The sequence below is a fragment of the Burkholderia sp. AU45251 genome (genome assembly GCF_030482905.1).
GTDB lineage: Bacteria > Pseudomonadota > Gammaproteobacteria > Burkholderiales > Burkholderiaceae > Burkholderia > Burkholderia aenigmatica.
Genome location: NZ_JAUJQH010000029.1, coordinates 1 through 56255, shown reverse-complemented (window position 1 = coordinate 56255; position 56255 = coordinate 1). Strand labels below are relative to the sequence as shown.

Here is a 56255-nt window from a genome sequence, read left to right as displayed (position 1 = left end):
GATTTCGACGACATCGCGACGCTTAACGGATGGCTGACCGGCGATGCGCGATAAGCGGCGAGTATCGGAACTCGCCTGGCACGATCGATGGTTGTTGCGACTGTCGGCAAGCGGGCTCGAACGGCTTGCTATCGCTTCTTGGGCCTTCCGAAGCGTTGCCGACGCGCGCGCCCGCTGGGCGGGGCGATTGCGATACGAGTATGGCCGTGAGGGCTTCGGGCTCGCGCGCGAGCACGCATGGCGCACGATGGCCGCGGGCCGGCTCGAGCACCTGCTGGATCGGCGCCTGCTTGCCGAGCGTCGTGCGGGGCGCGACGGCGGTTGGCCGGGGCTCGATGCGGCCGCGCGGGCGCTGGCGTGCACGGTCGAGCAGATGCGTGCCGCCGCGGGCGATCGGCCGGTGATCGTGTCGCCGTTTCATTACGTGTCCCAGTTTGCGAACGCTCGCGTGATTGATGGAATGCGTGACGCGCTGGGGTTGACCGAGATCGCGATGGTGTCAGGCGTTGCGCATGACACGTACGGAGGCGGTGAAGCAGCGCTGGCGCCGAACCTGCGCATCCTGCACACGTACGACTCAGGCAATCGCCATGCGCTCGGCTTGCGGTTATTGCATGCGTTGCGGCGCAACGGGATCGCGGTGGTGTTTGCCGATGTGCCGCCGTACCTGTTGCACCATTACCCGATGGAGACGGTCGACGTCGTCATGTTTGGCCGACCCGCGCGTATCCATCGCGGTGTGTTCAGCATCGGTACGCGAATCGGTGCGAGGCTCTTGCCGTTCCACCTGACGTTCGGCCACGGGCAGTTTGGCCACCGGATATTCGAGCCGATCGATCTTGTGCAAGCCGATGCGCCGCAGCGTCTGGCAGCGTGTATCGAGCGTGCCTGCATCGATGCCTATCCCGACTGGATTCTGGCCGGGCATCCGTCGCAATACGGCTTCGCGCCCCTGCGGTAACGGCGTTTGTCGTTCAATGCGACCCCTTCGTCGCCGCCGGCACGTCGAATACGCGATCGAACGCCCACTGGAACACGAACGCGTAGCAGAAGAAGAACGCGAACAGTCCGATATCGACGACGAAAGCATCGAACCACGAGATACGGAGCCAGCACGACACGACGGGCACGAGGATGAAGATCAGCCCGCCTTCGAATCCGGTGGCATGCAGGATCCGCCGCCCGAGCGTGCGCGCCGGCTGCCGCCGCGACGCTTCCCAGCGCTCGAACAGCGCGTTGAAGATCATGTTCCACAGCATCGCGATCGCCGACATCATCGCCGACAGTGCCCCCGAATAGACGAGATCCTGCTTGAAGATCGCGGCGATCACGGGCGAGATGCAGGAAATGGCGATGGCTTCGTAGAGCACCGCCTGCGTGATCCTGCGCGGTAGGCCTTGCACGTTGTTTCTCCGGTTCGACGACACCCGCCGCGGCATCGTGCCGCGACGTCCCGCAAGGCTATCCGCGTTGCACGCCCGCTTCAATTCACCTAATCTCACCCCGATTGAATCGAATTCAACCCGGCCGCATCCGGCCCGCGAGGCCCCGTGTTCTCGAAAATCCCCCTGACCGCATTGCGTGTATTCGAGTCTTCGGCGCGGCTCGGCGCGTTCAAGGCCGCCGCGGACGAACTGTCCGTGACGCCGGCCGCCGTATCGCACCAGATCAAGTCGCTCGAAAGCCGGCTCGGCGTGCTGCTGTTCGAGCGCGGCGCGAGCGGCGTGCGGCTCACGGACGAAGGCGAACGCCTGTTTCGCGCGAGTCACGATGCGCTGCTCGCGTTGAGCCGCGGGCTCGATGCGGTGCGGCCCGAAGCGACCGGCGAGCGCACGCTCGTGCTGACCACCACGCCCGCCTTTGCCGCGATGTGGCTGATTCCGCGCCTCGGCCGGTTTCGTCACGTCGATCCGTACCTGCACATCAAGGTCGAAACCGGCAACACGCTCGCCGATCTTGAACGCGATGCGCGGATCGATCTGGCGATTCGCGCGACGTCGCGCACGTTTCCGACGCTGAACGAGATTGCGCTGATCGACGAGTATTTCGGCGCGTATGCGGCCGCCGGATTCGACGCGCATCGCACGGACGAGCCGCTCGACCTGATCGAGACCGTGTGGGATACGCCGCTGCCGGTGTCGGTCGACTGGGCGTCGTGGTGTCGCGCGGCCGGTCGCGAATCGTGGCTTGAACGCGCGGTGTTTCGCCACTACGACGACGAGCATTACGCGTTGCAGGCGGTGCTGCACGGGCAGGGTATCGCGCTGCTCAGCTCCGTGCTGGCGGCCGAGCATGTCGCGCTCGGGGCATTGATGCCGATCGAGCCGTCGGTGCGGCTCGACGGCGCGCGCTTCGTCGCGCTGTGCCGGCCGGGGCGGGAACGGGAGCCGCAGGTCAGGTCGTTTCTCGACTGGCTCGAAGCGGAAATTGCGCAGACGCGGCAAGCGGTGGCGCGGATGGCGAGAGGGGGCTGAGCGGGAACGCATGGCCGCACCGCTCGTCATGCGCGGGCGGGTGTGCCGCTCCGGTCATTTCCCGGGGCGTATCGGCTTTGCGAGCTTCGCGTCGCAACGCCAGCTTCGGTCGCGTATCGCTGCGATCTGCGCGACGGCCGGACTGCGCCATGCGTCGGGCAGCTTGCAGGTGCGACGGACGGCGCGTTTCGCGGGCGTTTCGTCGCCAGGGATCGGCGCGTCGCTGTCGTGCACGTCTCCCGTCAATGCATTGACGCTCGTATGGGATTCGCTGCTGCCGCTGCCGTCCCAGCGGAAGTCCCAACGATCCTCATCCCATCCCGCGACGATCCATTGGCCGTTGCGCGTCGTCACGCGCCAGGTTTCGCCCCAGCGCATCGAACTGCCGCCGTCATTCCGCACCAGCAGCGAACCATGGCTGATGTCGAGCGGCTGGTACGGATCGCCCATCACGCCGCCGTCGTCTGGTCCCATCGCGATCGCGTCGTTCGCGAGTACGCGCTTGCCGTCGACGAAGATGCGCAGGCGTCGCGGGCCGTCGGGCTGCCCGCGCAGCACGTCGATGCAGGCGGTGACCGGCTGGGTCGAGCCGAACGCGCCGCGGATGCTGTCGTCGAGTGTGTAGCCGGTGTCGACTTTGCCGCATGGAGCGTCGGTCGTGTTGGTCAGCACAGCGCCATGGGCGGTGGAGGCGGCGAGGGCGGTGAGCGCAAGCAGCGCGCGCAGGCTGTGCGGCGCAGCGGCGAAACGCTCGGGAAACGACCGGAGAAATCGCATGGCGACGGGAGGATGAGAGGCCGGGCGTGCAGTGTAAGCGATTCGGCGGGCCGATCGGGCGGCGTGCGGAGGCGCGGTTTGCCGACGCGCGGGCCACCGCATTTTTGCATCGGCTTCGACGTTCCGGAGCGGGCCGGCAACCGGCCCGTCGCCCGTCGTTACCCGAACCTGACGCAATAAACCGGCGGCAAATGCGCAGACACCAGCCGCCAGTTTTCCCCACCGTCGTCGGACGTCCATAACCCGCCCGTCGTCGACGCCATCGCGAGGCGCGTGCCCGAATCGTCCACCGCGAGCCCGTGCCGATACACGAGGTCGTACGCCGGTGCGGGCGGCAACCCGTTCGTGAACTGCTCGAAACTGCGCCCGCCGTCGCGCGTGCGCGTGACGACGAACCGGCCGTTCACCGGAATCCGGCACGCGTCCTTCACGGCCGGCACGAACCACGCGGTATCCGGCTCGCTCGGGTGTACGGCCACCGCGAAGCCGAAGCTCGAAGGCTGCGCCTCGATGCGCCGCCAGTGTTCGGCACCATCGGTCGAGCGGAAAATTGCGCAGTGATGCTGCGTCCACAGCACGTCCGGGTTGGCCGCGCACTGCACGACGCGGTGCGGATCCTGCATGTTGGGTTCGCCGCGCCGCTCGGGCGGCATGTAGTCGGCTTCCATGCCGTCGGCGGTCACACGCCACGTCGCGCCGCCGTCGGCGGTCTGCCAGACGCCACCGCACGAGATGCCGATCGTCACGTGCCGGCTGTCGCGCGGATCGACCATTACCGAATGGATGCCCGGCGCATCGTAACCGCCGCCGCCCCATTCGGCGCGCTCCGGGCGATCCCACAAGGCCCGGTTGAGCACCCAGGAACTGCCGCCGTCGTCGGAGCGGAACAGCCCGCCGGGAATCGTGCCGGCCCACAGCACGCCCGGCTCGTCGGCGCCGCCGGCTTCGAGCGACCAGATCTGCTGAAGCGTCCACGGCGGCGGTGGCGGGCCGGGCGGCGCGTCGTCCGCGTCGCCGGTGCCGGCATTCACGCGGGCGCTGGCGGGTGGGGCGTCGGCGGGTTGCGGCGGATAGACGGGAACCGCGCATTCTTCCCAGTCGGCGGCGCCGGCCTGCCTGTGGTGCAGCTTGACGCCGAAATGGCCGAGGTTCAGCGCGGCATACAGCGTGCCGTCGCGCGGATCGGCGAGCGCCATGCTGACCGGCTCGCCGGCGAAGTGCGGCTCACCGAGCGTCCAGCCGCCGTGGCGGTCGGCCTGCAGGACGAACAGGCCCTTGCGGGTGGCGACGAGCAGTCGATCGTTCATGTGCGATGTCTCCTGATGGCCCGATCTGGCGGTCGGGTGCTGGATCGGGGCAGATGCATGCGTCCCCTTATCCGCCCGTCAGCGCCTGCACGACATAGACCCGGCTGGCATCGCCGAGTACATCGGACAGATGTTGCCGGTCGCGTATCGGCTGGCCGTCGATGAATACCGACAGGTGTTTGCGCAGCGCACCCTGGTCGTCGAGGATGTAACCGCGCAGTCGCGGCTGCTCGCCGAAAACGGTGTCGAATGCTTCGCCGAGCGTGTGCGCGTCGATTTCGCGCTCGGGCGTTTCGATGTGCCGCTGGATCGAAGCGGCGAAGAAGAGGTGCGCCATGGCGGTGGCTGGCAGGAGCCGCGCGGAGGGGACGGTCTGTAGTTTAGGCGATCCTTTGGAGGCGGAAAGGTGACGTCGCGTAGTCGCGGTACGCCGGTGCGTCGGATCCGTCCGGTCGACACGATCCGGCGATTCGGCAACAATCCTGCCCGGATCGTCATCGCAAGCCGGGTTCGGCTGCAATGCCGGTCGACGGTCGCACGCGTTCCATTTACCGATGAAGGAAACCCTTGCCATGCCGCGATTCGCGCTGTCGATCGTCAAACCCGCCGTCGACGATATCGTTGCGGGCCGCAAGCAGGTGGAAATCCGGTCGTGGGCGCCACCTGACCTACCGCTGCGCGATCTCGTGCTGGTGCAGAACACGATCTTTCTGCGACTGGACGGGCAGGAGGACCCCGACGGTATCGCGCTCGCGCTGGTCGACGTCGTGGGGATACACGACTGGATGCCGGATGAAGCCCGCGCGCAAGGCAAGCCATGGTGTGCCGGATACGTATGCTGGGAACTGACGAATGTGCGGGTGATTGATCCGCCGTTTCCGTGTGTCGCCAGGCGCGGCATCTATGCGTTGTCGGATGGATCCGGCAAGGTGTCCTGATGATTGCGCCTGCATTCGGGCTGCGCTGAGTTCCTTCTCGTCACAAGATAGGACGGTCGCGAAACGAACGGTCACCCGGCGCATGCCGGTTACGTGCGCTAAACCGGAATCGACCGCCCGCGAATCCGGATCCCGAGCCGCACGACGCCGATCACGGCATTCGACAGCCACGTGAGCAGGCGCGGCATCCCGCGCCGGCGGATATCGAGCAGCAGCACGATCCGCACGGCGTCGCTGTCGTTCCACACCTCGTGCATGAACGTGTCGTCCCACAGCAGGAAACGCCCCTCATCGAGCCGGTATTCGTGGCCGTCGACCTTCAGCACGGCGGCCGGCGTGCCGTCCGCGCGCTTCGGCATCGACAGCACGAGATAGCCGCGCAGGATGCCGCGAAACGGCCCGCGATGCGGGGGAATGTGCTTGCCGGGTGCGAGGAACGACAGCGATGCGGACAGCACGTCCGGCGACGCCGCGATGATCGACGCGACGGTCGGGCAGCGCGACAGGTTACGCGGGAACGGCTGCCCGTACGCCTGCATGATGAACATCCGCCAGTCGCGTGCGTCGTTGGCCGAGATGTCGTACTGCTCGCGCATGATCTCGTGAAAGCGCGGGATGCGCGGCATGTCGCGCGCCACGGCGAATGCCTCTGTCTGGATGACGGTCCACGCCCGGACGAAACGCTCGGCGTCGGGAAACACGGCCGTGTCGAGCACTGCACCGCCGTCGATATGGCGGTCGTACAGCGTGCGCAGCAGGCCGGCTGCATAGTCGTAAGCGACGGACATGGTCGATCGATGGGCGATCCGTAGGGGATGACGTCAGTCTGCCCGAAGCGCGGCGGGCGCTGCGTTACGTCAGGTTACGCCGGCTGACGAAAGAATGACAGTTTCATGAACGTCCGTCCCGAGCGCGCCCGGCGCCGGAGAAACCGCGTGGTTCGGGCCACGACGCGCGGGAATAAATGCACACCCTCCGTCGTCATACGGGTGTAGCACATCGTCTCGTTGACTTCTCAAGGAGTGGAGCATGAATACGCATTGGCTGGTGGCCGCCGCCGTGGCGGTGATTTCTCTCGCGGGTATCGCGCCGCAAGCGTCGGCACAGGCACTGACGCGCGCGCAGGTCAGGCAGCAACTGATCGACGCCGAAAACAACGGGCTGCGCTTCGTGACCGATACGTCGTATCCGGACGTGAGCCCGCTGTTCCGGCGGCAGGCCGAGCAGATGCCGCAGCATCAGGCCAGCACGGCGGTCGGCAGCAATCCGGCCGCCTCCTCCGAAGCAGGCAAGCCGGCGACGATGTCGCCGCGCCCAGGTTCTGCCGCGTGTGTCGGCCCCGCAAGCTTCTGCTCGATCTATTTCGGAAGCTGACGCAGCCGCCTGCGTGCGCAGGTCAGGCATTCAAGGCACTCAACAAGGTGGATCGAAACGGAACATTGAAGGAGTTCATGATGAAAACATATATCGCAGTCCTGATGATGGTAGGCGTGATCGTCGGTCAGTCGGCTTTCGCGCAATCGGCAGCGCCGCTGACGCGCGCCCAGGTTCGCGACGAATTGATGCGCCTGGAGGCAGCCGGGTATGACCCGGCGAAGGGTGACGAAGGAGAGTATCCGGCGGACATCCAGGCGGCAGAGGCGAAGCTTGCCGAGCAGGACCGGGCGAGGACGGCGGCTGCCGCCGCGCAGGCGCAGGCACCGGCCCCCTATACGCCGGCGCAGACCAGCAACTAGGTGTCGCTATGGTCTTGTGTGACTTCAGGCCGTCGTGTTCGCGGCACGGCAGTACGGCAGCCCTTCGTGCCGCCCGACGCGGCAGAAGGGCGCCGGCAGCGATGCCGGTCATCGCGCGCCGCTTCGTGCGGCGTCGCGACCATCTGGCCAGCCGCGCCAGATGGGCAGGCAGGTCGATCGCGCGATGAACCGGAACGGAAGACGGTATCGGCGTCGGCGGCAACCCGGTTCATGCGCGCGATGGCATGCCGTGCCGCCAGCGTGGCGATCACCAGGGCATCATGCGCTGCACGACCTGATCGCGCAGCACGAAGCGGTGAGCCAGTGCGGCGGCCACGTGCAGGCAAATACCGCCGAACAGTGCCCAGGCGAGGATGCCGTGCACGTCGCCCATCGCGTGGCCGAATCCGGAGCCGGCCGCCGACAGCGCGGGCAACGGCACGATCCCGAGTAGCGTCACGCCCCATGCGCGCGACGACGCGTTGATCCAGCCGAGCAGCGGCACCGCGATCAGCAGCGCGTAGAGCGCGAAATGCGTGACGCCCGACAGCGCACGCATGGCGGGCGGCAGGTCGCTCGCGGGCGGGCGATGCGTCGCGCGCCACAGCACGCGGCAAGCCATCGCGGCGAGCAGCGCGGTGCCCACGAGCAGGTGCGCGGCGATCAGGCCGATGGGCTGCGTGTCGCGATGTACGTCGGGCATCGTCCAGCCGATCGCAAATTGCGCGACGATCAGCGCAACGATCAGCCAGTGAAGAAAGCGCGCAACGGTGTCATATCGGGCGGGCATGGACATGAAGACTCCTGCGGACGACGGGGACGGTATCGGTCGGGTGGATTCTACGGTGGCTTCCTTAACGAAACGTTAAGCAGGCGTCGCCACAATCGGACTCCGCTGGTTTTTCGCTTGTCCTGATCCTGACCCACGCGACCTTTCGAATCTTTCAGACCGATACCGGTCGTCCGCACGGGAGACTCTTCACCATGGCATCTTCGACGATCGAGCGATGGCGCGCCCACCTGCTGATCGCCGCACTGGCCGGCATGTTCATTCAGTGTTTCGTGCTGGTGTCGCTGCTTGCGTGGCGCGTACCCGAAGCATTTTTCGCCACGATGACGTTTCGCGTCTGGGCCGTCATCGCGGTCGCCACCGCGATCCTTTCGGCCCGCAAGCTTGCCGACGTCGCGTTCCGGGCCGCGGTCGCATGCGGCTACGTGCGCGTGACAGGAATCGATCGCCGCACGGTAGTTGTGTCATCTGAATGCGCGTATCGTCGCTTGGTCGTCCTTCACATCCGGCTCCACGGGAATCGATACGGCGGCGCGCACGGGTGAACCCGCGTGCGCGCGGCGGCTCCCGGGTGTCGTGGTCGCACGGGTCACCACTGGGGAGAAGCATGGTTTTGCTGCATGTGCTGCGCGCGCTGGCCGGGGCAATGTCGATCGTCTGCGGGCTGGGCGTGTTACTGGGCATTGCATACACGGTGACGGCCAGCGTGCTGGTCGGCCGGTTCTTTTCCCGGGCGGCGGCCGAGCCGCGCGATTATCCGGGCGTCACCGTCGCGAAGCCGCTGCACGGCGACGAGTGGCAGCTCGTACAGCATCTTGAAAGCTTCTTCGTACAGAATTATCCGGGGCCGGTCCAGCACCTGTTCGGCGTGCACGATGCGAACGATAAAGCCCTTGCGGCCGTCGAGACGCTGCGTGCACGCTACCCTGATGCGAACATCAAGGTCGTCGCGGATGCGCGGCTGTACGGGCCGAACCGCAAGATCGCCAATCTCGTGAACATGCTCGAACACGCGGAGTATTCGGTGCTCTGTCTCGCCGACAGCGACGTGCTGGTCGAGCGCGATTATTTGCGCGCCGTCGTCGGCGCGCTGCAGCAGCCGGATGTCGGCATCGTGACGAGCGTGTATCGCGGCATCGCATCGCCGGGCTTCTGGCCCGGTGTCGCCGTCGCGATGACGAACTACCATTTCCTGCCGGGCGTGATCACCGGGCTCTTCATCGGGCGCGCGCGTCCGTGCTTTGGTCAGACGATTGCGATCACGCGCGCGACGCTCGAACGCATCGGCGGGCTCGCGCGTTTCGCGCATCATCTGGCCGAGGATCACGCGCTGGGCGAAGCGGTGCGGCAGGTGGGCGCGCAGGTCGTCATTCCGCCGTTCGTCGTCGGGCATGCGTGCGTCGAGGAGACGTTCGCGAAGCTGTACGCACACGAATTGCGCTGGAGTTGCACGATCCGCGCGGCGGACCGGCTCGGCCATGCCGGCTCGGTGCTGATGCACCCGGTGCCGCTCGCGCTGCTGGCGCTGCTGTTCTCCGGCGGCACGACCGCCGCGTGCGGGCTGACGGCCGCCGCGCTCGCCGCACGGGCGCTGTTGATGCTGAAGACGAGCCGGGCGACCGGCGCGGGCCTGCGCGGCGCGCTCTGGCTGCCGTTCGTCGATCTCCTGCAGTTCTTCGTGTTCGTGTCGAGCTTCTTCTCGTCGCATGTCGTGTGGCGCGGCACGCGCTTTCGCGTCGACCGGGAAGGTCTGCTGTCGCCGGTGAGCGAATCATGACGATGCAGACGAACCCCGGCGCCGATGCCGCGGAGCGGAACGCCGCGCGGGGCGACGCACGGCTCCGTCATGCGGGGCAGGTGGCGGCATTGGGCGGGCTCGCGCTCGCCGTGTGGCTGATCTGGCGCGAGCATCCGCTGGAAATCCTGCATCGCCTGCAGATCGCCGGCGCGGGGCTGTTGCTCGCGGCGCTGGCGCACATCCTGCCGATGCTCGCGAACGCATGGGACTGGCGGATGCTGATCCGCGGCCCGCGCCGGCCGTCGTTCGCGACGATGCTGAAGCTCGTGTGGATCCGCGAATCGATCAACGGGTTGTTGCCGGTCGCGCGGATCGGCGGCGAGATCGTGTCGTTCGGCCTGTTGCGGCAGGCGGGCGTGCGGCCGGCAACGGTCGTGGCCAGCCTCGTCGCCGACATGCAGCTGACGCTGATCAGCCAGCTGGTGTTCGCGCTGGTCGCGATCGGCTATGTGCTCGAGCACGTGTCGTCGGATGCCGCGCGGGTGGCCGGCAACCTCGCGATCGGCATGGCCGCGCTGGTGCCGGTGCTGCTGCTGTTCGCGCTGGTGCAGCATGCGCGGCCGTTCGAACGCGCGATGCGCGTGATCAACCGCGTCACGAGCGGCAAGGTGGTGGCGCTGGTCGGCGAGTCGGCGCGCACCGATCAGTCGATCCGGATGATCTGGAGAAAGACCGGCATCGTCGTGCGTTATCTCGCGATCTGGCAGACGCTGCAGTTCGTCGGCTATGCGCTGGAAATCTGGCTCGCGCTGTATTTTCTCGGCGCGGAGCCGACATTCGCGCAGGCGCTCGCGATCGAGGCGCTGATCCAGCTCGTGAGCAGCATCGCGTTCCTGATGCCGGGCGGCCTCGGCGTGCAGGAGGGCGGGTTCGTGCTGATCGGTGGGCTGCTCGGGTTCGACCCGCCGACATGTCTCGCGCTGGCCGGCGCACGGCGCGTACGCGATCTGCTGTTCTATCTGCCGGGCCTGCTGGCGTGGCAGTGGGCGGCCGGTTCGGCGAACCGGCCGGGCGGAACGAAACGCGCGCCGTTGCCGATTGGGGAATCCGCCCGGCCGCACTGATGCGACCGGGCAGCCGGGGCCCGCGCGGCGGGCGGCGCGATCAGCGTCGCTCGTCGGCGAGATGACTGCGGATCACGTCCGCGAACGACGTGTCGCCCTTCAGCCCGAGCGCTTCCGCGTGCGACGTATCCCAGCGGCCGGGCCAGCTGCCGACGATCTTCTCGACGCGCTCGTCCGGCACATGGCGGATCAGCTTCACGACTTCGTCGCCCGCGACTTCGCGCAGCGCCGCGATCATTTCGTCGACCGACACCGAAATGCCGGGGAGATTGATCACACGCTTGTTGCTGAGCTGCGTGCTGTCGATCTCGCAGCCCGCGACGAGCGCTTCGATCGCGCCGCGCGGCGACAGCAGCCACAGCCGCGTTGTACCGGGCACCGGGCACACGCTTTCCTCGCCATTCAGCGGTTCGCGGATGATGCCGCTCGCGAACGACGACGCGGCCGCGTTCGGGCGCCCCGGCCGCACGCTGATCGTCGGCAACCGCAGCACGCGGCCGTCGACGAAGCCGCGCCGCGCGTAGTCGCACAGCAGCAGTTCGGCGATCGCCTTCTCGGCGCCGTACGACGATTGCGGGTTCAGCGCGGTGTCGTCCTGCACGACGTCGGGCAGTGCGCCGCCATAGACCGCGACGGAGCTCGTGAACACGACGCGCGGCCGATGGCCCCGCGCGCGGCACACTTCGAGCAGCATGCGCGACGCGTCGAGGTTGATCCGCATGCCGAGATCGAAATCGGCCTCGGCCTGCCCGCTGACGATTGCCGCGAGGTGGAAGATCGCGCCGGTTTGCGTGTCGATCGCGCTGTCGAGCACCGCGCGGTCGGCGATGTCGCCGACGATCGACGTTACGCGCGCGTCGCCGAAATCGCTGCCTGCGACGACGTCGAGCAGTACCAGCTCGTCGATCTTCTGGCTCCGGCCATCGGGGCCGGTCAGTTCGCCGCGCTCGAGCAGCTTGCGCGCAAGACGCTGGCCGAGAAAGCCGGCGCCGCCGGTGATCAGTACTTTCATTTGAGTTGCCCTCTTCGAATGCTTTGAATTACAGATAAGGCTTGAGCCAGCCGAGCCCTTCCGACGTGCCGGCCTTCGGGCGGTATTCGCAGCCGATCCAGCCGTCGTAGCCGAGCGCGTCGATCAGCGCGAACAGATACGGGTAGTTGAGTTCGCCGAGATCCGGCTCGTGACGCTCGGGCACGCCCGCAATCTGGATATGGCCGATGCCCGCGAAGTCGCGCTTCAGCTTCATCGCGAGATCGCCTTCGACGATCTGGCAGTGGTAGCAGTCGAACTGCACCTTCAGGTTCGGTGCGCCGACTTCCGCGCAGATCGCCTGCGCGTCGTCCTGGCGGCTCAGGAAATAGCCGGGCATGTCGCGCTGGTTGATCGGCTCGATCAGGATCGTGATGCCCTGCGCGGCGGCGGCCTGCGTCGCGTGCCGCAGGTTGGACAGGTAGGTGTCGCGATGGCGGGCGCGGTCGGCGCCCGGCGGCACCATGCCGGCCATCACGTGCAGCTTCTTGTTGCCGAGCACGCGCGCATAGTCGAGCGCCTGGTCGATGCCGCGCCGGAACTCGTCCTCGCGGCCCGGCAGCGACGCGGTGCCGCGTTCGCCCGCGGCCCAGTCGCCGGGCGGCGCGTTGAACAGCGCCTGTTCGAGGTTGTGCGTGTCGAGGCGCGCGCGGATGTCCTCGGCGGCGAAGTCGTACGGAAACAGGTACTCGACGGCCTTGAAGCCGTCGTAGGCGGCAGCGGCGAAGCGTTCGAGGAACGCATGCTCGGTGTACATCATCGAGAGGTTGGCGGCGAAGCGTGGCATGGCAGTGGGTCCTGTGAATGAATGGGGCGGGGCGCACGGCACCCCGCGTCGAATGGCGGCCGGTTCGGCAGATCAGCGGTTCACGAGTTTCGCGGGCGTGAGCCACACGGCGATCGCGCCGATCACGAGCATCGCGGCGAGCACGTACATGCCGGACGCCGTGCTGTGCGTGACGTCCTTCAGGTAGCCGATCACGTACGGGCTCGCGAAACCGGCGAGGTTGCCGACCGAGTTGATGATCGCGATCCCGGCCGCGGCGGCGGAGCCCGCGAGGAACGCGGTCGGCAGCGACCAGAACAGCGGGGCGCAGGTCAGCACGCCGCCGGCCGCGAGCGACAGGAACACGATCGACACCGCTGTATTGTGCGAGTACGACGCGGCGACCGCAAACCCGACCGCGCCCATCAGCGCGGGCACGATCAGGTGCCAGCGGCGTTCGCGGCGCTTGTCCGCGCTGTGGCCGAACAGGTTCATCACGACGATCGCGACGAGGAACGGAATGGCCGACAGCAGGCCGATCTGCAACGTATCGGTGATGCCGGTCGATTTGACGAGCGTCGGCATCCAGAACGTGAGGCCGTACTGGCCCGTGACGAACGCGAAGTAGATCAGCGACATCCACCACATGCGCGGGTCCGAGAACACGGCCTTCAGCGAATGACCGTGCTTCTGCTGTTCCTGCGGCTGCGCGGCGATCTCGTCCTCCAGCAGTTGCTTCTCGCGCTCGTCGAGCCACTTCGCGCTGCGGATGCTGTTGTCGAGATACAGGATCGTCGCGATGCCGACCAGCACGGCCGGCACGGCTTCGATCATGAACATCCATTGCCAGCCGTGGAAGCCCGAGCCGCCGTGGAAGCGCTCCATGATCCAGCCCGACAGCGGGTTGCCGAAGATGCCCGACACGGGGATCGCGGACATGAACACCGCGATGATCTTCGCGCGGCGATGCGACGGGAACCAGTACGTGAGATACAGGATCACGCCCGGATAGAAGCCGGCTTCCGCGAGGCCGAGCAGGAAGCGCAGCACGTAGAACTGCGTCGGCGTCTTCACGAACGCGAACAGCGCGGACAGCAGGCCCCACGTGATCATGATCCGCGCGATCCAGATGCGCGCGCCGATCCGGTGCATCAGCATATTGCTTGGCAGTTCGAAAAGAAAATAGCCAAGAAAGAAAATGCCGGCGCCGAGCCCGAACACCGTTTCGCTGAATGCGAGATCCTGCGACATCTGCAGCTTCGCGAAGCCGACGTTCACGCGGTCGAGATACGCGACCACGTAGCAGAGCATCAGGAACGGCACGATGCGCCAGAACACTTTCTTGTAGGTGCGGTCGAGTTCCGCGGCATGGGCGGGCGCGGCGGGCGAGCGGCCAGCGGCCGCGTCGAGAGCAGTCATCGTCGTCTCCAGGGTGTTGTCTGCCGGCGGCGCGACCGCCGCCGGATCATGTGTGTGCTGACGGAAGGGCCCGCGCACACGGCGGGCATGGGAATCGTTGCCGGGCGCGTCGCTACCAGCGCGCGCCGAAGCTGTTGCGCAATTCGTCGAGCGCGGCGTCGTCGAGCGGCTCGGGTTTCGGGTGCGTCATCAGCCACAGCCGCGCCGTTTCCTCGAGCTCTTCGAGCGCAAACGATGCGTGCGACACCGACGGCCCCCACATCACGGGGCCGAGGCGCTCGAGCAGCACGCCGCGTACCTGGTCGGCGAGCGCCGCGACTTCGGCCGCGACCGCCGAGTCGCCGGGGCGGCGGTAACGGATCAGCGGAACGTGGCCGACCTTCATCACGTAGTACGGCGTGATCGGCGGCAGCACGTCGGTGTCGCACCACACGCCCGCGAGCGTCAGCGCGACGAGGTGCGTCGAATGCGTGTGGACGATGCCGTTCGCTTCGGCGTCGCGCGCGTAGATGCCGCGATGCAGTGCGAGCGTCTTCGACGGCTTGCCGCCAGACAAGTGCTGGCCGTCGAGGCCGACTTTCGCGATGTCGTTCGGGTCGAGCCGGCCGAGGCATGCGTCGGTCGGTGTAATCAGCCAGCCGTCGGCGAGGCGCGCGCTGATGTTGCCGGCGCTGCCGACCGCGTGGCCGCGCGCATACAGGCTCGCGCCGACCACGCAAATCTCTTCGCGCAGTTTCGCTTCGTCGCTCATCGTGCGGCTCCATCCAGCGCGCGCAGCGCCTTGTCGAAAAAGTCCGTCGCGCCGAAGTTGCCGGACTTCAGCGCGAGGCCGAGCGGCTGCGCGTCGATGGTGGCCGTCGCCGGCACGCCCGGATCGATCTGCGCGCCGATCTGCAGCGACTTCACGTCGAGCGCCTGCACGACCGCGCCGGAGGTCTCGCCGCCCGCGACGACGAACTTGCGCACGCCGAGGTCGCGCAGGCCGCGCGCGATCGCCGCGAGCGTGGCTTCGACGAGATGGCCGGCCGCGTCGACGCCGAGTGCCTGCTGCACGGCCTTCACTTCGTCGGGCGTCGCGGTCGCGTAGATCAGCACGGGCTGCGGCAGGTGCGCGCGCGCGAACGCGAGCGCCTGGTCGACGACGGGTTCGCCGCGCGACGCCGCGAGCGGATCGACGCGGAAGCTCGGCCGCGTGGCGCGCCAGGCGGCGACCTGCGCGTTGGTGGCCTTCGACGCGCTGCCGGCGAGCACTGTCGAGAGCCCTTCGATGCGCGGCAGCGACGCCGCGTTGTCGCGTTCGGGCAGTTGCTCCGCGCGACGGAAATTCGCGGGCAGGCCGAGCGCGATGCCCGAGCCGCCGGTGACGAGCGGCAGGCCCGCGCACGCTTCTCCGAGCACGTAGAGGTCGCGATCCGACAGCGCGTCGGCGATCGCGAAGCGCGCGCCTTCCGCGCGCAACTGGTCGATCCGCGCCCGCACGGCGGCCGCGCCCAGCGCGATCGTGTCGTAGCGGATCAGGCCGACCGGCGACTGCGTTTGCCGCTGCAGCACGCGCACGAGGTTCGCGTCCTTCATCGGCGTGAGCGGATGGTTCTCCATCCCCGATTCGTTCAGCAGCACGTCGCCGACGAACAGGTGGCCGCGATAGATCGTGCGGCCGTTCTCGGGGAATGCCGGGCACGCGATCGTGAAGCCGCCGCCGGCCGCATCGAGCAGCGCGTCGGCGACGGGGCCGATATTGCCCGCGTCGGTCGAATCGAACGTCGAGCAGTATTTGAAGAAGAACTGCCGGCAGCCTTGCGCGCGCAGCCATTCGTAGGCAGCGAGCGATTGCGCGACGGCGTCGGCCGCCGGGATCGTGCGCGACTTCAGCGCGACGACGATCGCGTCGGCGTCGAGCGTGGTGTCGGCGGCGCCGTCGGCGGGCACGCCGATCGTCTGTACGGTGCGCATGCCGCTCTTCACGAGCATGTTCGCGAGATCGGTCGCGCCGGTGAAATCGTCGGCGATGCAGCCGAGCAGGGGACGGGAAGCGGAAGCGGTCATGGCAGGAGCGTCGGTCGAATCAGCGGGCAGGCGGCAGCGTGATGCCGGGGAACGTCTTGATCACGGCGGAATCGTCCTCGCCGCCGTGGCCGGCGCTCGACGCGCTCATGAACATCTGGTGCGCGGTGGCCGACAGCGGCAGCGGGAACTTGCTGCGTCGCGCGGTATCGAGCACGAGGCCGAGATCCTTCACGAAGATGTCGACGGCCGACAGCGGCGTGTAGTCGCCGTTCAGGATGTGCGGCACGCGGTTCTCGAACATCCACGAATTGCCGGCGCTGTGCGTGATCACGTCGTACAGCGCGTCGGCATCGACGCCTTCGCGCAAGCCCAGCGCCATCGCCTCGGCCGCCGCCGCGATATGCACGCCGGCCAGCAACTGGTTGATGATCTTCACTTTCGAGCCGATGCCGTGCGCTTCGCCGAGGCGATAGACCTTGCCGGCGATCGCGGCGAGCACGTCCTCGCAGCCCGCGTACGCGGCGGCCGGGCCCGACGTCATCATCGTCATCTCGCCGGAGGCCGCGCGCGCGGCGCCGCCCGACACCGGCGCATCGAGCATCTGCAGGCCGGCGGCCTCGATGCGCGCGCCGAGCGCGACCGCGAGTTCGGGCGCGACGGTCGCGCTGGCGATCACGACGCCACCCGGCTTCATCGCCGCGACCGCGCCGTGCTCGCCGAACAGCACCGTTTCGGTCTGCGCGGCATTGACGACGAGCGTGACGACGACGTCGCACTGCGCGCCGAGTTCGGCCGGCGTCGCACAGGCGATGCCGCCTTCGGCGGCGAATGCCTGCAGCACGGTGTCGCGCACGTCGCATGCGTGCACGCGCAGGCCGGCGCGCAGCAGCGAGCGGGCGACGCCGAGGCCCATCGCGCCGAGGCCGATGACTCCAACATTTCGTGACATGGTCAACCTTGATCGATTCGGGAGAGGGGCGGCGCGGCCGCCGCCGGGTTCAGCAGATGCCGGCTTCCGCGAGACGGCGGGCGGCGTTGTACATGTGCGTGCGTGCCGCGTTGCGTGCGGCCATCGGGTCGCGTGCGCGGATCGCGTCGGCGATCGCCGCGTGTTCCTCGCGCACCTGGCGCGAGAAGTCCTCGCGCGTCGCTTCGTTGCGCCGCGTGACCTTCACGCCGGCTTCGAGGTACTGGTTCAGGAACTGCAGCGTTTTCAGGAAATACGGGTTGCCGGTGACGGCCGCGATCGTGCGGTGGAACGCGACGTCTTCCGCGACGCCGTCGCGCCCTTCGGCGACTGCATCGTCGATCTTGCGCAGCGCGTCGTCGATGTCGGCCATGTCTTCATCGGTGTGATTCAACGCGGCTTCGGCCGCGACCTCGGCCTCGATCGCGCGGCGCACCGCGAGCAGGTGCGGCAGCGACGTGGCCTCGACCGCTTCCGCGTAGTCGATCCGCAGCGGCCGGATCGCGCCGTGCTGGTTCACGTACACGCCGCTGCCCTGGCGCGGCTCGACCACGCCTTCGTTCTTCAGCCGCGAGATCGCTTCGCGAATCACGGTGCGGCTCACGCCGAATTCCTGCGCGAGCACGGCCTCCGTCGGCAGCTTGCCGGTGGTGGAGAAACTGCCGACTTCGATCTGCTTGAGCAGTTGCTGCGCGACATGGTCGCTCATCGCACGGGCGGGAATTTTCTCGAACATGGTGCTCTGGTTTGTCAGGTTATGTGGTCATCATACAAATTTGGAGAGGCGACAGCATCCGGGATAACCCTCGGTTAACGGAGTGCAACGCCGGTTAAATTGATTGAAACCGGTTCCAAATCAAGCTAACGGGCGTCGAGCGTTCGGGTCTTGGGGGGCGGCAGGTGTCGTATCGGTAGCGATGGGACCGTGACGCACGGTTTTCGATGGCGGAATCCCCGGTACGGGACCGGCCGAAGCACCCCGGCCGATACCCGATCATCGAGCCCTTCGGGCAGCGTACCGATGATCCGCGTCCAATTGTCTTGATCGATTCGGCGGATTCGCCATTTCCATTGGAGCCGTCTCGGGTTTTCCGTGACGCTCGATCCAAAATCGCCGCATGGTATAAAGCCCTGAATTCCGGTGAATAGGTGGCCAGATTTCCAATCGGCTTTTATTCAATTCGCTTGCGATCGGTGTTCGCCAAGCCGCGGCATGCGATGGGGCAACAAAACAGGAAAGGTGTTCGGGAGACGTTCGTGCCGTTCAAATTCGAAGGCGTATCTTTTCGCGCTGTCTGGATCGCGCTCGCGGTCATGCTGGCGGCGTGCAGCAGGCACGACACGCCGGTCAATTATTCGCCGGCGGGTCAATTCACGTCGCTCACCGTGCCGGGGCTACCATTGCCATCCGCCGGCGACGTGAACACGGCGCCTCACGCGATCAAGGAGGATGCGCAAGGCCAGCAGACGAAGGGCGATAGCGCGTTCCTGATTCTTGGGCTGAACACCTACCTGACGGTCGTTCGTTCGCCGGACGACTTGCGTGGCTTCCGGACGGCGAACTACGGGACCGCGCAGCTGCCGCCCGACATCAACCCGGGGCCGGATGATCTGTTGTTGGTGATTTCGCACCAGTCGTTCCTCGACCGCGGGTATGCGGACACGGTTCGGACGGTGCCCGATGCGCCAGGCGGAAGCGATTCACTCACGTTGAGTATCGAGTCGAGCGAAGACCGGACGCCCGGCATGATGCCCACCACGGGCGTGATCAACAACAATGTGTTCGTCATCAAGCGCGGGAAGGCATCGAAGGTGATCGTGACTTTCGGCGACCTGCAGAAGACCTATGATCTCGGGCCCGCTGTGCGATAGCGTCTCGTTTGCATCGCGCGCACGAAACGGTCCAATCGCCGGAAGCGCGCGATATTCGAATAATCCATTCCGCGACATGCCGTCATTCACGCACTGCCGAAATGAATCGGCAGTCGCTGCCAACATGGTTGCGTGATGCACTCGGCCTGAATAATCGACCGCGTTCAGTCGGAGGAAATGAGCGGGGTTTGAGATAACGGCTCGTTCTCCTCCGCCGCCGCACCGGCTTCCGCCACGTCACCCCCCCGTTCCCGATACGTCGCCGGCGGCACGCCGTACTGCTTGCGGAACTCGCGCCCGAGGTGCGACGCATCGGCGAACCCGCAGCTCGATGCGATATCGGCCACCGTGCGATCCGAGCTCGTCAGCAGCCATGCGGCCGTACGCAGCCGCACCTGCTTCGCGAACGCCTGCGGGCTCTTGCCCGTTTCCGCCTTGAACAGCCGCTCGAGTTGCCGCGTGGACAAATCCAGCTTGCTCGCGAGCTCGTCGAGCGACAGCGCACGCCCGACATGCTGTTCCATCAGGAGAATCGCGCGCTTGACCTTCGGATGCGTGGCCGGTTCGAGCCCTGGCGGATGCGGCTGCGGCGCATTGCCTTTCTGCATCTCGCCGACCAGCAGGATGCGCAGCGCCTTCTGCACGGTCGCGTGATCGAAATGACGCAGCAGGATCGCGGCGGCGACGTCGATCGACGCACGGCCGCCTGAACAGGTGATGCGGCGCCGGTCGATCACGAACAGCCGGTCGGCGATCAGCAGATCCGGGTCGGCGGCCGGAAAGCGCTCGATGAAATCCCAGTAGTGGAACCAGCTCACGCAGGTGCGGTGCCCGTCGAGCACGCCCGCGCGCATCAGCGTGAACACGCCGGTGCAGATGCCGACCACCGTCGCGCCGTCGGCCGCCGAGCGGCGGATGAAGTCGAGCGTCTCGGGGCCCGCCTGGGGGCCCGAATGCAGCAGCCCGCCGACCACCACCACATAGTCGAACGGCTCGGCCGCGTCGAAGGTTTCCCACGGCGTGATCTGGATCCCGCAGCTCGCGCGCACCGGCGCGAGGGTCTCGCCGATCACGCTCCACGCGCAGCGCACGGGCTTGCTGTAGTCGCCGTCGTCCGCCGACAGCCGCAGCATGTCGACGAAGCCCGAGAAGGCCGTCAGCGTGAAGTTCGGCAGCAGCACGATGCCGAAGCGGATACGCCGCGGCGCGGGTTCTGCGAGGGGGGAAGCGGGGACGTCGGTTGTCATTGCGGCCAATCTCTTCACGCCGGGCGGGCGGTCTCACTCAGTCTGTTGATACGGGTAATGCGGGTACGGCAAGCGGGCGGGGCCAGGCGGCGCGGATGTAACCAGCGTCGCCGATCGGTTCCGGCCCGACTTGTGGTTTTCCGTCGCCAACCATCGCCAAAACGCACTTTCGGGGCCACCGAAGTGGTGCTTGGCGGCGGTATCCCACGCCGATGCCGTTTTTGTTCTATCGGCCGATTTTACGCTTTGATGTACTGGCGCCAACGTCATTTCACGTGTGTCCCACCCAGAGGAAGCCAGATGAACGTCAGCGTCTTCGACCTGTTCAAGATCGGCATCGGCCCGTCCAGTTCGCATACGGTCGGCCCGATGATCGCCGCGTGCCGCTTCGCGTCGCACGTGGAGGACGCGAACCTGCTCGGGTTCGTGCGCCGCGTGCGGGTCGAACTATACGGCTCGCTCGGCGCGACCGGCAAGGGCCATGGTACCGACAAGGCCGTGCTGCTCGGCCTCGAGGGCCACCTGCCCGACACGATCGACCCGGACCTGATCGAGCCGCGGCTTGCCGCGATCCGCGCGGAGAAATCGCTGTCGCTGCTCGGCAAGCAGACCGTCCGCTTCGAGGAGAAGGAGCACATCGGCTTCTATCGCAAGCTGATGAGCGGCACGAGCATCGTGCACCCGAACGGCATGCGCTTCCAGGCCTTCGACGAGCACGGCCAGCTGCTCGTCGAGAAAGAGTATTACTCGGTCGGCGGCGGCTTCGTCGTGAACCGCGACGGCGATCGCGTGAACGGCGTGCGTGCGGCGGTCGAGGTGCCGTATCCGTTTCGCACCGGCGACGACTTGATGCGCCAGTGTCGCGAGCACGGGCTGTCGATCGCCGAGCTGATGATGCGCAACGAATGCGCGCTGCGTCCCGCCGACGAAGTGCGCGCCGGGCTGCTCGCGATCTGGCGCACGATGGCCGCGTGCGTCGAGCGCGGCTGCAAGGTCGAGGGCGACCTGCCGGGCCCGATGCGCGTGAAGCGCCGCGCGGCCGAGCTGAATGCCCGCCTGCGCGAGCGCTCGGAGGAATCGCTGCGCGATCCGCTGTCGATGCTCGACTGGGTCAACCTGTATGCGATGGCCGTCAACGAGGAGAACGCGGCGGGCGGCCGTGTCGTCACCGCGCCGACCAACGGCGCGGCCGGCGTGATTCCCGCGGTGCTGCACTACTACGTGAAGTTCGTGCCGGGCTCGAACGAAGCCGGCATCGTCGAATTCCTGATGACGGCCGCGGCGATCGGGATCATCTACAAGGAAACCGCGTCGATCTCGGGTGCGGAAGTCGGTTGCCAGGGCGAAGTGGGCGTCGCGTGCTCGATGGCCGCCGCCGCGCTCGCCGCGGTGATGGGCGGCACGCCCGACCAGGTCGAGAACGCCGCCGAGATCGGCATGGAGCACAACCTCGGGATGACCTGCGACCCGGTCGGCGGGCTCGTGCAGATCCCGTGCATCGAGCGCAACGCGATGGGCGCGATCAAGGCGCTGAACGCATCGCGGATGGCGCTCAAGGGCAATGGCCAGCACTACGTGTCGCTCGATTCGGTCATCAAGACGATGCGCGAGACGGGCGCCGACATGAAGACGAAATACAAGGAAACGTCGCGCGGCGGTCTGGCCGTGAACGTCATCGAATGCTAAACGAAGGATCACTAACATGAGCCGCTACTCGATATTCAGCCTGTTCCGCAACGGCCTCTCGTATCACGAGAACTGGGAAAAGCAGTGGAAGAGCCCGGAACCGAAGAAGGAATACGACGTCGTGATCGTCGGCGGCGGCGGCCACGGCCTCGCGACCGCGTACTACCTCGCCAAAGAGCACGGGATCACGAACGTCGCGATTCTCGAGAAGGGCTGGATCGGCGGCGGCAACACCGCGCGCAACACGACGATCGTGCGCTCGAACTATCTGTGGGACGAATCGGCCGCGCTGTACGAGAAGGCGATGAAGCTGTGGGAAGGGTTGTCGCAGGACCTGAACTACAACGTGATGTTCAGCCAGCGCGGCGTGATGAACCTGGCCCACACACTGCAGGACGTGCGTGACACCGAGCGTCGCGTGAACGCGAACCGGCTGAACGGCGTCGACGCTGAATTCCTGACGCCCGCGCAGATCAAGGAAATCGAGCCGACCATCAACCTGAACAGTCGCTATCCGGTGCTCGGCGCATCGATCCAGCGCCGGGCAGGTGTGGCGCGTCACGACGCGGTGGCCTGGGGCTTCGCGCGCGGCGCCGACCGCGCGGGTGTCGACATCATCCAGAACTGCCAGGTGACGGGCATTCGCCGCGAAGGCGGTGCAGTCGTCGGCGTCGATACGGTGAAGGGCTTCATCAAGGCGAAGAAGGTTGCGGTGGTCGCAGCCGGCAACACGACGACGCTCGCCGACATGGCCGGCGTGCGCCTGCCGATCGAAAGCCACCCGTTGCAGGCGCTGGTGTCCGAGCCGATCAAGCCGGTCGTCAACTCGGTGATCATGTCGAACGCGGTGCACGCGTACATCAGCCAGTCCGACAAGGGCGACCTCGTGATCGGTGCGGGCATCGACCAGTACACGGGCTTCGGCCAGCGCGGCAGCTTCCACATCATCGAAAGCACGCTGCAGGCGATCGTCGAGATGTTCCCGGTGTTCTCGCGCGTGCGGATGAACCGCCAGTGGGGCGGCATCGTCGACGTGTCGCCGGACGCGTGCCCGATCATCACCAAGACCGACGTGAAGGGCCTCTATTTCAACTGCGGTTGGGGCACCGGCGGCTTCAAGGCGACGCCCGGCTCGGGCTGGGTGTTCGCGCACACGATCGCCCGCGACGAACCGCATCCGCTGAACGCGCCGTTCGCGCTCGACCGTTTCTACACGGGCCACCTGATCGACGAGCACGGCGCTGCCGCCGTCGCGCACTAACCCCCGCACTGAAGGAGAAGGAAACATGTTGCTGATCGAATGTCCGTGGTGCGGGCCGCGCGCCGAATCCGAGTTCACGTGCGGCGGTGAAGCCGACATCGTGCGCCCGGTTGCGAACGAGAATATGACCGACCGCGAATGGGGCGAGTACGTGTTCATGCGCGAGAACAAGCGCGGGCTGCACAAGGAGCAGTGGCTGCACGCGCAGGGCTGTCGCCGCTGGTTCAAGGCCACGCGCGACACGGTGACCTACGATATCAAGGGCTACGAAAAGTTCGGCGAAGCTGCCGGCAACGCACACGAAGAGGGCACGAGCAAATGAGCCAGAAAGACCGCCTCGGCACCGGTGGCCGCATCAATCGCGCGATTCCGTTGACGTTCACGTTCAACGGCCGCACGTATCAAGGCTTCCAGGGCGACACGCTCGCGTCCGCGCTGCTCGCGAACGGCGTGCACTTCGTCGCGCGCAGCTTCAAGTACCACCGTCCGCGCGGGATCGTGACGGCCGACGTCGCGGAACCGAATGCCGTCGTGCAGCTCGAATCGGGCCCGTACACGGTGCCGAACGCGCGCGCGACCGAGATCGAGCTGTATCAGGGGCTCGTCGCGTCCAGCGTGAACGCGGAGCCGACGCTCGAGAACGACAAGTACGCGATCAACCAGAAGCTGTCGCGCTTCCTGCCGGCCGGCTTCTACTACAAGACCTTCATGTGGCCGCGCAACATGTGGCCGAAGTACGAAGAGAAGATCCGTGAAGCAGCCGGCCTCGGCAAGGCGCCGGAAGCGCTCGACGCCGATCGCTACGACAAGTGCTACGCGCACTGCGACGTGCTCGTCGTCGGCGGTGGCCCGTCGGGCCTCGCCGCCGCGCATGCGGCCGCCACGGCCGGCGCGCGCGTGATCCTCGTCGACGACCAGCGCGAACTCGGCGGCAGCCTGCTGTCGTGCCGCGCCGAGATCGACGCGAAGCCCGCGCTGCAATGGGTCGAGAAGATCGAGGCCGAGCTGCGCAAGCTGCCCGACGTGACGATCCTGTCGCGCAGCACCGCGTTCGGCTATCAGGACCACAACCTCGTGACGGTCACGCAGCGCCTGACCGATCACCTGCCGGTGTCGATGCGCAAGGGTACGCGCGAGCTGCTGTGGAAGGTCCGCGCGAAGCGCGTGATCCTCGCGACCGGCGCGCACGAGCGGCCGATCGTGTTCGGCAACAACGACCTGCCGGGCGTGATGCTCGCCGGTGCGGTGTCCACCTACGTGCATCGCTTCGGCGTGCTGCCGGGCCGCAACGCGGTCGTGTTCACGAACAACGATCGCGCCTACCAGACCGCGCTCGACCTGAAGGCGTGCGGCGCGAAGGTGACGGTCGTCGATTCGCGCGCGTCGTCGAACGGTGCGCTGCCGGCCGCCGCGAAGCGGCAGGGCGTGACGGTGATGAGCGGCGCGGTCGTGACGGGCGCATCCGGCAAGTGGCGCGTATCGTCGGTCGACGTCGCGTCGCTCTCGAACGGCCAGGTGGGCGGCAAGCTGCAGACGCTGCCGTGCGACCTCGTCGCGATGTCGGGTGGTTTCAGCCCGGTGCTGCACCTGTTCGCGCAGTCGGGCGGCAAGGCCTGCTGGAACGACGAGAAGGCCTGCTTCCTGCCGGGCAAGCCCGTGCAGGCGGAAGCGAGCATTGGTGCCGCAGCCGGCGAATTCGGCCTGGCGCGCGCGCTGCGGCTCGCGGTCGATGCGGGCGTGGAGGCCGCGAAGGCGGCGGGCTTCACGGCTGAGCAGCGCGCGGTCGCACCGCAGGTCGCGGAAGCCGTCGAAGGCGCACTGCAGCCGCTGTGGCTGGTCGGCAGCCGCGAAGCCGCGGCGCGCGGGCCGAAGCAGTTCGTCGACTTCCAGAACGACGTGTCGGCCGCGGACATTCTGCTGGCCGCACGCGAAGGCTTCGAGTCGGTCGAGCACGTGAAGCGCTATACGGCGATGGGCTTCGGCACCGACCAGGGCAAGCTCGGCAACATCAACGGGATGGCGATCCTCGCGGGCGCGCTCGGCAAGACGATTCCTGAAACGGGCACGACGACGTTCCGCCCGAACTACACGCCCGTGTCGTTCGGCACGTTCGCGGGCCGCGAGCTCGGCGATTTCCTCGACCCGATCCGCAAGACCTGCGTGCACGAGTGGCACGTCGAGCACGGCGCGCTGTTCGAGGACGTCGGCAACTGGAAGCGGCCGTGGTACTTCCCGAAGAACGGCGAGGATCTCCATGCGGCCGTGAAGCGCGAATGCCTGGCGGTGCGCAACAGCGTCGGCATCCTCGACGCATCGACGCTCGGCAAGATCGACATCCAGGGCCCGGACGCGGTGAAGCTGCTGAACTGGATGTACACGAACCCGTGGAACAAGCTCGAAGTGGGCAAGTGCCGCTACGGGCTGATGCTCGACGAGAACGGGATGGTGTTCGACGACGGCGTGACGGTGCGCCTCGCCGACCAGCATTTCATGATGACGACCACGACGGGCGGCGCGGCGCGCGTGCTCACGTGGCTTGAACGCTGGCTGCAGACCGAATGGCCCGACATGAAGGTGCGGCTGTCGTCGGTCACCGATCACTGGGCGACGTTCGCGGTGGTCGGCCCGAAGAGCCGCAAGGTCGTGCAGAAGGTGTGCCAGGACATCGACTTCGGCAACGAAGCGTTCCCGTTCATGAGCTACCGGAACGGCACCGTCGCGGGCGCGAAGGCGCGCGTGATGCGGATCAGCTTCTCGGGCGAGCTGGCCTATGAAGTGAACGTGCCGGCGAATGCGGGCCGCGCGGTGTGGGAAGCGCTGATGGCGGCCGGTGCCGAGTTCGACATCACGCCGTACGGCACCGAGACGATGCACGTGCTGCGCGCGGAGAAGGGCTACATCATCGTCGGCCAGGATACCGACGGCTCGATCACGCCGTACGACCTCGGGATGGGCGGGCTCGTCGCGAAGTCGAAGGACTTCCTCGGCAAGCGTTCGCTCACGCGCTCGGATACCGCGAAGGAAGGCCGCAAGCAGTTCGTCGGCCTGCTGACCGAGGACGAACAGTTCGTGCTGCCGGAAGGCGCGCAGATCGTCGCGAAGGACACGCAGGTGTCGGCGGTCGATCCGACGCCGATGATCGGCCATGTGACGTCGAGCTACTACAGCCCGATCCTGAAGCGCTCGATCGCGCTCGCGGTGGTGAAGGGCGGCCTGAACAAGATGGGCGAGAGTGTCGTGATTCCGCTGGCCAACGGCAAGCGCATCACCGCGAAGATCTCGAGCCCGGTTTTCTACGATACCGAAGGGGTGCGTCAGCATGTGGAATGAAACCAGAAACCAGACGCAGGTGGCGGGCGCGGGCGGCGTGACGCTTGAATCGCCGTTCGTCGGCGCGGCCGACGTGCTGAAGCCGCACCAGGCGCGCGCCTCGAAGAAGTTCACGCTGCGCGAGCGGCCGTTCCTCGATCTCGTCAACGTGCGTGGCGAGTTGAGCGATCCGGCGTTCGTGAGCGCGTTCGAGCGCGTGGTCGGCTGCCGGCCGCCCGCTGCGCCGAACACGGTCGCGCGCGGCGCCGAGTACGACGTGCTGTGGCTCGGCCCGGACGAATGGCTCGTGCGCTCGAACGGGCCGGTGCAGGCCGGCGTGCTGGAGGCGCAGCTTGCGGAGGCCGTGCAGGGTTCGTATGCGGCGGCCGTCGATGTCGGCAGCGGCTACACGGTTGTCGAGATCAGCGGCGAACGCGTGCGCGACGTGCTCGCACGCGGCTGCCCGCTCGATCTCCATCCGCGCGCGTTCAAGCCGGGCCAGTGCGCGCAGTCGCACTACTTCAAGTCGTCGATCATGCTGATCCCGACCGGTGACGATGCGTTCGAGATCGTCCTGCGTCGCAGCTTCGCCGACTACTTCGTGCGCATCATGCTCGACGCCGCGGCGCCGCTTGCATCATGAAGCCGTTCGACGAACCGTTCGTGGCGATCGACGCGCCGCGCCTGCGCGGGTGCGGCTGGAGCGTGTTCGTCGACGAACTGAAGGTGCCCGCGCGGATCGGCATTCATGCGCACGAGCATGAAGCGCCGCAGCCGATCGTGATCGATGCGCGGCTCGGCTATCGCTGCGAACCGAGCGAGCAGGGCGAGTGGATCGATTACGACGGCTATTGCGCGCGCCTTGCCGCGTTCCTGTCGCACAAGCCGCATACGCGGTTGCTGGAGACGCTGGTGGCCGATATCGCGGTGCTGTCGTTCCGCGAATGGCCGGCGCTGGAGTCGCTGACGCTGTCGGTGTACAAGCCGAAGATCCGGCCGGGCACGAAGCGGGTCGGCGTGTCGCTCGACTGGACGCGCGGCGATTATCTACGGTGGACGGGGGCGGCGGGGCAGTTTTGATGGGGGAGAGGCGGTCGACGAGCGCGTCGCCACGATGCCGGTCGGCCGCCAGCGTGGCACTTGTTGGCCTGTATAGTTCCTGAAATATGAGAATAATGTGTCAACCTTGAGTGTGTTGGCATTTATTCCTGAAATATGAGAACAATTGGCCTTCATCGGCGTTCAAGCCTATAATTCCGATATTCTCGTAACAATGCCGTCGATACACGTTCGTCGGTGTTTTGTTCCTGGTATCTCGGAATTATGGCCCGCACCTTACCCCGCCCGATTGCATCACCCGACCCGCTTGCGCAGGATCTCGCGGCGTTGGGGGCGCTCGTCCGCAACCGGCGGGCGCAGAACCAGATGCGGATCGACGACGCGGCCGATATGCTCGGCGTCTCCAAGGATGTGCTGTCGCGGCTCGAAAACGGCCGGGCAGTGAGCCTCGACAAGTTGTTCAAGGTACTCGACGGTCTAGGGCTCAATTTGCTCGTCGTACCGAAACGCGACGTGCCCGTCGCGCGCAAGGCGCTGCATGAACTGGCTGAGCCGACTGTTCTGGCGGGGTCGAGGGAAGGCGCGTGATGGTTCATCGCCTGCGCATCTCGACCAACGGTTCGCTCGTCGGGCAACTGACCTACGACGCCCGTCAGGATGACTACGGTTTTTCGTATGACCCGACGTGGCAGGCGCGCGCTGATGCGTTCGCGTTGTCGCCGTGCATTCCGCTCGACGGTCGTTCGCTTCCCGTGGGTGCGGTGCAGCGCTTCATCGGCAATTTGTTGCCCGAGGGGCGTGCGCTCGAAGTGGCCGCGGCGATGTATCAGCTATCGAAGGACAACGTGTTCGGCCTGATCCGGATGCTCGGCAAGGAGCCGGTCGGCGCGCTGAGTTTCCTGCCGGACGACGGAGCGCGCGCGCAGGCACCGGATGCCCTCGAGTCGGAACGTCGCGTGATATCCGCGGAGGAGTTGACCGACCGCATTCGCAAGCGCGACACGATCCCTTTTCCGGTGTGGGACGGCCGGGTCCGGCTGTCGATTGCCGGCCATCAGGACAAGCTGCAGGTGCTGGTCGAGGGGGAGCAATTTGCACTCGTCGAAGGGGCGCTCAGCAGCACGCACATCCTGAAGCCGGAGTCGGGCAACCCGCATGCGCCGTTCATGGTCGCCAACGAGCATTTCTGTATGACGCTGGCCGCTCGAATGGGGCTGCCAGTGGCGCCCGTCGAGATTCGCCGCATCCCGGAACCCATTTTGCTCATCGAGCGCTTCGATCGGATCGTGACGACCGAGCCGGACGATCCGACGCGCGTCAGTGCGGTGCGGCGCCTTCATGTCATCGATGGATGCCAGGCATTGGACTTGCCGGCGACGCTCAAGTACGAACGCAACCTCGGTAACAACGCGGACGTGCGCAATATTCGCGAAGGCGTGAGCTTCGAGAAGCTGTTCTCGCTGACGCCGTGCCTCGAGACCCCGGCGGCCGCGCGCACGGCAATGCTGCGCTGGGCACTGCTGCAACTGCTGATCGGCAACAGCGACGCGCATGGCAAGAACATCTCGTTTTTCGTCAGCGGTGGCGGGCTTGCACCGGCGCCGCTTTACGACCTCGTTTGTGTCAACGTGTATGGCGACGCATACGTCCAGGATATGGCGATGGCCTACGGGGATGTTTTTCGCACGGAGGAACTGACCGCGTTCGCTCTTGCGGATTTTGCACATCGCACGCAGATCCGGCCATCGTTCGTCGCGCGCGAAATGTCGAAGATGGCAAGTCTGGCGAGGACGCTCGCCCCCGAATTGGCGAAGTCCGATGTTTACGCGGGCGACGAACGTGGCTGGGTAGGTAATATTTCGGAGTACGTGTGTGCCCAGGCCGACCGCGTGCTGCGTATTGCGCCCATGGTGTCCCGGGTGAACGTCGACCTGCTTTGAAATCGGGCTTTCCACGGGCGATCGCCGCAACATGCGTTCCAGCGTGTCACGGCGATCGCCCTGATCCGAAGCGTCAGGCCGCAGCCGCCCCATCCAGCGCCGGATAGTCGACATACCCGCGCGCATCGCCGCCGAAGAACGTGTCGCGCTGCGCGTCGTTCATCGGTGCGCCCGTCTTCAGCCGCGTCACGAAATCCGGATTCGCGAGCACCATCTGGCCATACGCTTCGAGATCGGCGAGCCCCGTCGCGACATCCGTGCCGATCGCGTCACGCGCGCGGCCCGGCCGGTTCACGATCAGCGTGCCGTTCCAGCGTGCGCGCAGGTCCGCGAGTAGCGGCTCGTCGCCCCCGTGCATCACGTGCAGGTACGCGAGGCCGAGCCGGTCGAGTTCCGTCGCGAGGTAGCGATACAGGCCGGCGCTTTCCGGGCCTTCGTCGATGCCCCACAGCGTGGTGCCCGGCGACAGGCGGATCGCGGTGCGGTCCGCACCGATCTCGTCGGCGATCGCTTCGGCCACCTCGATCGCGAAGCGCGCGCGATTCTCGATCGAGCCGCCGTACGCGTCGGTACGCGTGTTGGCGTTCGGCGCGAAGAACTGCTGGACCAGATACCCGTTCGCGCCGTGGATCTCGACACCGTCGGCACCCGCCTCGATCGCGCGGCGCGCGGCGATGCGGAAGTCGTTCACGGTGTTGCGCACTTCGTCCGTCGTCAGCGCGCGCGGCGCGGGAATCTCCTGCATCCCTTTCATCGTGAACATCGGCACGCCCGGCGCGATCGCGGAAGGCGCGACGCCCTGCCGATGATGCGGCGTATTGTCGGGGTGCGACATGCGCCCCACGTGCATCAACTGGATGAACAGCCGGCCGCCGCGAGCGTGCACGCGGTCGCTGACTGTCTTCCAGCCGCCGACGTGCGCATCGGTGTAGATGCCGGGCGTCATCAGGTAGCCCTGGCCGTCGTCCGACGGCTGCGTGCCTTCGCTGACGATCAGGCCGAGGTCCGCGCGCTGCGCGTAATACTCGGCGGCCAGCGCGCCGGGCGTGCCGTCGAATGCGGCGCGGCTGCGCGTCATCGGTGCCATGACCAGACGGTTCTGCAGGTCGTATCGGCCGACGCGGACCGGGGCGAACAGGCGCGGCGCGTCCTGGCCGGCTTGAGCGGGAACGAAAAGATGTTTCATCGCGTATTTCCTCATCGAAGTTCGGGTGACGGCACCGGGGAGTGCCGCATCGGGCGAGGGTCGCGCACGTTGCGCCGGCCGTGACGCCATACCGGAATCATCCATTGATCCTTTTTCGGGATAAAGTGGGTGTCATGGAGAACATTGATCCATTAGTGGAGCAATCGATATGGAACTGCTGAACGACATGGCGCTGTTCGTGGAAGTCGTGAAGGCGAAGGGCTTTCGCAGCGCGGCCGACACGCTGGGGATGCCGAATTCGACGCTGTCGCGGCGGATCGGCGCGCTGGAAAAGGCGATCGGCTTGCGGCTGCTGCACCGCACGACACGCCGCATCGAGCTGACGGAAGCCGGGCAGCTGTATTTCGAGCGCTGCAAGCGCATCGTCGACGAGGCGCGGCTCGCGCACGAGCAGCTCGGCGGGTTGCTGGCCGAACCGGCGGGCGTGCTGCGTGCGTCGTTTCCGGTCGATTTCGCGGTGATCTACCTGACGCCGCTGATCGTCGAATTCGCGAACCGCTACCCGAAGCTGACCTTCGATTTCGAGCTGACGTCACGGCGCGTCGACCTCGTGAGCGAGCCGTTCGACGTCGCGATCCGGATCGGTGAATCCGCGGATTCGCAGCTCGTCGCACGGCGGCTCGCGACGTTCCGCAACTATCTGTATGCGTCGCCGCGCTATCTCGAACGCGCGGGCGAGCCGCTCGAACCGGGCGACCTGGCGCGGCACCAGTGCATGAGCGTGCAGCGCCTCACCGCGTGGACGCTGCGCCGCGGCGAGCAGGCGGTCGACGTGCCGGTGGGTGGGCGGTTCGTCGTGAACAGCGTGGGCATGAACCGGCAACTCGCCGTGCATGACGCGGGGATCATCCAGTTGCCGGAGGAAGTGGTGGCCGACGATGTCGCCGCCGGCCGGCTGCGGCGCGTGCTGCCTGAATGGGAGGGCGCGCTGGTGCCCGTCTTCGCGATGACCGAAACGCGTTTGCTGCCCGCGAAGACGCAGGTTTTCATCGAGTATCTGCGCGCGCATTTCGCGCAGGCGTGAGGGTTTTTGGCGCGTCGGTTACTGTTGCGCCGGTGGCGGCGCGTCCGCTTGCGCTTCCCATTTCTTCAGGATGCGCACGCGTGCCTGGCTGAAGTCGACCCAGCAGCTCACCCACGCGTCGCTCGGGATCATCTGCTGAGGATTCGCGGCTTTCACGTAGTCGCAGGTGTCGCCGGCGAAGCGGGTCCAGCTGGCCTGCGACTTCGCGAGCGCGCTGGCCGCATCGGGGTTGCGCTGTTTGAGCTTGCGCTCGAGCGACTGATACGCGTGGTCGACGGCCTGATGGTTGTTTTCGAGTATGCAGGCTCGCACGGGGTCCATCGTCAGGCCCTGGTGTTCGCAATCGACTTCGGCGAAAGCGTGGCCGGTTGCCAGCGTGGTGACGGCAAGGAAGGGGATCGTGTGTCGGATCGCGTGGCGCATGCGCGGCACCGTCAAAAGGGGGGCGCTTACTGACTGACGCGCGCCGACGCAGGAGGGGAAGTATCGCTGACCGGTATCAGGCGGCCCTTTGTGTCGCTCGGCGCTTTGGCGGCTTTCGCATCGTCATCGGGTTCGAGCACGAACCGGAACGATTCGACCCGCTGCATCACCTTCGCCGCATACGCACTGGATCCGCCGCTGTAGCTCTTCAGCCCGGCCTGCACGTTGCCGCCGGCCGCTTTCACGTAGCCCGACAGAATTGCGGAGCCGACTTCGACGTTCGCGTTCGGTTCGGTCAGGTCCTTCACGTTGCGCACCAGGCCGCGGTGCGCGGCCGGCACGACCTGCATCAGCCCGGTCGCGCCATGCTGGCCGCGCGCCTTTTCCTGGAAGCGCGATTCGATCGAAATGATGGCGTAAACGAGTGCGGGCGGCAGCGAATATTTCGTCGCAGTGACGCTCACGATATCGGCGAGCTTCGCGGCGCGTTCCCGCGCGACACCGAATTTCTTCGTCAGGTAGGACGTGATGCGGCGGTTTGCTTCGTTCGGCTGATCGTTGGCGTCGGCGAGCGGTGCGGATGCGGCGGTCGGTGCCGATGCGGCCGCTTCGGGCGCGAACGCAGGCAGTGCGGGCGCCTGCTGCGCCGATGCCTGTTGCGCAATGCCGAGCGAAAGCACGATCAGCCAGAGAAACCGTCGCATGGTGGAGTGCGGGGAATGGGAAGGCGCCTAGTATATCGGCCAATTGCCGCAGGTGGTCGAAGGCTGGCTCGAATGAAAGCGGCATGTAGGCTTGTGTCGACCCGCGTCGGGCAGCGAGACAATCGTTGCGCGGACACGCATCGGAGTCCGGATGAACGTCGCCAGGCGTTGCGTGTCGGTCGTTTTGACAGGCACCGGTGCGTGACAGGATGTGTCCCCACGCGCATTACGTGCGCCGGGTGGCCGCTACCCGTGCAATCGCGCCGATCGCATCGCTGACGAGCACCGCGAGCAGCCCGACGATCACGCCGCCCTGCAGCACGAACGCGGTGTTCGACGTCTGCAGCCCCGCGATGATGACGTCGCCGAGCCCGCGCGCGGCGACCGTCGAGCCGATCGTCGCGGTGCCGAGATTGATCACGACCGCGAGCCGGACCCCGTTGACGATCACCGGAAACGCGAGCGGCAGCTCGACCGACACGAGTTGCTGCCAGCCGCTCATGCCCATCCCGCGCGCGGCGTCGACGACGTCGCGCGGCACGTCCTCGAGCCCGGCGATCGTGCTTTCGAACACGGGCAGCAGGCCATACAGCACGAGCGCGATCAGCACGGGCTTCAATCCGAAGCCGACGGCAGGCACCGCGAGCGCGAGCACCGCGACGGGCGGGAAGGTCTGGCCGATGTCGACGACGCTGCGCGCGACCGGCAGGAAATCCGCGCCCCACGGCCGCGTGACCGCGATGCCGGCCGCGACCGCGACGATCGTGCCGATCACGCTCGACAACGCGACCGTGCCGAGATGTGCGAGTGTGAGGTCGAGCAGGCTCGCGCGATCGTAGATGACCGGTGCGCCGTTGTCCGCGAACGGCGCGAACAATCCTTGCAGCGATGCGGGGCGCAACAGCAGCACGAGCAGCAGCGCGAGCGCGGCGGCGCGTGCGACGGTCGCAAGAAGCGCCGACCGCTTGGGCTGCACGCTGCTGCGCGTCGTCATGCGGGCTTCCTGGCGTGCGCGCGGATCGCATCGAGCGTGATGCGGCGCGTGTTGTGGCCGTTGCCATCTTCCACTGGCAGCACATCGACACCGCGCCACAGCAGCTCCGACACCGCATCGCGCAGTGTGCGCGTCGCGGCGATCGGTTCGCCGTCGGCATGACCGGCTTCCGCCACCAAGTCGATCGGCGTCAGCGCGAGCAGGCGCAGCGGCCGGTCGACGCCCGCGACGAGCTGCTCGACGACGCCGGCTGCCGGCTTGCCGAGAATCTCGGCCGGCGAAGCGACCTGCAAGAGCCGGCCGCCGTCCATCACCGCGATCGTGTCGCCGAGCTTCAGCGCTTCCTCGATATCGTGCGTGACGATCACGACCGTGATGCCGAGGCGGCGCTGCAGCGCGAACAGGTCGTCCTGCGCCTTGCTGCGGATGATCGGATCGAGCGCGCCGAACGGCTCGTCCATCAGCAGCATCGCGGGCTCGGCCGCGAGCGCGCGCGCGACGCCGACGCGCTGCTGCTGGCCGCCTGACAGTTCGTGCGGCAGCTTGTCCGCGAACTCGGCCGGTGCGAGATGGAACAGGTCGAGCAATTCGTTCACGCGCGCGTCGATGCGCTCGGCGGGCCAGCCGAGCAGGCGCGGCACGGTCGCGATGTTGCGCGCGACGCTCCAGTGCGGAAACAGTCCGTGCCCCTGGATCGCATAGCCGATGCCGCGCCGCAACTGCTCGGGTGCAACGGTGGCCGTATCGACGCCGTCGATGCGGATCGTGCCACTGGTGGGCGCGATCAGCCGGTTGATCATGCGCAGCAGGGTCGACTTGCCGCTGCCCGATGCGCCGACGAGCGCGGTGATTGTGCCGCGCTTCATCGTTAGCGAGACGTCGTCGACGGCGACGATGTCGCCGAAGCGTTTGCCGGCCCGTTCGATCTCGATCATCCTGCACGCCCTTTCGCGAGCGTGGTCGCGGCTTCAAACATGACGGCCGCCACCAGCGCGAGCGCGATCGTCGGGATCGCGCCGAGCAGCACGAGATCGGCGGCCGATTGCCCGATCCCCTGGAAGATGAAGGTGCCGAAGCCGCCGCCGCCGATCAGCGCGGCGACCGCGGTCAGCCCGATGTTCTGCACGAGCACGATGCGCACGCCGCTCAGGATCACCGGCAGCGCGAGCACGAGATCGACACGCAGCAGCCGCTGCGTGCGCGTCATGCCCATCGCGCGCGCCGCTTCGGTCACGTGCGGCGGCACTTGCCCGAGCCCGACCACGACGCTCGATGCGATCGGCAGCAGCGAATACAGGAACAGCGCGAGCACGGCCGGCGCGACGCCGATGCCGCGGATGCCGAGCGCAGCCGCGAGCGGCACGCGTGCGGCGAGCAGCCCGAGCGGCGCCATCATCAGCCCGTACATCGCGATGCTGGGAATCGTCTGCACGATGTTGAGCACCGGCATCGCGACGGTACGCACGGCCGCGATGCGCGCGCACGCGATGCCGAGCGGCACGCCCGCGATGAGCGCAGCAGCCACCGAGCCGCCCGCGAGCGACACGTGCCGGATCGCCTCCCGCCAGAAATCGTCGCTGCGCACCGCGTATTCGCGCATCACCGAGAGGCCATCCCACCAGCCGCTCGCGAGCGGCACCGAAATCGCTGCTATTGCAACGACGAGCGCGGCGAGGCGTCGCCACGGGCCGAATGCGAGCCGTGCGAGCGCGTCTGCGACGAACACGGCCCACGCGAACAGCAGCAGCCAGACGCCGGAGGAGGGCGACACGCGGGCGAGCATGTCGTCAGGTGCGACGACGTGCGTCGCGGCCGCGCCGACCGCGTACGCGAGCGTCGCGAGCCACGCGCAGCCGGCCGCGAGCCGCCACGTGGGGCGGCTCGCCGTCATCGCCCACAGCGCGCCGACGATCCACAGCGTCGCGAGCGCGGCTGCCTGCGGGGCCGGCAGCGCGGCGAACACCGACAGGTCGGTGCCGGCCGCGATGCGGTTCGGCCGCAGCACCGCGAACGGCAGGCCGAGCACGGCGACGATCGTCAGGATGCCGATCAGGATGCCGACCTTGTCCGCCGTGATGCGCCGCGCGGACGCTGCCGCGCGACCGGTCATTTAACGAAGCCCTTCGATTTCAGGTAGCTTTTCGCGACGCCGGCGGCCGGTTCGCCGTTGATCTGGATGCGCGCGTTCAGCGTCTGCAGCGTCTTCAGGTCGAGGCTCGCGAATACGGGCTTCAGGTAGTCGGCGATCTGCGGATGCGCTTTCAGCACGGCTTCGCGGATCACCGGCGCGGGTGCGTAGACAGGCTGCACGTGCTTGTCGTCGTCGAGCACCGCGAGGCCGCTCGACGAGATCCCGCCGTCGGTGCCGTAGACCATCGCGGCATTCACGCCGTCGGTCTGGTTCGCGGCGGCCTTGATGGTCGCGGCCGTGTCGCCGCCGGACAGCACGACGAGCTGGTCGGGCTTCAGCTTGAAGCCGTATGCCTTCTCGAACGACGGCAGCGCCGACGCGCTGTTCACGAATTCGGCCGACGCCGCGAGCTTCACCTTGCCGCCGCCGGCCACCCACTTGCCGAAATCGGAGAAGGTCTTCAGGTGCTGCGACTGCGCGACGGGCGCGAGTACGGCGACGCCCCACGTGTTGTTCGCGGGTGCCGGGGTGAGCCAGACGAGATGGTTCGCCGCATAGTCGAGTTGCTTCGCGGTGTCATAGCCCTGGCTTGCGTTCTTCCACAGCGGATCGTCGGCCTTGTTGAAGAAGAACGCGGCATTGCCGGTGTATTCGGGGTAGATGTCGATCTCGCCGCTCGTGAGCGCCTTGCGCACGATCGGCGTGGTGCCGAGCGCGATCTTCTCGGTGACGGGGATGCCGTGTGCCTTCAGCACCTGCGCGATGAGGTTGCCGAGCAGGTTGCCTTCGGTGTCGATCTTCGACGACACCACGACGGGCGTGTCGGCATGCGCGCCGGGCGCGACGAGGGTAGCGGCGAGCGCGAGGCCCAGGATCCGGGCGGGCAGGGCGAGCTTCATCGGGCCAATCTCCAGGGCGAGGGCGTACGCCGAAAGTTACTTGACTGAGCCGGCTTTGGCAAACCGCGTGCGGCGGCGTGCCCACAGCCCGTGTGGGGATAACCCGCATCCGTGTTGCAGGCTTGTTACACTGAAATCCGTTCCCGCCTTGCAGACACTTCCTGACATGAAGCCCGAGTTGCTGGTTCTGATCGCCTTGCGCGGCGACGCGCATCGCGAGATCGCCGCGTCGTTCGACGTGCGCTATGCCCCGACATCCGAAGCACGCGAACGCGCGATCGCCGAACACGGCGACACGATACGCGCGGTGCTGACCAACGGCAGCACGGGTCTCACTGCCGCCGAGATCGATCGTCTTCCGCAACTCACGTTCGTCAGCGCGCTCGGCGCCGGCTACGAGCACATCGACGTGACGCATGCCAAGGCGCGCGGCATTGCCGTGGTCACGGGCGCCGGCACCAACGACGATTGCGTTGCCGATCATGCGTTCGCGCTGCTGCTCGCGGCCGTGCGCAATGTCGTGCAGCTCGATGCGAAAACCCGCGCGGGCGTATGGCGCGACGGACTGGCGATGCCGCCGAACGTGTCGGGCAAGAAGCTCGGCATCGTCGGGCTCGGCAAGATCGGCGAGAAGTGCGCACGCCGCGCGGCCGGCTTCGACATCGAGATCGGTTACCACAACCGGTCGGAGAAGAACGTCCCCTACCGCTATTTCGACCGCGTCGACGCGCTCGCGCAGTGGGCCGATTTCCTGATCGTCGCAACGCCGGGCGGCGCGGGCACGCGGCATCTGATCGATCGCGCGGTGCTCGAGGCACTCGGCCCCGGCGGGTTCGTCGTCAATGTGTCACGTGGCAGCGTTGTCGATACCGCTGCGTTGGCGGAGGCGTTGCGCGACGGGCGCATCGCGGGCGCGGGGCTCGACGTGTACGAAGGCGAACCCGAGCCGCCGCGCGCGCTGACGGATCTCGACAGCGTCGTGCTGACGCCGCACATGGGCGGCTGGTCGCCCGAGGCGCTCGACCGTTCGGTGCGGCAGTTTCTCGACAACGCGGCGCGGCATTTCGCCGGGCAGCCGGTGTTGACGCCGGTGTGATTGCGGAAGGGCGGGCGCGAATCAGTCCGCCTGCCTGCAGAATGTCCAATAGAAGTCCGGCAGGTTCGCCGGCTTGTCGGCATCGAGGTCGATCCAGGCGAACTGGTTGTGCTCGTCGCTCAGGACGATTGCATGCCGATCGACCTGGCACTGGAAACACACGATGAGCACGCGCTTGCCCGGCACGACCTCGCACGAGCGGCTCGCCACGTAGCGGATCGCCGAGGCGACGATCCCGCATTCTTCCTGCACTTCGCGTATGACGGCTTCTTCGAGCGATTCGCCGGCTTCGGGCCAGCCGCCCGGCAACTCCCATTCGTCGCGCGGATTGCGCAGGAACAGGACCGAGCGTCCGTCACGGACGATGGCTTTCGCGCTGATGGGGATCATTCGGGTTCACCGTTGGCGTTCGACTTTCGCAGCCTAGCGCAGGTGATCCCTTCTTGCAGCGATCCCCCGCCTGCGCCGACGGGCGCGCAGGTGGGGGAGACGGTGCCATTGTGCCGGAAGCCGGCGTGCGGCTACGCGCCCGTTGGCGACGACACCAGCGGCACCGTCACCGACGTGCCGGCCGGGTCCAGCGTCAGCCCGGTGCCCGGCGTCGGACGCAGCGTGGCCTCGTTGTCGCTCGACAGCACGACGAGGCCCAGCCGGTGGCCGGCTTCCAGCTTGTAGTCACGCGGCATGAAGGTCAGCTTCAGGTCGTACGGCATCCCGGGCAGCACGGGTTCCGAGCGCCACTCGGAGAACCGGTTGCGCGGATCGGTCCACGCACGCGTGACGATCGTGGCCGTACCGTCCGGCGCGCGATCGACCAGCAGGGCCGTCACGTTGGCCACGGCCGTGAAGGTCAGCCTGACGCGTGCGGTCGCGGAACCCGACAGGCGTGTCGCGGCCGTGAGCGGCGCGGTTTCGAACCGGCTGCGGTTCTCGCCTGTCGGCGCGTTCGCCAGCGTGAGCGCGGTAATGCGCGCATCGTCGGTGAAGCGCGCGAGCGGGCCGCCGCTCGGCAGCCGCAACAGCGTGCCGGTGCCCGCGCCGTCGCCGCCCGCGAAATACGTGACCGGCGTGGCGCGGCGTGCGGCCCAGTCCGCTTCCTTCAGCAGCGTGCCGTCCGCCTGCTCGATCACCGCGCGCGGATCGCGTTCGACACCGTTGTCGAAACCGATCAGGTAGCGCGTGAACCAGCGGTTCACTTCCGCGGTCCATGCATCGGCCATCGCCGGCACGCGGGTCGGGTCGGTGTGCTTCAGGCGATGCAGCCACAGCTGCGTCGGCACGCCCTGGCGCCGCATCGCGAGATGCCACGCCGTCGACTGGTCGACGCGCACGTTGTCGTCGGTCAGCCCCTGCGCGACGAGCGCAGGCGCGACCGCGTACGCGGTCGGGATGTCGCGCGCGGCCCAGAACGGCGAATAGTCGCCGGTCTTGCGGTCCTCCTGCTGCAATGCTTCGTCGATCAGGTGCGTGCAGCGCTCCGGATGCGCGTTCGTCAGCAGCGCCTTGATGTACACGTCGACGTCTTCGCCCTGATAGCCTTCCGGCGCACGCACGAGCCCGCCCGAGCGGTAGTAGCCGTACATGTTCGTCAGCCCGGCGACCGGCACGATCGCGTCGAGCCCGCGCGTGCGCAGGCTCGCGACCATCTTCGGCAGCGTGCCGTCGTACGACACGCCGTACATGCCGACGTGGCCCGTCGACCAGTTCGCGACGACCGTCTTGCCGTTCGCGTCCTTCGCGGTTGCGTCGCGGCCGAGCCAGCGGATCACCGATGCCATCGCGACCGATTCGTCGCGCGTGAGGATCGTCGGGCAGCCGTCCGAGCCGGCGGTGCCGAGCGAATCCGCGTAGACGATCGTGAAGCCGCGCGGGATGAAGTAGCCCTCGATCCACGAGCGTCCTGCGGCGGCCGCTTCGACCTGCTGCAGCATCCGCACCTGCGGCGCGGCGGCCATGATCCGTGCGGAGGCGCCGGTCGCCGCCGTTGCCGCAGTGGCGGCCGGATGCGGGGTGCCGTCGAGTTCGACGTCGACGTTGTGGTCGGGGCTGTCGGCGAGGCCCGCGTAGTACGGGCTCGCGAGCACGATGACGGGCGTGCGCGCGCCGTTCGCGGTTTCGGTGGGGCGCACGATGCGCACGTGGATGCGGTCGCGCGTGCCGTCGCCGTCGGAATCGACCGGCGTGTCGACCCACGCGTTCTCCTCGATCGTGCCGCCCGACAGCGACGGCTGCACCTGGCCGTTCGCGATCACGGGCCGGTAGCGGCCGCCGCTGGCCGGATTGGCGTACGGGACGCCGGACGGCGAGATGCGCGATGCGAGCGACTGCTTGTCGGCCGCCGATGCGGCGGCCCCCTCCTGTTGGCCCTGTGCGAGTGCGGAAACGCCCGCGACGCTGCCGCCGTCGTCGCCGCCGCACGCGGCGAGCGTCGTGGCTGCAACGAGCGCGGGAAGCCACGCGCGACGCAATCCGGTTCGATGAATGTCCATTGTCGACCTCTTGTTGTGATTGTCTGGAACCGGACGGCCCGCGATATGCCCCCTGCGGCCCGGCCGGGTGCTGCATCGGATGAAACGGAACGGCACCTTCGAAAGCGCCGGGCGTGATGCCCGGGTGTCACGGCTGGTGTCGAGGCGACTGCATCGCCCCGACCGGAAAGCGTCAGCGCGGCGGCTGATTCGTGCCGCCCGGTCGATGCGAGGCCGGCGGCGCGAAATGAGTGCAGGAGTGCGAATCAAATACGGGCATGCCCGATCTTCCTTCAGGTTTCAGACGAAACGGAACGGCACGATGCGATGAGGCGGGGATGTTGCGAACGGCGGTGCTGCAACGGCAGGAAAGCGCGACGCGAGTCGGCGGGGCTGGCCGGAATGCTTTCCGGAAGCTTGCGCCAAACTTATCTCAGTGAAATCTTGGTGTCAAACTTTTTTAGTTTGAGTCAAACAAAGTTTTGATGCGCGCCCAGCGATTGACGCGAGACCGGTCTAAATTTCCGGGAAATCTTTCCGTAAACGGTAAAAAACGGATTGAAAGGAGAGAGAGGGCATGACGACTTCAGTCACGGCAGCGAGCGGCCTTTCGCTCGTGCAGATGGCGCAGCAAGCGGCGCTCGACGGGCGCCCGCAGACGGACGCGGCGTCCGGGCAGCAGGACACGCCGATCACCATCCGGGCGCTGGATCAGGACGCGATGCACGCGGCGCGCATGAAGCAGATGTCGATGCTGGGCGACCTGTCGACGAAGCTGCGCGGCGTCACCAGCCAGCTCGCGACGAGCCTGCACGAGATCATCGCGAAGCGTCCGGATCTGGCCGACACGCAGTTCGATTTCAAGACCGGCAACGGCCGGATCGAGGTCGTGTCGAAGACGATGACGGAAAGCGATCGCGCGTGGGTGGAGTCGACGCTGAACGCGAACGCGGGCCTCGTGCTCGCGACGCGCGAATTTCACCGGCAGGCCGTCGACTTTGCCGAGCAGGGCGCGGCCGCCGTGGGCGAGACGTTCACGGACGACGATCGCAAGGTGGCCAGCCAGCGCGCCGACGCGGACTTTCTCTTCATGAAGGAGATCAATACGTCCGTCGCGCGCAACCAGAAGTTCGAAGAGGCCGGCGGGCATTTCATCACGCAGGACGGCACGCCGCTGAAGTTCGAGCAGTCGGCCGGCAGCGCGCGCGGCACGCTCGCGCTGCTCGATACCGATCGCCAGCTGTCGTCGGGCGCGGCGATCTTCGTCGACGATGCGGGGCAGAAGACCTACGGCAGGCGCGCGGGCCTGATCGACGTCGGCCTGGAGGCTGCGTTCGAGGACATCCTGAACGGCCGCAACAGCATCGGTTTGCACGAGATCGCATGACGGCGCGCGTCGCAGAGCCGTGCGCCGCGCGCCTATTCGTCGCGCAGCGCTTCGGCCGGACGTACCCGTGCGGCACGCCAGCTCGGGTAGAGCGTCGCGACGCACGACATCAGGAACGCGGCCGCGGCGATCTCGATCACATCGGTCATCGCGAGCTTCGACGGTAGCGAGCTGAGGAAGTACACGGACGGCGTCAGGAAGCGGATGCCGAGCAACTGCTCGATCGCCGGCAGCACCCACGGGATGCTCACAGCGATCGCGCAGCCGAGTGCGACGCCCGCCAGCGTGCCGGCGAGGCCGATCGTCATCCCCTGGATCGCGAAGATCTTCATGATCGACCCGGGCGGCGCGCCGAGCGTGCGCAGGATCGCGATGTCGCCCTGCTTCTGCGTGACGGTCATCACGAGCGACGACACGAGGTTGAACGCGGCGACCGCGACGATCAGCATCAGGATCAGCGACAGCATGCGCTTTTGGAGCCGCTCGGCTTCGAACCACGTGCGGTTCTGCCGCGTCCAGTCGCGGATATAGAGCTCGCCCGACAGCGTGCGCGACAGTTCCAGTGCGATGTCCGGCGCGCGCTGCAGGTCATCGAGGCGCAGCCGGATGCCGGTGGGCGCGCGCACGTTGAACAGTGTCTGCGCGTCGCGGAGATGGATATACGCGAGCGCGCTGTCGTACTGGTAGTGGCCCGACTCGAATGTGCCGACCACGTTGAACTGCCGGAACTGCGGCAGCGCGTCGCCGATGCGCGCGGTATTGCCGGGCGCGAAGAACGTGATGCGGTCGCCGATCTTCACGTGCAGCGCGTCGGCCAGCGCCGAGCCGAGCACGATCCCCATCTCGCCCGGCACGAGTGCATCGAGCCGCCCGGTCTTCAGCTTGCGCGCGATCTCGGACACGCGCGGCTCCAGCACCGGATCGATGCCGCGCAGCGCGACGCCCGTCACGCTGCCCGCGTTCGTCAGCAGCGCCTGCGCATCGACATAGGGCGCGACGGCGCGCACCGCCGGATTCTGCAGCGATTCGTGCGCGGTGAGCCGCCAGTCGGGCATTGCGCCGGTCGGCGAGAAGATTTCCACGTGCGCGAGCACCGACAGCATCCGGTCGCGCACTTCGGTCCGGAATCCGTTCATCACCGACAGCACGACGATCAGCGCGGCAACCCCGAGCGCGATGCCGGCCATCGCGGCGCCGGCAATGAATGACACGAAGCCGTCGCCGGCCGAGCGCCGGCCGCCGCGCGCGTAGCGCAGCCCGATTTGCCATTCGAACGGGAGTTTCAAGCGTTTTCCTTTCATTTCGATTCGAATCATGCCGAGCCGCGCATTCTAGCGAACGCCGCGCGACCGCGCGCAGCGGTTGGCTGGCGAGCCGAAATCCGGCCGACCGGCCGGTTATCCGGCAGCGTTGCGCGCCGGCACGCCGATATTTCCATCGTTTCGGGTCTGATCGATAATGGCGCCCAGCATCCGGTCGAACATACCAAGTATTTACGGCGCAACCGGGCCGCGCCGTCACAAGACCCATAACGATTCGGGGAAGGTTGCCGCACCCGGCAGCATGTCCTTGACAAGGAAATAACAATGGATTTGCTGCGCTTCCTGCTGCTCCTGCCCGTTCGCGTGGCGGGCTTCGTCTGGTGGCTGCTCGGCTGCGTGCTGCGGCCGCTGGTCGGCGACGTGTCGTGGACGGCGCCCGCGTGGATGGGTGTCACCGTCGCGGCCGTGCGCCGCCGCCCGTGGCATGCCGGCGGCCTCGTGCTGCTCGCGGCCGCCCTCGGCTACGGCGGCTACTGGTTCAAGCACCGCCCGAAGCCGCCCGAGCCCGAGACCGTCAGCTTCACCGTGAAGGCGCCGGCGATCACCACCTATGAGGTGGACGAGAGCGACAAGCCGAAGATCACCGTGCATCCGCTCGAAGTCGTGTTCGCGCAATCGGCCGCGCCGATCGAACAGGTCGGCAAGCCGGCCGGCGACGGCATCGAGATGACACCCGCGCTGAAGGGCGCGTGGGAGTGGGTCGACGACAAGACGCTGCGCTTCACGCCGGCGGCCGACTGGCCGGTCGGCGCGCACGTCGAGGTGCGTTTCGCGGTGCACCGGGTGTTCGCGCCGCAGGTGACGATGCACGACGACCGTTTCGCCTTCGACCTGCCGGCGTTCGCCGCGACATTCGGCAACAATGAGTTCTACCAGAACCCCGACAATCCGGCGGAGAAGCAGGCGCTGCTGCAGTTGCGCTTCAACTACCCGGTCGATCCGGCCGAGTTCGAGAAGCGTATCGGCCTCGTGCTGGTCGGCCGCGACGGCAAGAATTCGACGCCGCTGCGCTACACGGTCAACTACGACAAGATGAAGACGAGCGCGTGGGTCTACTCGCAGCCGCTCGAGATTCCGCGCGATCCGCTGGTGGCACGGCTCGACCTCGACAAGGGCGTGAAGAGTTCGCGCGGCGGCAACGGGACGCCGGAGGTGCTGCACGCGTCGGTCGACGTGCCGGGGCTCTACAGCCTGTCGATCGCCAACATCGCGCCGACGCTCGTCGACAACGAGCGCTACGAGCCCGAGCAGGTGCTCGTCGCGGAAGCGTCGGACGGCGTGCGCAGCGCCGACCTGGCCGCGCGCGCCAAGGCGTGGGTGTTGCCGAAGCGCAAGCCGGGCGTCGATCAGTCGGACGACGATCCGCCGTACGAATGGAACGTGGCCGACATCAGCGACGCGGTGTTGAAGCAGTCGAAGCCGCTGCCGCTCGAAGCGGTGCCCACCGAGAACGACTACGCGACGCTGCAAAGCTTCAAGTATCACGCGACGCCGGGCGATCGTATCGTCGTGCGATTCGCGGGCGACCTGAAATCGGCGGGCGGCTACCTGCTCGCCGAGCCGGTGACGACCGCGTTCACGGTGCCCGACTATCCGAAGCTGCTGCGCTTCATGGCCGACGGTTCGCTGCTGTCGATGAGCGGCAGCAAGCGGCTGTCGGTCGTGTCGCGCAACCTGCCGGGGATGAAGGTCGAGATCGGCCGCGTGCTGCCCGACCAGCTTCAGCATCTGGTGAGCTTCAACAACGGCACGTACGCGCGGCCCGAGCTGTCGTATTCGTTCAGCGAGGATCACATCGTCGAGCGCTTCGTGCAGACGCGCGCGTTCCCGGCCGGCGAACCCGGCAAGGCGCATTACGAAGGCATCGATCTCGGCCAGTACCTGAAGGGCGGCAAGCGCGGCGTGTTCCTGCTGCACCTGACGAAGTACGACCCGGCCGCCGAGAAGAAAAAGGCTGACGACGCGAAGGATGGCGATGCCGCGTCCGACGGCAGCCAGGATCAGTCCGACAACACCGATTCGAGCGACAGCAACGGCAACGGCAACGGCAACGGCGACGACAGCGACAATGCGCTCGGCGACACGCGCCTGATCGTCGTGACCGATCTCGGGATGCTGGTCAAGAAGGCGCTGGACGGCAGCCAGGACGTGTTCGTGCAGTCGATCCGCAACGGCCGCCCGGTTGCGGGCGCAACCGTGTCGGTGCTCGCGGTGAACGGCCAGGCGCTGTTCACGCAGACGACCGGCGCCGACGGCATCGTGCATTTCCCCGCGTTCAAGGGGCTCGACCGCGAGAAGCGGCCGCAGCTGTATGTCGTGAAGAAGGACACCGACCTGTCGTTCCTGCCGGTGGCCGGCAGCGATCGCCAGCTCGATTTCTCGCGTTTCGACGTCGACGGCGAGCGCAATGCGACGGGGCAGGGGCAATTGTCCGCGTACCTGTTCTCGGATCGCGGGCTGTATCGCCCTGGCGACCCGTTCCACATCGGCCTGATCGTGCGCGCGGCGAGCTGGGCGCGCAGCCCGGCCGGCGTGCCGCTGCAGGCGGAGATCGTCGACCCGCGCGGGATCACCGTCGAGCGCAAGCCGGTGACGGTCGATGCGACCGGTTTCACCGAGCTCGGCTATACGACGGCCGAAACGGCGCCGACCGGCACATGGACGGTCAACCTGTATATCGTCAAGGACGGCCAGCCCGGCGCCGAGCCGATCGGCAGCACGACAGTGCAGGTGAAGGAGTTCCTGCCCGACCGGATGAAGGTCGATGCGAAGCTGTCGCAACAGGTCGTCGAAGGGTGGGTGAAGCCGAAGGGGCTGAAGGGCATCGTCGATGCGCAGAACCTGTTCGGCACGCCGGCGGAGAAGCGCCGCGTCGCGGCGACGCTGACGCTGCGCCCGGTGTGGCCGTCGTTCCGCAGCTGGCAGGGCTATCACTTCTTCGACGCACGCCGCGCGAAGGAGGGCTATACGACGACGCTGCAGGACGGCACGACCGACGACAAGGGCCATGCCGAGTTCGATCTCGATCTCGACAAGTATGCGGACGCGACCTACCAGCTCTATTTCCAGGCGAAGGCCTATGAGGCGGAAGGCGGGCGCAACGTCGCCGCGAACGCGCAGACGCTCGTGTCGAACAACGACTGGCTCGTCGGCTACAAGTCGGTCGACGATCTCGGCTACGTGAAGCGCGGTAGCCCGCGCACGGTGCGGCTCGTCGCGATCGATCCGAACGCGAAGGCGATCGACGTGAAGGGCCTGCGGGCGCAGCTCGTCGAGGAACGCTACGTATCGGTGCTGACCAAGCAGGATTCCGGCGCATACAAATACGATTCGCGGCTGAAGGAAGTGCCGGTCGACGAGAAGCCGCTGACGATTCCGGCAGCCGGGCTCGACTTCACGCTGCGCACCGACAAGCCGGGCAGCTACGCGCTCGTGATCCGCAACGCGGACGGCGCCGCGGTGAACCGGATCGAGTATTCGGTCACGGGCGATGCAAACGTCACGCGTTCGCTCGACCGCAACGCGGAGCTGCAGGTGAGCCTCGCGAAGCACGACTTCAAGCCGGGCGAGCAGGTCGAGATCGCGATCCGCGCGCCTTACGCGGGCAGCGGCCTGATCACGATCGAGCGCGACAAGGTGTATGCGCACGCATGGTTCCATGCGGATACGACGAGCTCGATCCAGCACATCACGGTGCCGGCCGGGTTCGAGGGCAACGGCTACATCAACGTTCAATACATCCGCGATCCGTCGTCCGACGAAATCTTCATGAGCCCGCTGAGCTACGGCGTCGTGCCGTTCTCGGTGAACCTCGACGCGCGCCGCAACGCGGTGTCGGTCGATGCGCCGGCGCTCGTGAAGCCCGGCGAGACGGTGAATTTCACCGTGCATTCGGCGAAGCCCGCGAAGGTCGTGGTGTTCGCGGTCGACGAGGGCATCCTGCAGGTCGCGCGCTACAAGCTCGGCGATCCGCTGAAGTTCTTCTTCCGCAAGCGGATGCTCGAAGTCGGCACGTCGCAGATCCTCGACCTGATCCTGCCGGACTTCGAGAAGCTGATGGCGATGGCCGCGCCGGGTGGTGACGCCGACGATGCGATCGGCCGTCAGCTGAACCCGTTCAAGCGCAAGCGCGACAAGCCGGTCGTCTATTGGTCGGGGATCGTCGACGTGAACGGCGACACGCGCCTGAGCTACACGGTGCCCGACTATTTCAACGGCAAGCTGCGCGTGATGGCCGTGTCGGTGTCGCCGGACCTGGTCGGCACATTCGAAGGCGCGACGACCGTGCGCGGCGATTTCGTGCTGTCGCCGAACGTGCCGACGACGCTCGCACCGGGCGACGAAGCCGACGTCAGTGTTGGTGTCGCGAACAACCTGACGGGGGGCGGCAACCAGCCGGTGCCGGTCGCGGTTACGCTGAAGACGGGCCCGCAGCTGCAGGTGATCGGGCCGGCCACGCAGAACGTCGCGCTCGCGCCGCAGCACGAGGGCGTCGCGATGTTCCGCGTGAAGGCGACTGACACGCTCGGCTCGGGCGCGCTGTCGTTCGGCGCGCGCTACGGCGCGAAGGGTGCGCAGCAGCGCGTCGACGTGTCGGTGCGCCCGGCCGCCGCGTTCCGCACGCAGCTCGATATCGCGCGGCTCGATCCGGGCAAGAAGGCGAACGTGCCGAACCTGAGGTCGATGTACGACGCGTATGCGTCGCGCGACGCGAGCATCTCGACCGCGCCGCTCGTGCTGTCCGAAGGGCTGTCGTCGTATCTCGTCAACTTCGAGCACTACTGCAGCGAGCAGATGGTGAGCGCGGCCGTGCCGCGCGTGTTCGCGGCGAAGTGGCTGTCGGTGCGCGCGCTGACGAGCGCGATGCATGCGACCGACCCGGGTGCCGACGCGACGAACGCAGCGGCGATTACGCAGTTCCTCGGCGTGTTGCGCAGCCGGCAGAACGCGCAGGGCGGGTTCGGCCTGTGGAGCGCGACGCCCGATGCCGATCCGTTCGTGTCCGCGTACGCGATGCACGTGCTGCTCGACGCGCGCGAGCGCGGGATCGCGGTGCCGAAGGACATGCTCGACGCGGGCAACCAGTATCTGCAGAAGCTCGCGGCGAACGATTCGCTCGGCTCGCTCGACCTGCTGCGGCAGCGCGCGTACGCGGTGTATCTGCTGACGCGCCAGGGCAACGTGACGACCAACAGCCTCGCGGCCGTGCAGAAGCGGCTGCAGGATGCGTATCCGAACGACTGGAAGAACGATCTCGCGGCCGCGTGGCTCGCCGCGTCGTATCAGTTGCTGAAGCAGGACAAGGAAGCGGCGGCACTGATCGCCGGCCCGCAGGCGCTGCTCGAGCGCAAGCGCGCGTCCGACGGCGGTTACGTGAGCGGCTACTACCTCGATCCGCTGACGCGCGACGCGAGCGTGCTGTACCTGATCGCGAAGCACTTCCCGGAGCGCGTGCGCAAGCTGTCGCCGCGCGCGATGGACAACCTCGCCGCGCCGCTCGTCGACAACCGCTACAACACGCTGTCGTCGGCGATGACGATCCTCGCGCTCGATGCGTATGCGGCGTCGAGTGCGGGCCAGCTCGACCAGCTCGCGATCGACGAGGTGCGTGCGGGCACCGCGCCGAAGGACGTGTCGTCGATCCAGGCGAACCTCGTGCGCTCGGGCACGTGGTCGGGCGGTGCGTCGCGTGTCGACTTCGTGAACGGCAGCACGCTGCCCGCGTGGTGGGTCTCGAGCCAGTCGGGCTACGATCGCGGCACGTCGACGAAGGCGATCAAGAACGGGCTGGAGATCGTGCGCAACTACACCGGCACGGACGGCAAGCCGCTCGACAAGATCACGCTCGGCCAGGAGATCGACGTGCACCTGAAGATCCGTGCAACGGGCTCGGCGAACGTCGGCAACGTTGCGATCGTCGACCTGCTGCCGGGCGGCTTCGATCCGGTGATTGCGCCGCCGCCCGTGACCGACACGCAGGACGGCGACAGCAACGGCGATGGCGGCGCGTCGGCGCCGGTGGCCGATGCACCGTGGCGTTCGCCGATCGGCGTGAAGGGTTCCACGTGGCAGCCGCAGTTCGCGGACGTTCGCGAGGATCGCGTGGTGATCTACGGCACCGCGACGACCGACGTGCGCGAGTTCGTCTACCGGATCAAGGCGAGCAACGCGGGCCGCTTCATCGCGCCGCCGGCATACGGCGAGTCGATGTACGACCGCCGCGTGCAGGCGCAGGCGCCGGGCGACACGACGCTGACGGTGGAGCGCGTGCGATGACGATGAGGACGCCACGTCGTGACCTGCCGCGCCGGGGGCGAGGAGCGCCCGCGCGTGGCTGACGACGTTTCGGTGCTCCGGCGCGCGCTGCACGGCGCCGGCCGCTGGTTGCATCGCTGGCAGAACTGGATCGCCGGCGCGCTGCTCGTATTCGGCGCGCTGGCCGCGTGCCGGCTGTGGCCGCATCCGCCGCTGCGCGACTGGAAGCCGTCGTCGGTTGCGGTGACGGACGCGCAGGGCCGGTTGCTGCGCCTGACGCTCGCGAAGGACGACCGCTACCGGCTGTGGGTGCCGCTCGACCGGATGTCGCCGCAGCTCGTCGAAGCCGTGATGCTGCATGAGGACCGCTGGTTCTGGTGGCATCCCGGTTTCAACCCGTACGGGCTCGCACGCGGCGCATGGATCACTTATGTGCGCGGCGGCAATCCGCAGGGCGGCTCGACGCTGACGATGCAGCTCGCGCGCTCGCTGTGGCGGTTGAACACGCGCACGCCGACCGGCAAGCTCGAGCAGGTCGCACGCGCGGTGCAGCTCGAACTTTTCTATTCGAAACGGCAGATCCTCGAAGCGTATCTGAACGACGCGCCGTACGGCCGCAACGTCGAAGGCGCGGGCACCGCGAGCGTCGTCTATTTCGACCGGATGCCAGATGCGCTGACGCTGCCCGAGGCGCTCGCGCTCGCGGTGATTCCGCAGGACCCGGCGCGGCGCGTGCGCGGCGGGCAGGACGAGATCAACCGCGCGCTGGCCGCGTCGCGCAACCGGTTGTATGCGCGCTGGCTGACGAAGCATCCGGGCGATGCGTCGCTCAAGCCGCTGTTCGCGTTGCCGCTTGCGATGCGGCCGCTGTCCGCGCTGCCGTTCGACGCGCCGCATGCGGTCGATCAGGCGCTCGCCGCACGCAGCGCGTGGCGCACGACCTCGGGCGGCGCGGCGGACGACCACGACGCTGGCGCGCGGCTCGTGACGACGCTCGATCTCGACCTGCAGCGCACGCTCGAACGGCAGATCGCACGCTATGTCGCGCGCAACGATACGCGCGGCGTGCGCAACGCGGCGGCGATCCTTGTCGATACGCGCGACATGGGCGTGAAGGCGCTCGTCGGCTCCGCGAACTTCTTCGACCGCACGATCGACGGGCAGGTGAACGGCACGCTTGCGCGGCGTTCGCCGGGCTCGACGCTCAAGCCGTTCATCTATGCGCTTGGCTTCGACCAGGGCGTGCTGCATCCGCAGACCGTGCTGCGCGACGTGCCGACTGCGTTCGGCCCGTATGCGCCGGAGAATTTCGACGGCCATTTCCTCGGGCCGATCACCGCGACCGATGCGCTGAACCGCAGCCGCAATGTGCCGGCCGTGTGGGTTGCGTCGCAGCTCAAGTCGCCGGACCTGTACCGGTTCCTGCAGGAAGCCGGCGTGCGCCGGCTCGCGAGTGCGCAGCACTACGGGCTTGCGCTCGTGCTCGGCGGCGGCGAAGTGACGATGCAGGATCTCGCGGCGCTTTACGCGATGCTCGCGAATCGCGGCGAGTTCCGGCCGCTGCGGCTGCGCGCGGACGAACCGGCGCTGCCCGGCCGGCGCCTGTTGAGCGCCGAGGCGAGCTACATGACGATGGACATGCTGCGCCAGCACCTGCGCCCCGACGAGACGAGCGGCGCGCAGCCATCGAGCGTGCCCGTCTACTGGAAGACCGGTACGTCGTGGTCGTTCCGCGATGCGTGGACGGCGGGTGTGTTTGGCCCGTACGTGCTGGTCGTGTGGGTCGGCAACTTCGACAACTCGACCAATACGGCGTTCGTCGGCGTCGACGCGGCCGCGCCGCTGTTCTTCCAGGTCGTCGATGCGCTGAATGCCGAGCGCACGCTCGTCGAGCCGCCGCGCGCGCTGCCGCCGAAGCTGAAGCGCGTGCGGATCTGCCTCGCGAGCGGCGATTTGCCGAACGAGTGGTGTCCGCAACAGGGCTGGACGTGGTTCATTCCGGGCACGTCGCCGATTCGCGTGAGCACCGTGCACCGGCCGGTCGTGATCGACGATGCGACGGGGAAGGCCGCGTGTCCGCCGTACGACGGCAAGCGCACGCGTACGGAGATCTTCGAGTTCTGGCCGTCGGATCTGCAGCAGGTGTTCGTGCAGGCCGGCATTCCGCGCCGGCGGCCGCCGCAGAATGCGGACTGCCGCGACGCGGGGCAGGTCGAGGGTGATCCGCCGCGCATCACGTCGCCGCTGCGCGGCAGTACGTATGCGATGCGCGTGAGGAGTACGGAGGAGACGCGCATCGCGTTCAACGCGACGGCCGATGCGAGCGCGCATGCGCTGTACTGGTTCGTCAACGATGCATTTGCCGGGCGCAGTGCGCCGGGCGATGCGTTGTTCTGGCAGCCGCGGACGGCCGGCAGTTTTACGGTGCGCGTGGTCGACGATCACGGGCGCAGCGATCAGCGGCCGCTGGCGGTCGGGTTGGAGCAATAGCGGTTGCGCGCCTGTCACCTGGGTGGCTGTCGTGTGACTGCGTCGACCTCTTTTGTACTGGGTGGATTTCCGCGGACATGGGGCAGACGGTCGGCATTCGGCCGGCGCCATCGTTCGACAACAGTGCAGCGAGAAATGAAATGATTGCAATCGACGTCGCGTGGAAGCACGTTTTCGAGGCGGAGCCGGTCCGACTCGTTTCGGTGCTGGATCGGGATCGCTATGAGGTGCGCAAGCTCGAATTTTTTCGCGACGGCCGGGTGGGATTTGCCGACGAAGCGAGGTCGTCGCATGGAACGGAGCTTGGAACGGTTCCGGTGCCGCCACTGGTCGAGATCAACGCCGATCCTGAATTCGATGGAAGAGAGATCACATTGGAAGATTTCGAAACGCTATGGTCGTGCCATGTGACACGTATCGATCGCGTCGACTGAGTGTGCGGCGTTGGGCCGCAATCAGTCGCTCGACATCGGCGCGTAGATCGCCGACCATCGATAACGAGAGCGTCGAACGTCATCGTCCGCCGTGATCGGCAACATCGGAAGCGTGTCTGCACGATGCGGTTGGGTGGAATCGTGCAGTCCGAGCCCCATTCGTCACCCGCAACAGGAATTTTCATCATGACGGCCACACCGCCGGAGCGCATCGCAATCAATCATGACGAGTTCGACGCGAAGTACGTCGGCCGAACGGTTAGCGGCAGCCAGTTCTTTTTGACTACGCCGTTTGTACCCGAATCCTCGAAACGACCGGGCGCGGAATATGTCGCGCTTTATCTGTTTGATGCCGGAGGCACCTTGCAGGAGGCGCGAATCGAAGCCTTTGGTCCGCGTGCCGCCATGGATCTGACGGCACGCAATGCCTGCTGCGAACGGTATCTGGCCGAGCTTGGCGAAGTGCAGTACGGTCGCATCGAGATCGCCCCTTTCTCTGTCGAACGTTTCGGCGTCACGTTTGGACTCTTGGCGGACGACAAGGACGAAGATGACGACGCGGCGCTATACATCATGGAGCCAGGAAACTATATGGCTTTCTTCGAGCCGTGGGACAGCGGCGACTACGACACCTGATTGCTTGCTGGCGGCAGCAGGGCAGGCGTACCTGCCTGACGATCTCGTGGCGAGTTGCCGTTGCCGGTGAAGCCGGTGGACTGCTTCGGGCCGTCAGGCGACCTCCACGGAAATCCCCGCATCCATCTCCAGTCCTCTTTCCCGATGCCAGTCACAGCGGCGCGCGGGCAGCCTTCCATCACCCATATCCGCCTTCGCCTGCAGCCCCTTCAACCCCTGGATCGCGACCAGCAGCGCGCACCCGTGCGCGTCCGACCCCTATCACGGGCGTAGCGATCAGCCGCCGCTCGCGGTGGGGTTGGAGCAGTAGCGGCCCGCCCGCGCCGGTTCAGACGCTGTAGCCGATCCTCAGGACCCCCCATGGTCGTCCGCCGACGACGATCGGCGCGGAAACGTCCTTCATCAGCGCGAATTGACCATTGCCCATATCGCGCCGATAGGTCTGCAACAGGAACGGCTTGGTATGCGACACGGAGGTGCGCGCCGTCCGGTCGGTGTAGATCCGGCGGTTCCGGCAATTCGCCGCGTTCCAGGTGGCGTCTGCGCGCTGAGGCTGCGAGAATTTCCGGTTGTGGGTAGGCAGGTAGCACTGCCTGTCGAAGCTGGCGCAATAGACGATGCGCTCGTCGAACCCGAGCACCGGCTCCTGGATGGCCGGCAGCACGCGATCGGTGAAGGCCGTGAAGCGTGTCACGAACTGCTGCGGATCGGTGCCGGGAATCGGCTCGTAGTGCGCGTCGAAGAGCGCGTCGAGCGCGATGTCGCCGCGGCTGACCGCCTCCTCGAAGAGCTTGCTGATCGCGGCGGCGGTGTTCCGTGCGGTTTCGATCAGGCGCGTGTCGGGCGATTCGATGCCGGTCGCGGCCGTGAGTTCGATGAGTGTCTCGGAGACGGAGAGCAGATTGCCGAGCCGATCCTTGGCCTGCGAGAAGTTGTCGCTCGAGTTTTCGACACCGGACGCCATCTCGCCCACCTGTTCGTCGAGGCGGTGGCACTGCGTCTCGATCTCGTCCGTCAGCGACGCGATCTGTTCGGCTTCGCCGGCGAGCTCGGTGATCGCGTGCCCGGTCGCGTGCACGACTTCGCCGATCGTGCGCGTGCCCTCGCGTACGCGGTGTGCGCGCGCGGCGTTGTCGGTTCCGTCCGCGATCAGGTGCTCGGTCTGCTCGGCGAGGCGGGCAAGGGTCGTTTCGATCTGGGCCGTGGCCTGCCCGGTCTTGGCGGACAGGTTCTTGACCTCGGCTGCGACGACGGCGAAGCTGCGGCCGGACTCGCCAGCGCGCGCGGCCTCGATCGCGGCGTTCAGCGCGAGCAGGTGGGTCTGGCGAGCGATGACGGAGATCTCCTCGGACACGGCCCGCACGTGATCGAGCGCGTCGCGGAGCGCACCCATCTGGCTGCCGATCGCAGTGACGCCCTCGACGAGGACGTGAATGTCCGCGAGCGATGCCTCGATCGTCTGCTGCGACTGCAGGACCGCGCTCGATGCGTTGGCGCTGACATTGCGCACCTGCTGCGCGGCCTCGGCGATCCGGTGGTTGCCGCGCAACGTAAGGGCCGCCGATTCGCGCAGCGTATGGCAGACCTCCGCCTGCCGGGCGACGCGGGCAGCGACTTCCTCGACGTGCCCCGACACATCGCAGATCTCGATGCCGAGCCTGCCGGCCTGCTCGGCGATGTCGCCGACGAGTGCGCGTGATGAACGGCGGCCGCGACCGATTCCGAAAAGGTTCACGTTGCTGGGTCTCCTTGAGGGCGCACCCGCCCGGTTCCCGGCGGATAGTGGGCGTGCGCTCCTGACTTGACGGCAGCGCGGCCGCAGACTTGAGGTCGGGTAAACATCGAGGCTGGATGGTCGGCGCGACGCCGGGCGCAGCACGTCGTTCCCCGTGCTCGCGGCGTGCGGGGACGGCCGTGTGCCGGCCGTCCGCAGGCTGCGTCAGAATACGTGGTGGATGCCGGCATTGACACCGACCGTCGTGCCCGGCAATCCGAACAGCGCGCCGCCCGTTATGCCGAGGCCCGTATCCATCGCGCCGTGGTTGTTGACGACGCCGACCTGCGCATACAGGCCGGTTCGCTTCGACAGGCTGTAGTCGGCGCCGATCGCGGCAAGCAGCGAATGATTGTGCGAATCGTTGCGGTCGGTCGTGTACCACGCGCCGGTGTTCAGGTCGAGGGCCGGCGTGACGCGATAGTCGAAACCGGCGCTATACACGTTGTTGCTGAACGAGCCGGCGACCTTGTAGCTCGTGAACGACGCCTTGCCGGTCACGGGCCCGAATGTGTAGGCGGCGCCGATCGTGCGGCCGACGAATGCGACCGTGCTCGGAACCGGCGTCGGCGACGTGCCGCCGTTGCCGTCGTAGAGTGCCGCGTTGAGCATGAATGCGCCATTCGTATAGGTGAGGCTGCCGGAATACTGGCGTCCCGCCTGGAAATCGCCGGCCTTTCCGCCGAATCCGAACATCGCGCTGCCTGTCAGCCCGGCGATCGTCGGGCTCGTGTACGAAATCGCATTCGGGTTAAAGAGGCCCGTGACGAGCACATTGTCGACGTAAGGGATCAGCGCGGCGCCGAAGTGCGAGATATTGCGGGGATCCGATCCGAGCACCGCGAGCACGAATGGCGAGAACTGCAGGCCGACCTTCGTCTCGCCGAATCCGCCGTCGATTCCGACCCACGCCTGGCGGCCGAAGAAGTTGCCGTTCGAATGGCCGAACGCGCCGTCCGTGATGTTGAAGCCGCTTTCCAGCTTGAATCTCGCATGCAACCCGCCGCCGAGATCTTCGGTACCCGTCATGCCGAAATTGGTCGGCGTCATGCCGGTGTCGGTCAGCGCGAACTGGCGTCCGGCGTTGCCACCGGTTGCGGAGTCGAGCGATCGGCTCGTATAAAGCAATGCGGCGTCGAGGTCGCCGTACAGCGTGATGCTGCTCTGAGCGAAGCTGCTCGTGCTTGCCGCTGCGCCCAGCAGTGCCGCGCAAATCATCCGTGTCCTTCCGTTCATCGTCTGTCTCCGTTTTGTTGAGTTCTGTAATACGTATAACTAATTAAAAGCGAGGCGGCGGAATCGATTCGAGCCGCCTGCATGCCGTGCCGTCGGGGAACGCACGGCGATGCTTCTCGCGGGCCGGATACGGCCGCGCTCCGGCGCCGCGGCGATGCGGAACGCCCGCCGCGGCGGGTGGTGTCACATCGAGCGGTTCAACTGCTCGAGGATGGCCGGATTCTCGAGCGTGGACGTATCCTGCGTGATCGCCTCGCCCTTCGCGAGCGAGCGCAGCAGGCGACGCATGATCTTGCCCGAGCGCGTCTTCGGCAGGTTGTCGCCGAAG

General features: G+C 67.1%; 51 protein-coding genes and 1 pseudogene (1 of these 52 running past the window's edge). 25 read left to right on the top strand and 27 right to left on the bottom strand.

Annotation, left to right across the window (positions count from 1 at the left end):
• Positions 1 to 54: the end of a TolC family outer membrane protein gene (locus tag QZM67_RS34465; RefSeq protein WP_301810333.1), read on the top strand. The gene continues 1389 nt to the left of window position 1, outside the view; only the last 54 of its 1443 coding nucleotides appear in the window; its start codon lies off the left edge, out of view; it ends in the stop codon at positions 52 to 54.
• A gap of 319 nt (positions 55 to 373) precedes the next feature.
• The gene (locus QZM67_RS34460) at positions 374 to 961 is read left to right on the top strand and encodes a hypothetical protein (RefSeq protein WP_301810330.1); all 588 of its coding nucleotides are present in this window, start codon (positions 374 to 376) and stop codon (positions 959 to 961) included.
• Between the two features lie 13 nt (positions 962 to 974).
• Here QZM67_RS34460 and QZM67_RS34455 read toward each other — a convergent pair whose 3' ends face one another.
• Entirely contained in the window at positions 975 to 1403 is a 429-nt protein-coding gene (locus tag QZM67_RS34455) for a PACE efflux transporter (RefSeq protein WP_301810327.1), read from the bottom strand.
• 147 nt (positions 1404 to 1550) lie between these two features.
• On the opposite strand from QZM67_RS34455, the gene QZM67_RS34450 reads away from it, so the two are divergent.
• Positions 1551 to 2474, top strand: coding sequence for a LysR substrate-binding domain-containing protein (locus QZM67_RS34450; protein ID WP_301810325.1), 924 nt, complete (start codon positions 1551 to 1553; stop codon positions 2472 to 2474).
• Between the two features lie 54 nt (positions 2475 to 2528).
• Here the strand turns inward: QZM67_RS34450 and QZM67_RS34445 are convergent, their stop codons facing one another.
• The 3 genes from QZM67_RS34445 to QZM67_RS34435 form a co-directional block, all read right to left on the bottom strand.
• Positions 2529 to 3491, bottom strand: a complete 963-nt coding sequence (locus QZM67_RS34445) for a hypothetical protein (RefSeq protein ID WP_301810322.1) — start codon at positions 3489 to 3491, stop codon at positions 2529 to 2531.
• The gene (locus tag QZM67_RS34440) at positions 3410 to 4558 is read right to left on the bottom strand and encodes an exo-alpha-sialidase (RefSeq protein WP_301810318.1); all 1149 of its coding nucleotides are present in this window, start codon (positions 4556 to 4558) and stop codon (positions 3410 to 3412) included. Before QZM67_RS34440 ends, QZM67_RS34445 begins: the two co-directional genes overlap by 82 nt.
• 67 nt (positions 4559 to 4625) lie before the next feature.
• The gene (locus QZM67_RS34435) at positions 4626 to 4895 is read right to left on the bottom strand and encodes a MoaD/ThiS family protein (protein ID WP_301810370.1); all 270 of its coding nucleotides are present in this window, start codon (positions 4893 to 4895) and stop codon (positions 4626 to 4628) included.
• A gap of 217 nt (positions 4896 to 5112) precedes the next feature.
• Between QZM67_RS34435 and QZM67_RS34430 the strand changes: the two genes are divergently transcribed.
• Positions 5113 to 5496, top strand: coding sequence for an ASCH domain-containing protein (locus QZM67_RS34430; protein ID WP_301810315.1), 384 nt, complete (start codon positions 5113 to 5115; stop codon positions 5494 to 5496).
• Between the two features lie 98 nt (positions 5497 to 5594).
• Here the strand turns inward: QZM67_RS34430 and QZM67_RS34425 are convergent, their stop codons facing one another.
• The gene (locus QZM67_RS34425; protein WP_301810312.1) at positions 5595 to 6284 is read right to left on the bottom strand and encodes an aspartyl/asparaginyl beta-hydroxylase domain-containing protein; all 690 of its coding nucleotides are present in this window, start codon (positions 6282 to 6284) and stop codon (positions 5595 to 5597) included.
• A gap of 241 nt (positions 6285 to 6525) precedes the next feature.
• Between QZM67_RS34425 and QZM67_RS34420 the strand changes: the two genes are divergently transcribed.
• Both QZM67_RS34420 and QZM67_RS34415 read left to right on the top strand, forming a co-directional pair.
• The gene (locus QZM67_RS34420) at positions 6526 to 6870 is read left to right on the top strand and encodes a DUF4148 domain-containing protein (protein WP_175024615.1); all 345 of its coding nucleotides are present in this window, start codon (positions 6526 to 6528) and stop codon (positions 6868 to 6870) included.
• An 80-nt stretch (positions 6871 to 6950) separates the two neighbouring features.
• Complete coding sequence (locus QZM67_RS34415) at positions 6951 to 7232, top strand: DUF4148 domain-containing protein (RefSeq protein WP_301810368.1); 282 nt, start codon at positions 6951 to 6953, stop codon at positions 7230 to 7232.
• A 268-nt stretch (positions 7233 to 7500) separates the two neighbouring features.
• On the opposite strand, the gene QZM67_RS34410 is transcribed toward QZM67_RS34415, so the two are convergent.
• Positions 7501 to 8028, bottom strand: coding sequence for a cytochrome b (locus QZM67_RS34410; RefSeq protein WP_175024613.1), 528 nt, complete (start codon positions 8026 to 8028; stop codon positions 7501 to 7503).
• A 188-nt stretch (positions 8029 to 8216) separates the two neighbouring features.
• Between QZM67_RS34410 and QZM67_RS34405 the strand changes: the two genes are divergently transcribed.
• The 3 genes from QZM67_RS34405 (at position 8217) to QZM67_RS34395 (ending at position 10884) form a co-directional block, all read left to right on the top strand.
• A complete protein-coding gene (locus tag QZM67_RS34405) occupies positions 8217 to 8567 on the top strand; it encodes a hypothetical protein (protein ID WP_301810305.1) in 351 nt (116 codons plus the stop codon).
• A gap of 62 nt (positions 8568 to 8629) precedes the next feature.
• Positions 8630 to 9799 (top strand): bacteriohopanetetrol glucosamine biosynthesis glycosyltransferase HpnI, encoded by a 1170-nt coding sequence (gene hpnI / locus QZM67_RS34400; protein ID WP_301810302.1) that lies wholly within the window; start codon positions 8630 to 8632, stop codon positions 9797 to 9799.
• Positions 9796 to 10884 (top strand): lysylphosphatidylglycerol synthase domain-containing protein, encoded by a 1089-nt coding sequence (locus tag QZM67_RS34395; protein WP_175024610.1) that lies wholly within the window; start codon positions 9796 to 9798, stop codon positions 10882 to 10884. Before hpnI ends, QZM67_RS34395 begins: the two co-directional genes overlap by 4 nt.
• Before the next feature lie 40 nt (positions 10885 to 10924).
• Here QZM67_RS34395 and denD read toward each other — a convergent pair whose 3' ends face one another.
• The 7 genes from denD to QZM67_RS34360 all read right to left on the bottom strand — a co-directional run bounded on the left by denD (position 10925) and on the right by QZM67_RS34360 (position 17809).
• The gene (gene denD / locus QZM67_RS34390) at positions 10925 to 11896 is read right to left on the bottom strand and encodes a D-erythronate dehydrogenase (RefSeq protein WP_301810299.1); all 972 of its coding nucleotides are present in this window, start codon (positions 11894 to 11896) and stop codon (positions 10925 to 10927) included.
• Positions 11897 to 11924: 28 nt separating this feature from the next.
• Complete coding sequence (gene otnI, locus QZM67_RS34385; protein ID WP_175024608.1) at positions 11925 to 12701, bottom strand: 2-oxo-tetronate isomerase; 777 nt, start codon at positions 12699 to 12701, stop codon at positions 11925 to 11927.
• Positions 12702 to 12773: 72 nt separating this feature from the next.
• Entirely contained in the window at positions 12774 to 14099 is a 1326-nt protein-coding gene (locus QZM67_RS34380; protein WP_175024607.1) for an MFS transporter, read from the bottom strand.
• Between the two features lie 112 nt (positions 14100 to 14211).
• Complete coding sequence (locus QZM67_RS34375) at positions 14212 to 14850, bottom strand: aldolase (protein ID WP_301810293.1); 639 nt, start codon at positions 14848 to 14850, stop codon at positions 14212 to 14214.
• A complete protein-coding gene (gene otnK / locus QZM67_RS34370) occupies positions 14847 to 16145 on the bottom strand; it encodes a 3-oxo-tetronate kinase (RefSeq protein ID WP_301810290.1) in 1299 nt (432 codons plus the stop codon). The genes QZM67_RS34375 and otnK overlap by 4 nt, the downstream gene beginning before the upstream one ends.
• 19 nt (positions 16146 to 16164) lie before the next feature.
• On the bottom strand, positions 16165 to 17055 hold the full coding sequence (gene ltnD, locus QZM67_RS34365) for an L-threonate dehydrogenase (RefSeq protein ID WP_301810286.1): 891 nt from the start codon (positions 17053 to 17055) through the stop codon (positions 16165 to 16167).
• A gap of 49 nt (positions 17056 to 17104) precedes the next feature.
• Positions 17105 to 17809 carry a FadR/GntR family transcriptional regulator gene (locus QZM67_RS34360; protein ID WP_301810283.1) on the bottom strand — a complete coding sequence of 235 codons (705 nt, stop codon included), beginning with the start codon at positions 17807 to 17809 and terminating at the stop codon, positions 17105 to 17107.
• Between the two features lie 458 nt (positions 17810 to 18267).
• On the opposite strand from QZM67_RS34360, the gene QZM67_RS34355 reads away from it, so the two are divergent.
• The gene (locus QZM67_RS34355; RefSeq protein ID WP_186248935.1) at positions 18268 to 18945 is read left to right on the top strand and encodes a hypothetical protein; all 678 of its coding nucleotides are present in this window, start codon (positions 18268 to 18270) and stop codon (positions 18943 to 18945) included.
• Between the two features lie 164 nt (positions 18946 to 19109).
• Here the strand turns inward: QZM67_RS34355 and QZM67_RS34350 are convergent, their stop codons facing one another.
• Positions 19110 to 20192 (bottom strand): GlxA family transcriptional regulator, encoded by a 1083-nt coding sequence (locus QZM67_RS34350; protein WP_301810276.1) that lies wholly within the window; start codon positions 20190 to 20192, stop codon positions 19110 to 19112.
• A 300-nt stretch (positions 20193 to 20492) separates the two neighbouring features.
• Here QZM67_RS34350 and QZM67_RS34345 point away from each other — a divergent pair, with 300 nt between their 5' ends.
• The 8 genes from QZM67_RS34345 (at position 20493) to QZM67_RS34310 (ending at position 29447) form a co-directional block, all read left to right on the top strand.
• Positions 20493 to 21878, top strand: a complete 1386-nt coding sequence (locus QZM67_RS34345) for an L-serine ammonia-lyase (RefSeq protein WP_043180619.1) — start codon at positions 20493 to 20495, stop codon at positions 21876 to 21878.
• Between the two features lie 16 nt (positions 21879 to 21894).
• Positions 21895 to 23139, top strand: coding sequence for a sarcosine oxidase subunit beta family protein (locus tag QZM67_RS34340; RefSeq protein ID WP_006480591.1), 1245 nt, complete (start codon positions 21895 to 21897; stop codon positions 23137 to 23139).
• A 25-nt stretch (positions 23140 to 23164) separates the two neighbouring features.
• Positions 23165 to 23461 (top strand): sarcosine oxidase subunit delta, encoded by a 297-nt coding sequence (locus tag QZM67_RS34335; RefSeq protein WP_175024600.1) that lies wholly within the window; start codon positions 23165 to 23167, stop codon positions 23459 to 23461.
• On the top strand, positions 23458 to 26469 hold the full coding sequence (locus QZM67_RS34330; protein WP_301810270.1) for a sarcosine oxidase subunit alpha family protein: 3012 nt from the start codon (positions 23458 to 23460) through the stop codon (positions 26467 to 26469). The genes QZM67_RS34335 and QZM67_RS34330 overlap by 4 nt, the downstream gene beginning before the upstream one ends.
• Entirely contained in the window at positions 26459 to 27091 is a 633-nt protein-coding gene (locus QZM67_RS34325) for a sarcosine oxidase subunit gamma (protein WP_301810268.1), read from the top strand. Before QZM67_RS34330 ends, QZM67_RS34325 begins: the two co-directional genes overlap by 11 nt.
• Positions 27088 to 27528: a dihydroneopterin aldolase gene (locus tag QZM67_RS34320; RefSeq protein ID WP_301810266.1), complete on the top strand. Its 441-nt coding sequence runs from the start codon at positions 27088 to 27090 to the stop codon at positions 27526 to 27528. The genes QZM67_RS34325 and QZM67_RS34320 overlap by 4 nt, the downstream gene beginning before the upstream one ends.
• 243 nt (positions 27529 to 27771) lie before the next feature.
• Complete coding sequence (locus QZM67_RS34315) at positions 27772 to 28095, top strand: helix-turn-helix domain-containing protein (RefSeq protein ID WP_175024597.1); 324 nt, start codon at positions 27772 to 27774, stop codon at positions 28093 to 28095.
• Positions 28095 to 29447, top strand: coding sequence for a HipA domain-containing protein (locus QZM67_RS34310; RefSeq protein ID WP_301810264.1), 1353 nt, complete (start codon positions 28095 to 28097; stop codon positions 29445 to 29447). Before QZM67_RS34315 ends, QZM67_RS34310 begins: the two co-directional genes overlap by 1 nt.
• A gap of 73 nt (positions 29448 to 29520) precedes the next feature.
• Here QZM67_RS34310 and QZM67_RS34305 read toward each other — a convergent pair whose 3' ends face one another.
• Positions 29521 to 30633 carry an alkene reductase gene (locus QZM67_RS34305; RefSeq protein WP_301810261.1) on the bottom strand — a complete coding sequence of 371 codons (1113 nt, stop codon included), beginning with the start codon at positions 30631 to 30633 and terminating at the stop codon, positions 29521 to 29523.
• Positions 30634 to 30802: 169 nt separating this feature from the next.
• Between QZM67_RS34305 and QZM67_RS34300 the strand changes: the two genes are divergently transcribed.
• Positions 30803 to 31678 carry a LysR family transcriptional regulator gene (locus tag QZM67_RS34300; protein ID WP_175024594.1) on the top strand — a complete coding sequence of 292 codons (876 nt, stop codon included), beginning with the start codon at positions 30803 to 30805 and terminating at the stop codon, positions 31676 to 31678.
• Positions 31679 to 31696: 18 nt separating this feature from the next.
• Here the strand turns inward: QZM67_RS34300 and QZM67_RS34295 are convergent, their stop codons facing one another.
• The 6 genes from QZM67_RS34295 to QZM67_RS34270 all read right to left on the bottom strand — a co-directional run bounded on the left by QZM67_RS34295 (position 31697) and on the right by QZM67_RS34270 (position 36829).
• Positions 31697 to 32101 (bottom strand): lysozyme inhibitor LprI family protein, encoded by a 405-nt coding sequence (locus QZM67_RS34295; protein WP_301810253.1) that lies wholly within the window; start codon positions 32099 to 32101, stop codon positions 31697 to 31699.
• Between the two features lie 26 nt (positions 32102 to 32127).
• Entirely contained in the window at positions 32128 to 32805 is a 678-nt protein-coding gene (locus QZM67_RS34290; RefSeq protein WP_301810250.1) for a lytic transglycosylase domain-containing protein, read from the bottom strand.
• A gap of 226 nt (positions 32806 to 33031) precedes the next feature.
• Positions 33032 to 33799, bottom strand: coding sequence for an ABC transporter permease (locus QZM67_RS34285; protein WP_301810247.1), 768 nt, complete (start codon positions 33797 to 33799; stop codon positions 33032 to 33034).
• The gene (locus QZM67_RS34280; RefSeq protein WP_175024590.1) at positions 33796 to 34734 is read right to left on the bottom strand and encodes an ABC transporter ATP-binding protein; all 939 of its coding nucleotides are present in this window, start codon (positions 34732 to 34734) and stop codon (positions 33796 to 33798) included. Before QZM67_RS34280 ends, QZM67_RS34285 begins: the two co-directional genes overlap by 4 nt.
• Complete coding sequence (locus QZM67_RS34275) at positions 34731 to 35909, bottom strand: ABC transporter permease (RefSeq protein WP_043180595.1); 1179 nt, start codon at positions 35907 to 35909, stop codon at positions 34731 to 34733. The genes QZM67_RS34280 and QZM67_RS34275 overlap by 4 nt, the downstream gene beginning before the upstream one ends.
• Positions 35906 to 36829, bottom strand: a complete 924-nt coding sequence (locus tag QZM67_RS34270; protein ID WP_043180592.1) for an ABC transporter substrate-binding protein — start codon at positions 36827 to 36829, stop codon at positions 35906 to 35908. The genes QZM67_RS34275 and QZM67_RS34270 overlap by 4 nt, the downstream gene beginning before the upstream one ends.
• Positions 36830 to 36995: 166 nt before the next feature.
• Here QZM67_RS34270 and QZM67_RS34265 point away from each other — a divergent pair, with 166 nt between their 5' ends.
• Entirely contained in the window at positions 36996 to 37925 is a 930-nt protein-coding gene (locus QZM67_RS34265) for a 2-hydroxyacid dehydrogenase (protein WP_301810365.1), read from the top strand.
• Positions 37926 to 37946: 21 nt separating this feature from the next.
• On the opposite strand, the gene QZM67_RS34260 is transcribed toward QZM67_RS34265, so the two are convergent.
• Entirely contained in the window at positions 37947 to 38315 is a 369-nt protein-coding gene (locus QZM67_RS34260; protein ID WP_301810243.1) for an NUDIX domain-containing protein, read from the bottom strand.
• 131 nt (positions 38316 to 38446) lie between these two features.
• The gene (locus QZM67_RS34255; RefSeq protein ID WP_301810240.1) at positions 38447 to 40414 is read right to left on the bottom strand and encodes a Xaa-Pro dipeptidyl-peptidase; all 1968 of its coding nucleotides are present in this window, start codon (positions 40412 to 40414) and stop codon (positions 38447 to 38449) included.
• A 556-nt stretch (positions 40415 to 40970) separates the two neighbouring features.
• Between QZM67_RS34255 and QZM67_RS34250 the strand changes: the two genes are divergently transcribed.
• A complete protein-coding gene (locus QZM67_RS34250) occupies positions 40971 to 41780 on the top strand; it encodes a hypothetical protein (protein WP_301810238.1) in 810 nt (269 codons plus the stop codon).
• 32 nt (positions 41781 to 41812) lie between these two features.
• Here the strand turns inward: QZM67_RS34250 and QZM67_RS34245 are convergent, their stop codons facing one another.
• Positions 41813 to 43081 (bottom strand): lipoprotein-releasing ABC transporter permease subunit, encoded by a 1269-nt coding sequence (locus QZM67_RS34245; protein ID WP_301769286.1) that lies wholly within the window; start codon positions 43079 to 43081, stop codon positions 41813 to 41815.
• A gap of 285 nt (positions 43082 to 43366) precedes the next feature.
• On the opposite strand from QZM67_RS34245, the gene QZM67_RS34240 reads away from it, so the two are divergent.
• The 4 genes from QZM67_RS34240 (at position 43367) to QZM67_RS34225 (ending at position 52917) form a co-directional block, all read left to right on the top strand.
• Complete coding sequence (locus QZM67_RS34240; protein ID WP_301810235.1) at positions 43367 to 49378, top strand: MG2 domain-containing protein; 6012 nt, start codon at positions 43367 to 43369, stop codon at positions 49376 to 49378.
• Between the two features lie 54 nt (positions 49379 to 49432).
• On the top strand, positions 49433 to 51847 hold the full coding sequence (gene pbpC, locus QZM67_RS34235; protein WP_301810233.1) for a penicillin-binding protein 1C: 2415 nt from the start codon (positions 49433 to 49435) through the stop codon (positions 51845 to 51847).
• A gap of 77 nt (positions 51848 to 51924) precedes the next feature.
• Complete coding sequence (locus QZM67_RS34230; RefSeq protein WP_235996194.1) at positions 51925 to 52281, top strand: hypothetical protein; 357 nt, start codon at positions 51925 to 51927, stop codon at positions 52279 to 52281.
• Between the two features lie 186 nt (positions 52282 to 52467).
• Positions 52468 to 52917, top strand: a complete 450-nt coding sequence (locus QZM67_RS34225) for a hypothetical protein (RefSeq protein ID WP_301810229.1) — start codon at positions 52468 to 52470, stop codon at positions 52915 to 52917.
• Between the two features lie 180 nt (positions 52918 to 53097).
• Here the strand turns inward: QZM67_RS34225 and QZM67_RS40000 are convergent.
• From QZM67_RS40000 to QZM67_RS34215, 3 genes and pseudogenes are all read right to left on the bottom strand, one after another.
• Positions 53098 to 53175, bottom strand: a pseudogene (locus QZM67_RS40000) (XRE family transcriptional regulator); the annotation flags it as partial.
• A gap of 70 nt (positions 53176 to 53245) precedes the next feature.
• Positions 53246 to 54652, bottom strand: a complete 1407-nt coding sequence (locus QZM67_RS34220) for a methyl-accepting chemotaxis protein (RefSeq protein ID WP_301810362.1) — start codon at positions 54650 to 54652, stop codon at positions 53246 to 53248.
• A gap of 204 nt (positions 54653 to 54856) precedes the next feature.
• Positions 54857 to 55927, bottom strand: coding sequence for a porin (locus QZM67_RS34215; RefSeq protein WP_301810227.1), 1071 nt, complete (start codon positions 55925 to 55927; stop codon positions 54857 to 54859).
• Between the last annotated feature and the right edge of the window lie 328 nt (positions 55928 to 56255).

What these genes read in the sequence shown, in the direction of transcription:
- QZM67_RS34430 (WP_301810315.1), top strand. Translation starts at nt 5,113, where the DNA reads ATGAAGGAAACCCTTGCCATGCCGCGATTCGCGCTGTCGATCGTCAAA.
- QZM67_RS34240 (WP_301810235.1), top strand. Translation starts at nt 43,367, where the DNA reads ATGGATTTGCTGCGCTTCCTGCTGCTCCTGCCCGTTCGCGTGGCGGGC.
- QZM67_RS34315 (WP_175024597.1), top strand. Translation starts at nt 27,772, where the DNA reads ATGGCCCGCACCTTACCCCGCCCGATTGCATCACCCGACCCGCTTGCG.
- QZM67_RS34350 (WP_301810276.1), bottom strand. Translation starts at nt 20,192, where the DNA reads ATGACAACCGACGTCCCCGCTTCCCCCCTCGCAGAACCCGCGCCGCGG.
- QZM67_RS34215 (WP_301810227.1), bottom strand. Translation starts at nt 55,927, where the DNA reads ATGAACGGAAGGACACGGATGATTTGCGCGGCACTGCTGGGCGCAGCG.
- ltnD (WP_301810286.1), bottom strand. Translation starts at nt 17,055, where the DNA reads ATGTCACGAAATGTTGGAGTCATCGGCCTCGGCGCGATGGGCCTCGGC.
- QZM67_RS34325 (WP_301810268.1), top strand. Translation starts at nt 26,459, where the DNA reads ATGTGGAATGAAACCAGAAACCAGACGCAGGTGGCGGGCGCGGGCGGC.
- QZM67_RS34425 (WP_301810312.1), bottom strand. Translation starts at nt 6,284, where the DNA reads ATGTCCGTCGCTTACGACTATGCAGCCGGCCTGCTGCGCACGCTGTAC.
- QZM67_RS34285 (WP_301810247.1), bottom strand. Translation starts at nt 33,799, where the DNA reads ATGACGACGCGCAGCAGCGTGCAGCCCAAGCGGTCGGCGCTTCTTGCG.
- QZM67_RS34420 (WP_175024615.1), top strand. Translation starts at nt 6,526, where the DNA reads ATGAATACGCATTGGCTGGTGGCCGCCGCCGTGGCGGTGATTTCTCTC.
- QZM67_RS34225 (WP_301810229.1), top strand. Translation starts at nt 52,468, where the DNA reads ATGACGGCCACACCGCCGGAGCGCATCGCAATCAATCATGACGAGTTC.
- QZM67_RS34270 (WP_043180592.1), bottom strand. Translation starts at nt 36,829, where the DNA reads ATGAAGCTCGCCCTGCCCGCCCGGATCCTGGGCCTCGCGCTCGCCGCT.
- QZM67_RS34305 (WP_301810261.1), bottom strand. Translation starts at nt 30,633, where the DNA reads ATGAAACATCTTTTCGTTCCCGCTCAAGCCGGCCAGGACGCGCCGCGC.
- QZM67_RS34340 (WP_006480591.1), top strand. Translation starts at nt 21,895, where the DNA reads ATGAGCCGCTACTCGATATTCAGCCTGTTCCGCAACGGCCTCTCGTAT.
- denD (WP_301810299.1), bottom strand. Translation starts at nt 11,896, where the DNA reads ATGAAAGTACTGATCACCGGCGGCGCCGGCTTTCTCGGCCAGCGTCTT.
- QZM67_RS34435 (WP_301810370.1), bottom strand. Translation starts at nt 4,895, where the DNA reads ATGGCGCACCTCTTCTTCGCCGCTTCGATCCAGCGGCACATCGAAACG.
- QZM67_RS34445 (WP_301810322.1), bottom strand. Translation starts at nt 3,491, where the DNA reads ATGGACGTCCGACGACGGTGGGGAAAACTGGCGGCTGGTGTCTGCGCA.
- QZM67_RS34330 (WP_301810270.1), top strand. Translation starts at nt 23,458, where the DNA reads ATGAGCCAGAAAGACCGCCTCGGCACCGGTGGCCGCATCAATCGCGCG.
- QZM67_RS34415 (WP_301810368.1), top strand. Translation starts at nt 6,951, where the DNA reads ATGAAAACATATATCGCAGTCCTGATGATGGTAGGCGTGATCGTCGGT.
- QZM67_RS34275 (WP_043180595.1), bottom strand. Translation starts at nt 35,909, where the DNA reads ATGACCGGTCGCGCGGCAGCGTCCGCGCGGCGCATCACGGCGGACAAG.
- QZM67_RS34250 (WP_301810238.1), top strand. Translation starts at nt 40,971, where the DNA reads ATGACGACTTCAGTCACGGCAGCGAGCGGCCTTTCGCTCGTGCAGATG.
- QZM67_RS34380 (WP_175024607.1), bottom strand. Translation starts at nt 14,099, where the DNA reads ATGACTGCTCTCGACGCGGCCGCTGGCCGCTCGCCCGCCGCGCCCGCC.
- QZM67_RS34460 (WP_301810330.1), top strand. Translation starts at nt 374, where the DNA reads ATGCGTGCCGCCGCGGGCGATCGGCCGGTGATCGTGTCGCCGTTTCAT.
- QZM67_RS34230 (WP_235996194.1), top strand. Translation starts at nt 51,925, where the DNA reads ATGGGGCAGACGGTCGGCATTCGGCCGGCGCCATCGTTCGACAACAGT.
- QZM67_RS34405 (WP_301810305.1), top strand. Translation starts at nt 8,217, where the DNA reads ATGGCATCTTCGACGATCGAGCGATGGCGCGCCCACCTGCTGATCGCC.
- QZM67_RS34335 (WP_175024600.1), top strand. Translation starts at nt 23,165, where the DNA reads ATGTTGCTGATCGAATGTCCGTGGTGCGGGCCGCGCGCCGAATCCGAG.
- QZM67_RS34345 (WP_043180619.1), top strand. Translation starts at nt 20,493, where the DNA reads ATGAACGTCAGCGTCTTCGACCTGTTCAAGATCGGCATCGGCCCGTCC.
- QZM67_RS34395 (WP_175024610.1), top strand. Translation starts at nt 9,796, where the DNA reads ATGACGATGCAGACGAACCCCGGCGCCGATGCCGCGGAGCGGAACGCC.
- QZM67_RS34260 (WP_301810243.1), bottom strand. Translation starts at nt 38,315, where the DNA reads ATGATCCCCATCAGCGCGAAAGCCATCGTCCGTGACGGACGCTCGGTC.
- QZM67_RS34410 (WP_175024613.1), bottom strand. Translation starts at nt 8,028, where the DNA reads ATGTCCATGCCCGCCCGATATGACACCGTTGCGCGCTTTCTTCACTGG.
- QZM67_RS34375 (WP_301810293.1), bottom strand. Translation starts at nt 14,850, where the DNA reads ATGAGCGACGAAGCGAAACTGCGCGAAGAGATTTGCGTGGTCGGCGCG.
- QZM67_RS34295 (WP_301810253.1), bottom strand. Translation starts at nt 32,101, where the DNA reads ATGCGCCACGCGATCCGACACACGATCCCCTTCCTTGCCGTCACCACG.
- QZM67_RS34310 (WP_301810264.1), top strand. Translation starts at nt 28,095, where the DNA reads ATGGTTCATCGCCTGCGCATCTCGACCAACGGTTCGCTCGTCGGGCAA.
- otnK (WP_301810290.1), bottom strand. Translation starts at nt 16,145, where the DNA reads ATGACCGCTTCCGCTTCCCGTCCCCTGCTCGGCTGCATCGCCGACGAT.
- QZM67_RS34280 (WP_175024590.1), bottom strand. Translation starts at nt 34,734, where the DNA reads ATGATCGAGATCGAACGGGCCGGCAAACGCTTCGGCGACATCGTCGCC.
- QZM67_RS34255 (WP_301810240.1), bottom strand. Translation starts at nt 40,414, where the DNA reads ATGGACATTCATCGAACCGGATTGCGTCGCGCGTGGCTTCCCGCGCTC.
- otnI (WP_175024608.1), bottom strand. Translation starts at nt 12,701, where the DNA reads ATGCCACGCTTCGCCGCCAACCTCTCGATGATGTACACCGAGCATGCG.
- QZM67_RS34265 (WP_301810365.1), top strand. Translation starts at nt 36,996, where the DNA reads ATGAAGCCCGAGTTGCTGGTTCTGATCGCCTTGCGCGGCGACGCGCAT.
- QZM67_RS34440 (WP_301810318.1), bottom strand. Translation starts at nt 4,558, where the DNA reads ATGAACGATCGACTGCTCGTCGCCACCCGCAAGGGCCTGTTCGTCCTG.
- QZM67_RS34245 (WP_301769286.1), bottom strand. Translation starts at nt 43,081, where the DNA reads ATGAAAGGAAAACGCTTGAAACTCCCGTTCGAATGGCAAATCGGGCTG.
- QZM67_RS34300 (WP_175024594.1), top strand. Translation starts at nt 30,803, where the DNA reads ATGGAACTGCTGAACGACATGGCGCTGTTCGTGGAAGTCGTGAAGGCG.
- QZM67_RS34290 (WP_301810250.1), bottom strand. Translation starts at nt 32,805, where the DNA reads ATGCGACGGTTTCTCTGGCTGATCGTGCTTTCGCTCGGCATTGCGCAA.
- hpnI (WP_301810302.1), top strand. Translation starts at nt 8,630, where the DNA reads ATGGTTTTGCTGCATGTGCTGCGCGCGCTGGCCGGGGCAATGTCGATC.
- QZM67_RS34320 (WP_301810266.1), top strand. Translation starts at nt 27,088, where the DNA reads ATGAAGCCGTTCGACGAACCGTTCGTGGCGATCGACGCGCCGCGCCTG.
- QZM67_RS34360 (WP_301810283.1), bottom strand. Translation starts at nt 17,809, where the DNA reads ATGTTCGAGAAAATTCCCGCCCGTGCGATGAGCGACCATGTCGCGCAG.